The organism is uncultured Clostridium sp., from assembly GCF_934754925.1.
In the GTDB taxonomy this organism is placed as follows: domain Bacteria; phylum Bacillota; class Clostridia; order Clostridiales; family Clostridiaceae; genus Clostridium.
Genome location: NZ_CAKVJA010000024.1, coordinates 1 through 40,642 on the forward strand (window position 1 = coordinate 1; position 40,642 = coordinate 40,642).

At 29.3% G+C, this 40,642-nt stretch carries 42 protein-coding genes, 5 tRNA genes and 1 other annotated feature; of the genes, 36 read left to right on the forward strand and 11 right to left on the reverse strand.

What is annotated here, in order from left to right:
* Positions 1 to 484: 484 nt before the first annotated feature.
* The 7 genes from gyrA to dnaA all read right to left on the reverse strand — a co-directional run bounded on the left by gyrA (position 485) and on the right by dnaA (position 9,437).
* Entirely contained in the window at positions 485 to 3,031 is a 2,547-nt protein-coding gene (gene gyrA, locus Q0G30_RS08875; RefSeq protein WP_294389020.1) for a DNA gyrase subunit A, read from the reverse strand.
* A 34-nt stretch (positions 3,032 to 3,065) separates the two neighbouring features.
* Positions 3,066 to 4,982: a DNA topoisomerase (ATP-hydrolyzing) subunit B gene (gene gyrB / locus Q0G30_RS08880; protein ID WP_294389021.1), complete on the reverse strand. Its 1,917-nt coding sequence runs from the start codon at positions 4,980 to 4,982 to the stop codon at positions 3,066 to 3,068.
* Between the two features lie 52 nt (positions 4,983 to 5,034).
* Complete coding sequence (gene remB / locus Q0G30_RS08885; protein ID WP_133015125.1) at positions 5,035 to 5,295, reverse strand: extracellular matrix regulator RemB; 261 nt, start codon at positions 5,293 to 5,295, stop codon at positions 5,035 to 5,037.
* A 13-nt stretch (positions 5,296 to 5,308) separates the two neighbouring features.
* Entirely contained in the window at positions 5,309 to 6,394 is a 1,086-nt protein-coding gene (recF, locus tag Q0G30_RS08890; protein ID WP_294389023.1) for a DNA replication/repair protein RecF, read from the reverse strand.
* A 66-nt stretch (positions 6,395 to 6,460) separates the two neighbouring features.
* Positions 6,461 to 6,667, reverse strand: coding sequence for an RNA-binding S4 domain-containing protein (locus Q0G30_RS08895; protein WP_294389025.1), 207 nt, complete (start codon positions 6,665 to 6,667; stop codon positions 6,461 to 6,463).
* A gap of 45 nt (positions 6,668 to 6,712) precedes the next feature.
* Positions 6,713 to 7,813 (reverse strand): DNA polymerase III subunit beta, encoded by a 1,101-nt coding sequence (gene dnaN / locus Q0G30_RS08900; RefSeq protein ID WP_294389027.1) that lies wholly within the window; start codon positions 7,811 to 7,813, stop codon positions 6,713 to 6,715.
* Between the two features lie 271 nt (positions 7,814 to 8,084).
* Positions 8,085 to 9,437: a chromosomal replication initiator protein DnaA gene (dnaA, locus tag Q0G30_RS08905; protein WP_294389029.1), complete on the reverse strand. Its 1,353-nt coding sequence runs from the start codon at positions 9,435 to 9,437 to the stop codon at positions 8,085 to 8,087.
* Positions 9,438 to 9,961: 524 nt separating this feature from the next.
* Between dnaA and rpmH the strand changes: the two genes are divergently transcribed.
* The 12 genes from rpmH to Q0G30_RS08965 all read left to right on the forward strand — a co-directional run bounded on the left by rpmH (position 9,962) and on the right by Q0G30_RS08965 (position 19,675).
* Positions 9,962 to 10,096: a 50S ribosomal protein L34 gene (rpmH, locus tag Q0G30_RS08910; RefSeq protein WP_032116814.1), complete on the forward strand. Its 135-nt coding sequence runs from the start codon at positions 9,962 to 9,964 to the stop codon at positions 10,094 to 10,096.
* Between the two features lie 64 nt (positions 10,097 to 10,160).
* A complete protein-coding gene (gene rnpA / locus Q0G30_RS08915; protein ID WP_294131977.1) occupies positions 10,161 to 10,514 on the forward strand; it encodes a ribonuclease P protein component in 354 nt (117 codons plus the stop codon).
* The gene (gene yidD, locus Q0G30_RS08920) at positions 10,511 to 10,723 is read left to right on the forward strand and encodes a membrane protein insertion efficiency factor YidD (protein ID WP_294131975.1); all 213 of its coding nucleotides are present in this window, start codon (positions 10,511 to 10,513) and stop codon (positions 10,721 to 10,723) included. Before rnpA ends, yidD begins: the two co-directional genes overlap by 4 nt.
* A gap of 13 nt (positions 10,724 to 10,736) precedes the next feature.
* The gene (yidC, locus tag Q0G30_RS08925; RefSeq protein ID WP_294389031.1) at positions 10,737 to 11,504 is read left to right on the forward strand and encodes a membrane protein insertase YidC; all 768 of its coding nucleotides are present in this window, start codon (positions 10,737 to 10,739) and stop codon (positions 11,502 to 11,504) included.
* A gap of 30 nt (positions 11,505 to 11,534) precedes the next feature.
* Complete coding sequence (jag, locus tag Q0G30_RS08930) at positions 11,535 to 12,158, forward strand: RNA-binding cell elongation regulator Jag/EloR (RefSeq protein ID WP_294389033.1); 624 nt, start codon at positions 11,535 to 11,537, stop codon at positions 12,156 to 12,158.
* 203 nt (positions 12,159 to 12,361) lie between these two features.
* Positions 12,362 to 13,741: a tRNA uridine-5-carboxymethylaminomethyl(34) synthesis GTPase MnmE gene (mnmE, locus tag Q0G30_RS08935; protein ID WP_294389035.1), complete on the forward strand. Its 1,380-nt coding sequence runs from the start codon at positions 12,362 to 12,364 to the stop codon at positions 13,739 to 13,741.
* A gap of 9 nt (positions 13,742 to 13,750) precedes the next feature.
* Complete coding sequence (gene mnmG / locus Q0G30_RS08940; protein WP_294389037.1) at positions 13,751 to 15,640, forward strand: tRNA uridine-5-carboxymethylaminomethyl(34) synthesis enzyme MnmG; 1,890 nt, start codon at positions 13,751 to 13,753, stop codon at positions 15,638 to 15,640.
* Positions 15,641 to 15,642: 2 nt separating this feature from the next.
* Positions 15,643 to 16,362 carry a 16S rRNA (guanine(527)-N(7))-methyltransferase RsmG gene (gene rsmG / locus Q0G30_RS08945; protein ID WP_294389039.1) on the forward strand — a complete coding sequence of 240 codons (720 nt, stop codon included), beginning with the start codon at positions 15,643 to 15,645 and terminating at the stop codon, positions 16,360 to 16,362.
* Between the two features lie 183 nt (positions 16,363 to 16,545).
* On the forward strand, positions 16,546 to 17,316 hold the full coding sequence (gene noc / locus Q0G30_RS08950) for a nucleoid occlusion protein (RefSeq protein ID WP_294389041.1): 771 nt from the start codon (positions 16,546 to 16,548) through the stop codon (positions 17,314 to 17,316).
* Between the two features lie 154 nt (positions 17,317 to 17,470).
* Positions 17,471 to 18,232 carry an AAA family ATPase gene (locus tag Q0G30_RS08955; protein ID WP_294389043.1) on the forward strand — a complete coding sequence of 254 codons (762 nt, stop codon included), beginning with the start codon at positions 17,471 to 17,473 and terminating at the stop codon, positions 18,230 to 18,232.
* A 13-nt stretch (positions 18,233 to 18,245) separates the two neighbouring features.
* The gene (locus Q0G30_RS08960; RefSeq protein ID WP_294389045.1) at positions 18,246 to 19,133 is read left to right on the forward strand and encodes a ParB/RepB/Spo0J family partition protein; all 888 of its coding nucleotides are present in this window, start codon (positions 18,246 to 18,248) and stop codon (positions 19,131 to 19,133) included.
* A gap of 38 nt (positions 19,134 to 19,171) precedes the next feature.
* The gene (locus Q0G30_RS08965) at positions 19,172 to 19,675 is read left to right on the forward strand and encodes a DUF4446 family protein (RefSeq protein WP_294389047.1); all 504 of its coding nucleotides are present in this window, start codon (positions 19,172 to 19,174) and stop codon (positions 19,673 to 19,675) included.
* Between the two features lie 75 nt (positions 19,676 to 19,750).
* Here Q0G30_RS08965 and yyaC read toward each other — a convergent pair whose 3' ends face one another.
* Both yyaC and Q0G30_RS08975 read right to left on the reverse strand, forming a co-directional pair.
* Complete coding sequence (yyaC, locus tag Q0G30_RS08970) at positions 19,751 to 20,323, reverse strand: spore protease YyaC (RefSeq protein ID WP_294389049.1); 573 nt, start codon at positions 20,321 to 20,323, stop codon at positions 19,751 to 19,753.
* A 62-nt stretch (positions 20,324 to 20,385) separates the two neighbouring features.
* Positions 20,386 to 21,543, reverse strand: a complete 1,158-nt coding sequence (locus tag Q0G30_RS08975) for an aminotransferase class V-fold PLP-dependent enzyme (RefSeq protein WP_294389051.1) — start codon at positions 21,541 to 21,543, stop codon at positions 20,386 to 20,388.
* A gap of 178 nt (positions 21,544 to 21,721) precedes the next feature.
* On the opposite strand from Q0G30_RS08975, the gene Q0G30_RS08980 reads away from it, so the two are divergent.
* From Q0G30_RS08980 to Q0G30_RS09045, 14 genes are all read left to right on the forward strand, one after another.
* A complete protein-coding gene (locus Q0G30_RS08980; protein ID WP_294389053.1) occupies positions 21,722 to 21,961 on the forward strand; it encodes a DUF3343 domain-containing protein in 240 nt (79 codons plus the stop codon).
* 16 nt (positions 21,962 to 21,977) lie between these two features.
* The gene (locus Q0G30_RS08985) at positions 21,978 to 22,853 is read left to right on the forward strand and encodes a mechanosensitive ion channel family protein (protein ID WP_294389054.1); all 876 of its coding nucleotides are present in this window, start codon (positions 21,978 to 21,980) and stop codon (positions 22,851 to 22,853) included.
* A gap of 11 nt (positions 22,854 to 22,864) precedes the next feature.
* Positions 22,865 to 23,056, forward strand: a complete 192-nt coding sequence (locus Q0G30_RS08990; protein WP_294389055.1) for a DUF951 domain-containing protein — start codon at positions 22,865 to 22,867, stop codon at positions 23,054 to 23,056.
* Between the two features lie 100 nt (positions 23,057 to 23,156).
* Positions 23,157 to 23,444 carry a 30S ribosomal protein S6 gene (gene rpsF, locus Q0G30_RS08995; RefSeq protein WP_133015217.1) on the forward strand — a complete coding sequence of 96 codons (288 nt, stop codon included), beginning with the start codon at positions 23,157 to 23,159 and terminating at the stop codon, positions 23,442 to 23,444.
* Between the two features lie 13 nt (positions 23,445 to 23,457).
* Positions 23,458 to 23,889, forward strand: a complete 432-nt coding sequence (gene ssb / locus Q0G30_RS09000; RefSeq protein WP_294389057.1) for a single-stranded DNA-binding protein — start codon at positions 23,458 to 23,460, stop codon at positions 23,887 to 23,889.
* Between the two features lie 33 nt (positions 23,890 to 23,922).
* Positions 23,923 to 24,165: a 30S ribosomal protein S18 gene (rpsR, locus tag Q0G30_RS09005; RefSeq protein ID WP_005209834.1), complete on the forward strand. Its 243-nt coding sequence runs from the start codon at positions 23,923 to 23,925 to the stop codon at positions 24,163 to 24,165.
* 180 nt (positions 24,166 to 24,345) lie between these two features.
* The gene (locus Q0G30_RS09010; RefSeq protein WP_294131995.1) at positions 24,346 to 24,639 is read left to right on the forward strand and encodes a MazG-like family protein; all 294 of its coding nucleotides are present in this window, start codon (positions 24,346 to 24,348) and stop codon (positions 24,637 to 24,639) included.
* A 21-nt stretch (positions 24,640 to 24,660) separates the two neighbouring features.
* Positions 24,661 to 26,613: a DHH family phosphoesterase gene (locus Q0G30_RS09015; protein ID WP_294389059.1), complete on the forward strand. Its 1,953-nt coding sequence runs from the start codon at positions 24,661 to 24,663 to the stop codon at positions 26,611 to 26,613.
* A 24-nt stretch (positions 26,614 to 26,637) separates the two neighbouring features.
* Positions 26,638 to 27,084: a 50S ribosomal protein L9 gene (rplI, locus tag Q0G30_RS09020; RefSeq protein WP_294389061.1), complete on the forward strand. Its 447-nt coding sequence runs from the start codon at positions 26,638 to 26,640 to the stop codon at positions 27,082 to 27,084.
* A gap of 12 nt (positions 27,085 to 27,096) precedes the next feature.
* Positions 27,097 to 28,995, forward strand: coding sequence for a Lon family ATP-dependent protease (gene lonC / locus Q0G30_RS09025; RefSeq protein ID WP_294389062.1), 1,899 nt, complete (start codon positions 27,097 to 27,099; stop codon positions 28,993 to 28,995).
* Between the two features lie 158 nt (positions 28,996 to 29,153).
* Positions 29,154 to 30,491 carry a replicative DNA helicase gene (locus Q0G30_RS09030; protein ID WP_294389064.1) on the forward strand — a complete coding sequence of 446 codons (1,338 nt, stop codon included), beginning with the start codon at positions 29,154 to 29,156 and terminating at the stop codon, positions 30,489 to 30,491.
* A gap of 30 nt (positions 30,492 to 30,521) precedes the next feature.
* Positions 30,522 to 31,322 (forward strand): pyrroline-5-carboxylate reductase, encoded by an 801-nt coding sequence (gene proC / locus Q0G30_RS09035; RefSeq protein ID WP_294389066.1) that lies wholly within the window; start codon positions 30,522 to 30,524, stop codon positions 31,320 to 31,322.
* 101 nt (positions 31,323 to 31,423) lie between these two features.
* Positions 31,424 to 31,645 (forward strand) — a binding site (T-box leader).
* Between the two features lie 54 nt (positions 31,646 to 31,699).
* Entirely contained in the window at positions 31,700 to 33,457 is a 1,758-nt protein-coding gene (argS, locus tag Q0G30_RS09040; RefSeq protein ID WP_294389068.1) for an arginine--tRNA ligase, read from the forward strand.
* Positions 33,458 to 33,685: 228 nt separating this feature from the next.
* A complete protein-coding gene (locus Q0G30_RS09045) occupies positions 33,686 to 33,913 on the forward strand; it encodes a hypothetical protein (RefSeq protein ID WP_294389071.1) in 228 nt (75 codons plus the stop codon).
* Positions 33,914 to 33,958: 45 nt separating this feature from the next.
* On the opposite strand, the gene Q0G30_RS09050 is transcribed toward Q0G30_RS09045, so the two are convergent.
* Complete coding sequence (locus Q0G30_RS09050) at positions 33,959 to 35,131, reverse strand: malic enzyme-like NAD(P)-binding protein (protein ID WP_294389075.1); 1,173 nt, start codon at positions 35,129 to 35,131, stop codon at positions 33,959 to 33,961.
* Between the two features lie 172 nt (positions 35,132 to 35,303).
* Between Q0G30_RS09050 and Q0G30_RS09055 the strand changes: the two genes are divergently transcribed.
* The 4 genes from Q0G30_RS09055 to Q0G30_RS09070 all read left to right on the forward strand — a co-directional run bounded on the left by Q0G30_RS09055 (position 35,304) and on the right by Q0G30_RS09070 (position 37,986).
* Positions 35,304 to 36,590: an adenylosuccinate synthase gene (locus Q0G30_RS09055; RefSeq protein WP_294389077.1), complete on the forward strand. Its 1,287-nt coding sequence runs from the start codon at positions 35,304 to 35,306 to the stop codon at positions 36,588 to 36,590.
* A gap of 114 nt (positions 36,591 to 36,704) precedes the next feature.
* Positions 36,705 to 36,905 carry a hypothetical protein gene (locus tag Q0G30_RS09060; protein ID WP_294389080.1) on the forward strand — a complete coding sequence of 67 codons (201 nt, stop codon included), beginning with the start codon at positions 36,705 to 36,707 and terminating at the stop codon, positions 36,903 to 36,905.
* Between the two features lie 80 nt (positions 36,906 to 36,985).
* Complete coding sequence (locus tag Q0G30_RS09065; protein ID WP_294389082.1) at positions 36,986 to 37,168, forward strand: DUF1858 domain-containing protein; 183 nt, start codon at positions 36,986 to 36,988, stop codon at positions 37,166 to 37,168.
* Positions 37,169 to 37,230: 62 nt separating this feature from the next.
* On the forward strand, positions 37,231 to 37,986 hold the full coding sequence (locus Q0G30_RS09070) for an acyl-ACP thioesterase domain-containing protein (protein ID WP_294389084.1): 756 nt from the start codon (positions 37,231 to 37,233) through the stop codon (positions 37,984 to 37,986).
* 72 nt (positions 37,987 to 38,058) lie between these two features.
* On the opposite strand, the gene Q0G30_RS09075 is transcribed toward Q0G30_RS09070, so the two are convergent.
* Positions 38,059 to 39,321 (reverse strand): NAD(P)/FAD-dependent oxidoreductase, encoded by a 1,263-nt coding sequence (locus Q0G30_RS09075; protein ID WP_294389086.1) that lies wholly within the window; start codon positions 39,319 to 39,321, stop codon positions 38,059 to 38,061.
* Between the two features lie 184 nt (positions 39,322 to 39,505).
* Here Q0G30_RS09075 and Q0G30_RS09080 point away from each other — a divergent pair, with 184 nt between their 5' ends.
* The 6 genes from Q0G30_RS09080 to Q0G30_RS09105 all read left to right on the forward strand — a co-directional run bounded on the left by Q0G30_RS09080 (position 39,506) and on the right by Q0G30_RS09105 (position 40,640).
* Positions 39,506 to 40,087 carry a hypothetical protein gene (locus tag Q0G30_RS09080; RefSeq protein ID WP_294389088.1) on the forward strand — a complete coding sequence of 194 codons (582 nt, stop codon included), beginning with the start codon at positions 39,506 to 39,508 and terminating at the stop codon, positions 40,085 to 40,087.
* A 126-nt stretch (positions 40,088 to 40,213) separates the two neighbouring features.
* A tRNA-Glu gene (locus Q0G30_RS09085) sits at positions 40,214 to 40,288 on the forward strand.
* A gap of 9 nt (positions 40,289 to 40,297) precedes the next feature.
* Positions 40,298 to 40,373, forward strand: a tRNA-Val gene (locus Q0G30_RS09090).
* 5 nt (positions 40,374 to 40,378) lie between these two features.
* Positions 40,379 to 40,455: transfer RNA gene (locus tag Q0G30_RS09095), tRNA-Asp, on the forward strand.
* Between the two features lie 35 nt (positions 40,456 to 40,490).
* Positions 40,491 to 40,565, forward strand: a tRNA-Thr gene (locus tag Q0G30_RS09100).
* Between the two features lie 3 nt (positions 40,566 to 40,568).
* Positions 40,569 to 40,640: transfer RNA gene (locus Q0G30_RS09105), tRNA-Glu, on the forward strand.
* Positions 40,641 to 40,642 lie beyond the last annotated feature (2 nt).

Consider the following 40,642-nt stretch of genomic DNA (forward strand, 5'->3'; position numbering starts at 1 on the left):
AAGAATTGCTGGTTTACTTTAACTATATTCTGTTCAATTTTCAAAGACCATTTACTCTGTCGCACCGAAGCGACTTCTTTATCTTATCATTACTCTTCGCTACTGTCAACAACTTTTTTTAAAAAGTTTTTTGACCTTGTTGCTCAAGCAACGTAATTTATCTTATCACTTAAATTCTAACAAGTCAAACACTTTTTTTGTTTTCTGTTAGTCATCAGCGACGTGTTTTATCTTATCATGAAGATACTATTTATTTCAACTTTATTTTATGTTTATATCAATTTATTATTATTATTCATGCATTTTTCTTATTCTTTCTCCATTTTTCTATTATTGATACACTAGGGTTAGAGTACTATAGTTTTGATACTTTGCTTATATTTTTACTATAACTTTCATATAAAAAGTGGCAAATCTATAAATACTAATTATAGTATTTATGATTTGCCACATAATATCACTACTCTAAATAAAAATACTTATTTTATTCTTCTGTACTTTCTCTTTCAGCTTCCTCAACTAATCTCTCTAAGCTAGTATCTTTATCTTCTGAATCAATTTCATTATCTGCACAAGCTTCTAATGTCAATTGCTCTTCATTTTCATCATCGCTATTACCAGTTATCTTAGCAATAGCTACTACCTTTTCCTCTTCTGAAGTTCTCATTAATCTAACTCCCATTGCAGACCTACTAGTTACTGAAATATCGGAAACATTTATTCTTATAGCTATGCCACTACTATTTATAAGCATTAACTCATTTTCTGGACTACAAACAGTAGCTCCTACAACTTTACCAGTCTTTTCACTTATCTTATAAGTAATAAGACCTACTCCACCTCTATTTTGTCTCTTATATTCAGTCAATGGTGTTCTCTTACCAAATCCATTTTCACTTATAACTAATAAATCCTCATTATCCGTTGCTATATCCATACAAACAGCAACATCTTCATCTCTTAAGTTCATAGACTTAACTCCAGATGCAGTTCTTCCCATAGGTCTTACATCTTGTTCATTAAACTTAATTGCATTACCATCTTGAGAAACTATTATTATATCAGCATCTCCTCTTGTTACCTTAACTTTAATAAGCTCATCACCTTCTCTTAAGTTAATAGCAATAAGTCCACTCTTTCTTAAGTTCTTGAATTCTGATAATGGAGTTTTCTTAACTAAACCTTGTTTAGTTGCCATGAATAAGTATCCATCTACAATATTATCTCTAACAGTTAATACAGTTTCTATTCTTTCATCTTGTTCTATTTGAATAAGATTTATTATATTAGTACCCTTAGCTGTTCTTCCCGCATCAGGTATTTCATATGCTCTCTTCTTATATACTCTACCTCTATTAGTAAAGAATAATACATCAGAATGAGTTGAAGTTACTAATACATGTTCTACAAAATCATCTTCCTTTGTAGACATTGCTTGTATTCCTCTTCCCCCTCTTCTTTGAGCAGAATATGTATCAGCTGATATCCTCTTTATATATCCTGTATGAGTTAAAGTTATAACTGTTTCTTCTTCTTGAATTAAATCTTCAATATCAATATCATTTACAACTTTTTCTATTTGAGTTCTTCTTTCATCGTTATATCTAGATTTTATTTCAAGTAACTCATCTTTAATTACACTTAGTAGCAATTCCTCACTTGCAAGAATTGAATTTAAGTAATCAATAAGTTTCATTAACTCTGCATACTCTTCTTCAATTTTATCTCTCTCTAAGCCAGTTAATCTTCTTAATCTCATTTCTAAAATAGCAACTGCTTGCTTTTCTGATAATCCAAATCTTTCGCTTAAAGTATTTTTAGCTATTTCACTAGTTTTTGATCCTCTAATGATACTAATTACTTCATCGATATTATCTAAGGCTATTCTTAATCCCTCAAGAATATGAGCTCTAGCTTGTGCTTTTTCAAGTTCAAATATTGTTCTTCTAGTAACAACTTCTTTTTGGAAATTAATATAGTTACTTAAAATTTGTTTTAAACTTAAGACTTCAGGCTGATTATCAACTAAAGCTAACATTATAATACCAAAAGTATCTTGCATCTTTGTATGTTTAAATAATAGATTTAATACAACATTAGGATTTGCATCCTTCTTTAATTCTATTACTATTCTCATACCTTCTCTATCTGATTCATCTCTTAAATCTGATATTCCAACAATTTTCTTATCTTTAACTAAGTCTGCAATACTTTCAATAAGCTTAGCTTTATTTACTTGGTATGGAATCTCTGTAACTACTATTTTGTGTCTTCCATTTTCCTCTTCTATTTCAGTTTTAGATCTTACTACAACTTTACCTTTTCCTGTTTCATAAGCAGCTCTTATTCCTGATTTACCCATTATAATTCCACCAGTAGGGAAATCCGGTCCCTTAATACATGTCATAAGCTCTAACCCAGTAGCTTCTGGATTATCTATTAACATTATAGTTCCATCTATAACTTCACCTAAATTATGAGGAGGTATATTCGTAGCCATTCCAACTGCTATACCTGATGATCCATTAACTAAAAGATTCGGATATCTTGAAGGTAATACAACCGGTTCTTGTTCTTCACCATCAAAGTTTGGCATAAAATCTACAGTATTTTTATTTATATCTCTAAGCATTTCTACCGCAATTTTATTCATCTTTGCTTCTGTATATCTCATTGCCGCTGCACTATCACCATCTACAGAACCAAAGTTACCATGCCCATCTACAAGCATATATCTCATAGAAAAATCTTGTGCCATTCTTACTAATGCATCATATACTGATGAATCTCCATGTGGATGATACTTACCTAAAACTTCTCCAACTATTCTTGCACATTTTCTATATCCCTTGTTTGGTTCTAGACCTAATTCTTGCATTGCATAAAGAATTCTTCTATGAACTGGTTTAAGACCATCTCTTACATCAGGAAGAGCACGCCCAACGATTACGCTCATAGCGTAATCGATGTAGCACTTTTTCATTTCTTTATTTATATCTACATGTATAAATTTTCCTTCATTTAAGTTCATGTACTCACCTCAACTAATACTAAATACTTTAGTACTATATATCTAAATTGCTTACTTTTTTAGCATTCTTTTGAATAAATTCTCTTCTTGGTTCAACCTTATCACCCATTAATATAGTGAATATTTCATCTGCTGCAATAGCATCTTCTACTGTTGCCTTTAAAAGAATTCTGTGTTCTGGGTCCATCGTTGTATCCCATAATTGATTTGCATTCATTTCTCCAAGACCCTTATATCTTTGGATATTTATAGAATTATCCTTTCCGCCAAATTCTTCTAAAATTTTATCTAGCTCTTCATCGGAATATGCATACTCTTCCCTTTTTCCCTTACTAACTTTATATAATGGTGGTTGAGCTATATATACGTGTCCTCCATCTATTAATGGTCTCATATATCTATAGAAGAATGTTAATAATAATGTTCTTATATGCGCTCCATCAACATCGGCATCGGTCATAATTATTATTCTATTATATCTTAACTTTTCTTCATCAAAATCTTTTCCAATTCCTGCACCAAATGCAGTAATCATTGCTCTTATTGTATCTGAGTTAAGTATTCTATCTAATCTTTGCTTTTCAACGTTAAGAATCTTACCTCTTAAAGGTAATATAGCTTGGAATTTTCTATTTCTTCCTTGCTTTGCTGATCCTCCTGCTGAATCCCCTTCGACAATATAGATTTCACATTCCATAGGATCTTTAGATGAACAATCTGCAAGCTTTCCTGGAAGTGTAGATCTCTCAAGAACCGATTTTCTTGTAAGCTCTCTTGCTTTTCTAGCTGCATCTCTAGCTCTTGCTGCCATTAAAGCTTTATCTATTATAATTTTACCAACTGCCGGATTCTCTTCTAAGAAAATACTTACACCCTCAGCCACTATTGAATCTACAACACCTCTTACTTCAGAATTTCCAAGCTTAGTTTTTGTTTGTCCTTCAAACTGAGGCTCTGAAATCTTAACTGATACAACAGCTGTAAGACCTTCTCTTGCATCATCACCTGAAAGGTTTTTATCATTATCTTTTATGTGCCCAAATCTCTTAGCGTAATCATTTATTGCTCTAGTTAAGGCACTTTTAAATCCAGCTAAGTGAGTTCCTCCTTCAATAGTATCTATGTTATTTGCAAACGAATATAAGTTCTCGTTATATCCATCGTTATACTGAAGTGCAATTTCTGCAATTATTCCATCTTTTTCTCCTTCAACATAAATAGGAGATTCATGTAATACTTCTTTATTTCTATTTAAGTAAGAAACGAACTCTTTTATACCACCTTCATAATGATATTTCTCAACTTTTGGTTCCTCTTCTCTATTATCAGTTAACGTTATAGCTATTCCCTTATTAAGGAATGCTAATTCTCTTAATCTACTTGCTAATACTTCAAAATCATATACAGTATCTTCAAATATTTCATGGTCAGGCTTAAATAATACTTTAGTTCCATGCTCATCAGATTCACCAATCTTAGTTAAATCACAAAGAACATTTCCTCTTGAATATTTTTGTTGCCATATGAACCCTTCTCTTTTTACTGTAACCTCACAATATTCAGATAATGCATTAACAACTGATGCACCAACACCATGAAGACCACCAGATACTTTGTATCCTCCGCCTCCAAATTTACCACCAGCATGTAATACAGTCATTATTACCTCTACCGTTGCTTTTCCCATTTTAGGATGTATACCAACAGGCATACCTCTACCATCGTCAACTACAGTAATTGAATTATCCTCATTTATCGTAACTTCTATGTTTTTACAAAATCCAGCTAAAGCTTCATCAATACTATTATCTACTATTTCATATACTAAATGATGAAGCCCTCTAGAACTCGTGCTTCCTATGTACATTCCAGGTCTTTTTCTAACTGCTTCTAAACCCTCTAAAACCTGAATCTGACTTTCATCATAACTTTGCTTATTCTCTTCCAACATAAACTCCTCCTTATATTTTTATTGTCTTAACTATGAAGGCTAAATATTGGACTTAAGGATTATAATCAATATTTGTTCTCTTAGTTAAAGTAGATGATGAAATAGGTGATAAATACACCTTACTCATTTTATTAACTTCTGCTATAACAAATGATTTAGGACTTTCCTTAGAAATCTTTTCAACAAATCCGTCTTCTTCAGCCATTCTTAAAAATGATATTGTATCTGAACTATACATTGATGTCTGTAAATCAAAAATACCAATTACATCCTTTATTGGTACTACTACGTTTTCTCCTAAATGTAAAAACATAAGATCTCCTCCTTTAGTTTAGGATTTCTCCATCCCTAACTTTAAAAACTTTAGATTTATCATCTAAATATTCATACAAATCTTCTATTCCAGTACATGTAATAATAGTTTGTATATCTCCGATTGTGCTTAAAATATATCTTTTTCTACTAAAATCTAATTCTGATAATACATCATCTAAAAGTAATACTGGATGTTCCCCTGTAAGTTCCTTTATTATTTTCAATGATGAAAATTTAATAGTTAAAACTGCAGTTCTTTGTTGTCCTTGAGATCCATAACTTTTAGTATCAATATCATTTATTAAAACAGTAAAATCATCTCTATGTGGACCTACTGAAGTAATCCCTCGCTCACAATCCCTCACTCTATTTTTTTCTAGAAGTGAATAGAAACTTTCTCTTATGTTTTCTAAATCTTTAATAGTACTAACATATTTAAATTCAATTCTTTCTTTTCCAGAAGTTATATCTGAATGAATCTTAGTAGAATATTTATTTAATTTTTCAATATACTCTAATCTATCCATTATTATATTATATCCAAATTCAACCAATTGCATATCGTAGACATCTAAAATATCTTTATTTATATTTCGATTTCTTAATATACTATTTCTTTCATTCAAAACTTTATTATACTGAACAAGATTATAATAGTATTTAGGATTTAATTGGCATAACTCCATATCGATAAATTTTCTTCTTACACCGGGAGAATCCTTAATTATTTTTAAATCTTCCGGAGAAAACATTACAACATTAAAATTTCCAAATAGTTCTCCTATCTTTTTTATTTTAATCTTATTTATTTGTATTGCTTTTTTTCCGTCCTTAAGAATGCTTATATCTATTCTCTTGTCTAATCTCTCTCTACCAACTGTAACACTTAATAATGCGTTATCAGAATTCCAATTGATAAGTTCCCTATCTTTTGACGTTCTATGAGATCTTGCAAAAGCACAATAGTATATGCCCTCTAATATATTAGTTTTTCCTTGAGCATTATCACCCATAAAAACATTAACATGTGGACCTAAACTTATATCCAATACATTATAATTTCTATAATTCAGCATTTGCAATCTTTTAATAAACATCTTAAACACCTTTAATTATAACATATTAAATTTAATAAGGATAAGCACTCTGGAAAAAAATAGTTGTTACACTACTTCATAACTTTCCCCATTAAATTCAACTATGTCACCTTTATATAATTTTTTCCCTCTTTGCACGCAAATTTCACCATTGACTTTTACAAGTTCATCTAAAATATACATTTTAGCTTCTGATCCTAGTGAAGCAGCTCCAGAAAATTTTAAAAACGAATCTAATTTTATAAATTCTGTACTTATTTCTATTTGATTCATATTATACTTCTTGTATATTTATTCAATTATTATACAAGATTCCTCCTATCTAACTAGTCTAACAGGTAAAACTAAATATTTAGCATTATTGCTATTTTTCCCTCTTATTACACATGGACTAACACTTGATGTCATTTCTACAACTACATCTTCTTCTTCCATATTCTTAAGAACATCTAGTAAATACCTTGAATTGAATGCAATTTGCACTCCATCACCTTGCAGATTTATGTTAACTTCTTCCCTAACCTTTCCCAATTGAGAATTAGAAGTTATAACTAAAGTATCTTCTTGAACATCTAATCTTATTAAATTGCTATTTCCATCCTTAGCCATTAATGATGCTCTTTCAATTCCTTGTTGAAGATCTTGTTTTTTAACGTTAACTAATAATTTATATTCTTGTGGTAAAAGAGAAACATAATTAACAAATTTACCATCTAATAATCTTGAAATAATTTTTGTATTATTAACATTAAATAAAATATGATTATTTGTGAATGTAATCTTTACAATGTCATCATTATCTTCTAATATTTTCGAAACTTCATTTAAAGTTTTTCCTGGTATAACAACTTCAATATTATCATCTACATCTAATAATTCACTTCTAACAGCTAATCTATACCCATCTAAGGCAACTAAATTTAATTCCCTATTTTTTACTTCAAAAAGTATACCTTGTAATATTGGTCTAGCTTCATCTTGAGCTATAGCAAAAGATGTACCTTTTATCATATTTTTTAATAAGTTTTGAGGAACCTCAACACTTAGATCTTCATTTATGCTTGGTAAAGAAGGATAATCACTAGGATTCATAAATACTAAGTTAAATACTGACTTTTCACATGTAATTTGTATTAAATCATTTTCTGATATTTCTATTTTAACATCTGAATTTGGTAGTTTTCTAATAATTTCTGAAAAAATCTTTGAGTCAATAACAATACTACCTTCCTTGATAACATCAGCTTCAACTTTTGTTTCTATACTTACATCCATATCTGAACCAATAAGAGTTAAGCCTTCTTTATTTGCTTGTATATATATACCTTCTAGTACAGGCATTGTTGTTTTTCCTGTAATAGCTTTAGTTACTATAGAAATGCCCTCTTGTAATTTTTGTTTTGAGCATATTATGTTCATAATCTTACCTCCTAAGTTATACACAGTTATCAACATTTAGCTGTGTAATATAATAAGATAAATATAATAAATAAATATAATAATAGTAGTAGTAAGGGCTGTGGATTTGTGGATAAGTGCCCTCAGCCCTTATATTTCAATAAATTTTATGTAAAAAATACTGTGGATAAGTCGGTAACAAATTGATAGTCTTATCCACAGTATCCACATTGAAAGACTAAAAAATGACTTATCCACAAAGTATTCACTAGTTATTATGTACAATTGTTGATTATTTTTGTGTTAGCTTTTTTGTTATATCATTTATTGTGTGTTCTAAGCTTTCGTCATTATTTAGAGTTTCTGATATTTTTTCATAAGCATGTATAACAGTTGTATGATCACGCCCTCCAAATTCCTCGCCAATTTTAGGTAGTGACATGTCTGTAAGCTTTCTGCTTAAATACATAGCTATCTGTCTTGGATATGCTACATTTCTAGTTCTTCTCTGTGATTTTAGGTCTTCAACTCTTAAATTAAAATAAGCAGCTACTACATCTTGGATTAGATCAATAGTAATGCTTTTATTTTGTTTATTTGAAATTATGTCCTTTAAAGCTTCTGTAGCTAAATCTACAGTTATTTCTCTGTTTGTTAATGATGAGTAAGCAACTATTCTAATTAATGCACCTTCAAGTTCTCTAATATTAGATTTAATTTTTGTTGCTATATAGACCATTACTTCGTTAGGTACATTTAAATTTTCTACATCAGCTTTCTTCTTTAAAATGGCCATTCTTGTTTCGAAATCAGGGGCTTGAATATCAGCAATAAGACCCCATTCAAATCTTGAACGTAATCTATCTTCTAAAGTTGGTATTTCCTTAGGTGGCCTATCTGATGATAGAATTATTTGCTTGTTAGCTTCATGTAACGTATTAAAGGTATGGAAAAATTCCTCTTGAGTTCTTTCTTTTCCTGCAATGAATTGAATATCATCTATTAACAGAACATCCACGCTTCTATATTTAGTTCTAAACTCTTCATTCTTATCATCTTTAATAGCATTTATTAATTCGTTTGTAAATTTTTCTGACGAAACATACACTACTTTTGCATTTGGATTATTTTGAAGTATATAATGTCCAATTGCATGCATTAAGTGTGTTTTACCTAATCCTACGCCTCCATAGATAAAAAGAGGATTATAAGCCTTAGCTGGAGATTCAGCAACAGCAAGAGAGGCAGCATGTGCAAATCTATTACTATTACCTATTACAAAAGAATCAAAAGTATACTTTGGATTTAATGTGCTAGACATTTCGTCATTAACTGTAACAGCTATACTATCCTTAGCAGTTTCCTTTTCTTTTTTTTCTTCAGCTTCCTGTATTTCAGAAGCAATTAAAAACTCTAAATCATAAGTTTTAGAGCAAGCGGCTTCTATTGAATTTATAACTAAATCCTTATATCTTTTTTCCAGTATATCTTGAGTGAAGGAATTAGGGACACTGATTTTTATTGTGTTGGCTGATATGCATAGTGGCTCGCAACTTTTAATCCAAGTATTAAAACTAACCTCAGTTAACTCGCCTTTTATTATATTTAGGGTTTTTTCCCATAATTCTTTAAGCTCAGTCTCCATTATAAGTATCCTCCAAAAAAAGAAATTTTAAAAAAATTATAAACAAGATATCAACAGAATTATTAACAGAAAAATGATTATGTTGACAAAGTTGAAAAAGTTAATAACATATTAACATTTTATGTAGATAATATAATATTTATATATTTATCCACAGTTTTGAATATTATAAATATAGATATTATTAACAACTAATAAACGTCCTATTTATGACGATAATATGCAAAAAAACTAAAAAGACATAAAAAAATTGAACAAGTTATGCACAGATTAATCCACAATTGTGGATAAGTTAAGTTATTCACATATTTATTCACACTTATACTTAATAATATCATAAATCAATATAAGTTATCAATAAGTTATCCACAAATTTTAAACTGTGAATAACTTTATCAACAGTTTTACGGAATTTAATTCATATTGACAGTAAAAAGGTAAATATATATAATAATAAAGTAACTTTAATTCGAGAAATATAGTTTTTACTATAAAATAAATCACTCAAAGGGGGTGTATTTCGAATGTTCATGACATACCAACCAAAAAAGAGACAAAGAAAAAAAGAACATGGTTTCAGAAAAAGAATGAGCACTGCTTCAGGAAGAACTGTTCTTAAGAGAAGAAGACAAAAAGGTAGAAAAAAATTAACAGCATAAGGGCCGCACTTTGTGGCCTTTTTTCTGCAAATGCAGGAATTTTAAGGAGAGTTTATTAAAACTTATGATATATAAATTAAGAAAAAATACAGAATTTAGACTTGTTTACAGAAGAGGAAAGTCTTATGCTAACAAGCTATTAGTTTTATATGTTTTCAATAATAAGAAGAATATAAATGAAGAAAACCTACAATATAATAAGGTAGGGATTTCAGTAAGTAAGAAGGTTGGAAATAGCGTAGTTAGAAGTAGAAGCAAAAGACTTATATATGAAAGTTATAGATTAAATATAAAAGATGTTAAAACTGGATATGATTTTGTTTTTGTAGCAAGAAGTGCTATAAATGAAAAAAAATATAGCGATGTAGAAGCTGCTATGATAAACTTATTTAAAAAGGCAGGAATATATTTGCAATGAAAAAATTGATTTTATCAATTATAAAATTATATCAAAAGTATTATTCTCCTATGCGACCAAGAAGATGTATATTTGTTCCTACATGTTCTCAGTATGCAGTTGAAGCTATTACTAAATACGGTGCTTTAAAAGGAGGATTTTTATCTATAAAAAGGATTTTAAGGTGTAATCCTTTTAATAAAAACGGGGGATATGATCCGGTGAAATAAGGAGGCTATTAGAATGTGGAATGCGATAGTAAATGTAATGACGAAGATGTTCGATGCTTTACATAATTTAATTATAGCATTAGGGGTACCAGAACATGCAGAAGGGGTTTCATATGTATTAGCAATAATATTATTTACTGCAATAATTAGATTATTAATCTTACCTCTTAATATTAAATCAACGAAATCAAATGCAAAAATGCAAGAAATTCAACCAGAAATGAAAAAACTTCAAGCAAAGTATGCAAATGATCCACAAAAATTACAATTAGAGACTTCTAAATTAATGAAGGAAAATAATGTTAGTATGTTTGGTGGATGTCTACCAGCATTATTACCTTTACCAATATTGGTTGCTTTATATGGAGTGTTTAGAAATATAACAGCAACACCTGGGGCAGATACATCATTCTTATTTATTCCAGATATTTTTGCTCTTCCAAGTGGAATTAGCTTTGTTTCTATAATATTAGCAATATTAGCTGCATTAAGCACTTATATACCATCATTATTATTAAGCAAATCAATGCCACAACAAGAAGGCGGAATGAATATGAGTACTATGAACATAGTTATGTCAGGTATGATGGGATTCATGGCACTTCAATTCCAACCAATATTAATAATTTATTGGATAACTGGTGGAGTAATTCAATTAATACAAACATATTTCTTAAATTATTTACCAGCAGTTAAGAAGAAAAAAATTGAAGAAGAAAAGGCAGAGAAAGCTAAAATTCAAAAAGCTAAAAAATCTACACCAAAAACTAAAAAGAGATAATTATCATATTTTCTAGGTGGTGAATAGGGTATGAAAGTAATTGAAATGACTGGTAAAACAGTTGAGGAAGCTTTAAGTCATGCTTTAAATGAGTTAAAGTTAACAAAAGATAAAGTTGATGTTGAAATAATTGATGAGGGTAGTAAGGGACTATTTAATTTAATTGGTGCAAAACCTGCTAAAATTAAGGTTACTACAAAACCAGACTCTTTAGATGATGCAAAAACATTTTTAGTTAATGTTTTAAACTCTATGAATATAGAGGCAGATATTGATATTAAAGAGGAGAATGATCTTATTAAGATTAATTTAAGTGGAGCTAAAATGGGCTTAGTAATAGGGTATAGGGGTGAGACATTAGATTCACTTCAATATTTAGTTTCATTAGTAGTTAATAAGAATCATGATAATCCATATAAAAGGGTCGTTTTAGATGCAGAAAATTACAGACATAAAAGAGAAGAAACTTTAATAAAGGTAGCTCAAAAAACTGCTTTTAAAGTTAAGAAGTCTGGAAGGCCATATAAATTAGAACCTATGAATCCTTATGAAAGAAGAATTATTCATTCAGCACTACAAGAATATACTGATATTAACACATATAGTGAAGGTGAAGAACCTTTCAGAAGAATTGTTATAAGTTTAAAAAAATAATAAGAGAAAGCCTGGTTTAGGCTTTCTCTTATTTTTTATAATTTTGACTTATATAAAATTGTTTTGTAAAATGAATAATATCGAAAATAGGGCATAAGAATTAAAAAAGGTAAATAAGGATAGAATTTAAATATACATATAATAATAGTGACAATTTTTAATGTAGAAATTTATCCACTTGTCACTAAAATGTGGAGGATAAAATGAAAGAATTTGATACAATATGTGCGATAGCTACGGCCTTAGGAGAAGGTGGTATCGCAATTATAAGAATATCTGGGGATAAGGCATTAGATATAGCATCAAAAATATTTAAAGCTAAGAATAATGATGATATAAAAAGTATGAAACCTTATACAATGAAGTATGGTCATATATATGATATAGAAACTAATGATTTAATTGATGAAGTAATAATTAGCTTTATGAAAGGGCCAAGAAGTTTTACAGCAGAAGATACAATAGAAATAAACTGTCATGGTGGTGTAGTATCTACAAATAAGGTGTTAGAGACTGTAATTAAAGCTGGTGCTAGGCTTGCGGAACCAGGGGAATTTACTAAAAGAGCATTTTTAAATGGTAGAATAGATTTATCACAAGCAGAAGCTGTTATGGATATAATAACTGCTAAAACAGACTTAGCAATGAAGTCAGCTTTAATGCAAAGTACAGGATATTTATCTAGAGAAATTAATAGATTAAGAGAATATATGTTAAATGTATTAGCATTAGTTGAATTTGCGGTAGATTTTACAGAAGATGATGAGGAAGTAGATCCAAGTATTCCTTTAAAAGTTGGAGAAAGTTTAGAAAAGGCTATAAGTGAAATGAAAGTTCTTTTAAAAAATGCCGATGAAGGAAAACTTATTAGAGAAGGTTTAAGTCTTGCTATAGTTGGAAAACCAAATGTAGGAAAGTCATCCTTATTAAATGCTTTATTAAGAGAAAAGAGAGCAATAGTAACTGATATTGCAGGAACTACAAGAGATATAATTGAAGAGTACATAAACTTAGATGGTATTCCAGTTAAAATAATTGATACAGCAGGTATTAGAGAAACTGAGGATGTTGTTGAAAGAATTGGAGTAGAAAGATCTAGAGAAAAAATTCAAGAAGCTGATTTAGTTTTATTAGTTCTTGATTCATCAAGAGAGTTAGATGATGAAGATAGAGAAATTATAGAGTCAGTTGGTAATAAAAAATGTATTGTTATATTAAATAAAATGGATTTGGAATCTAGGATTGATGAAGAAATGATAAATAGCTTTGAAAATATAATTAAAGTATCAGCTAAGGAAGAACTGGGATTAGATAATTTAAAGAAAGAAATAAAAGAATTATTCTTTAGTGGAAAAATTGATACTGAAAGCTTAATAATATCTAATTCAAGACATAAGCAAGCATTATTTAGAGCATTAGAAAATGCAGAAAATGCATTAAATAGAGTAAGAATGAATGAGTATTTAGATTTAATATCTATTTTTGTAACATCATCTTTAAGAGCTCTAAATGAAATTACAGGAGATGAATTAGAAGAGGATTTAGTAAATAAAATATTTGGAGATTTCTGTGTAGGAAAGTAGGAGTAGAAAATGAGATATAATTCAGGAGAATACGACGTAATTGTAGTTGGTGCAGGTCATGCTGGATGTGAAGCAGGGCTTGCTTCAGCTAGAATGGGATTAAAGACATTAGTATGTACATTAAATCTTGATGCAATTGGTTTAATGCCTTGTAATCCTAATATAGGAGGTACAGCAAAAGGTCACTTAGTAAGAGAAGTTGATGCATTAGGTGGAGAAATGGGGATAAATATTGACCACACATTTATTCAATCAAGAATGTTAAATACATCTAAAGGACCAGCAGTACATTCTTTAAGAGCACAAGCTGATAGAAAAAAATATCAAAATAGAATGAAAAATGTTCTAGAAAATCAAGAAAATTTAGAAGTTAGACAATTAGAAGTTATTGATATTGAAGTTGAAGATGGAAAAGTTGTTGGAGTTTTAACTAAGAATGGTGCTTTCTTTAAGTGTAAAGCTATAGTTTTGACAACAGGTACATATTTAAGAGCGAGAATAATAATTGGAGATGTAACTTACAATAGTGGTCCAAATGGATTAGCAGCAGCTAATGAGTTAACACAACGCTTAATGGATCTTGGAATAGAAATGAGAAGATTTAAGACTGGAACTCCAGCAAGAATTAACAAGAGATCTGTAGACTTTTCAAAAATGATTGAACAACCTGGAGATAAAAAAATAGTTCCATTTTCATTTATGCATGACAATATAGAGAGAGAACAAGTTTCTTGTTGGTTAACTTATACTAATGAAGAAACACATAATATTATAAAGGAAAATATAGATAGATCTCCTATGTATAATGGTAGTATTGAAGGTGTTGGACCAAGATATTGTCCATCTATAGAAGATAAAGTAATGAAATTCCCGGATAAAAATAGACATCAGATATTTATAGAGCCAGAAGGTGAAGATACATTAGAAATGTATGTTGGAGGAATGTCATCATCATTACCAGAAGATGTTCAAGTAAAAATGTATAGAACATTAGAAGGATTAGAGAATGTAGAATTATTAAGAACTGCCTATGCTATAGAATATGATTCAATAGATCCAACTCAATTAAAACCAACGTTAGAATTTAAAACAATAGAAGGTTTATATGGGGCAGGACAGTTAAATGGTAGCTCTGGATATGAAGAAGCTGCTGCACAAGGAATTGTTGCAGGTATAAATGCTGCATTAAAAATTAAAGGTGAAGAACCAATGATATTAACACGTTCTGATGCATATGCAGGTGTTTTAATTGATGATTTAGTAACTAAGGGTACTAATGAACCTTATAGAATGATGACATCTAGAGCAGAATATAGACTATTATTAAGACAAGATAATGCTGATTTTAGATTAACTGAAATAGGAAGAAAAGTTGGTCTAGTAAGTGATGAGAGATATAATAGATTCTTAAATAGAAAATCTAATATAGAAAATGAAGTTGAAAGATTAAAGAATTTACAGATAACTAACAAGAGAGAGAATAATGAATTCTTAGTATCACTTAATTCTACAGAACTTAAGAAACCAATAAGTATGTATGAATTAATTAAAAGACCAGAATTAGATTATTTCATGTTAGCACCATTAGATCCAGAAAGACCAGAGTATACAGATGATATTGGTGAACAAGTTAATATTATAGCTAAATATGAAGGATATATAGCTAGCCAATTAGATCAAGTTAATCAATTTAAAAAGTTTGAGAAAAAGTTATTACCAGAGAATATAGATTATAGTGATGTAAAAGGCTTAAGAGTAGAAGCTATTCAAAAATTAAGTGCAATAAGACCGGTAAGTATAGGTCAAGCATCAAGAATATCTGGGGTATCTCCAGCTGATATATCAGTTTTATTAATATATTTAGAACATCAATATAAGAAAAATAAGCAGGAGGACTAAGAATGGAATTTTTTGAATTAATGAAGACAGCTTCAAATGATGCAGGACTAGAATTTACAGAAGTGCAATATGAGCAATTTATTAAATATATGAGACTTCTTCAAGAATGGAATGAAAAAATAAATCTAACAGCTATAACAGAAGATGAGGATGTTGTTAAAAAACATTTTATAGATTGTATTAAAGCTTTTAAGTCAGAGCCAATAAAGAATGCTAAAACTATAATAGATGTTGGAACTGGTGCTGGTTTTCCAGGACTTCCAATTGCAATTATGAATCCAAATGTAGAAGTAACTCTTTTAGATTCATTAAATAAAAGAATTAACTTTTTAAATCTTGTAATTAGAGAACTTGGTTTAAATAATGTAACAACAATTCATTCTAGAGCAGAAGATGGAGCTAGAAAACCGGAATTAAGAGAAAAATTTGATGTTGCAACATCAAGGGCTGTAGCCAATATGGCAGTTTTATCTGAATTTTGCATGCCGTATGTAAAAAAAGGCGGTTATTTTGTAGCATTAAAGGGGCCTGCTATTGATGAGGAACTTGAAAATGGAAGTAATGCTATAAAGATATTAGGTGGAGAATTAAAGGGAATAATAGAAGTATCTATTGAGGAAACTGATTTAAAGCATAATATAGTAGAAGTAAAGAAGGTAAAGTCTTGTCCAAAAACTTATCCTAGAAAAGCAGGAACTGTCAATAAAAAGCCTTTACAATAGTGATAGATAGAAGATAAAATTATTTTATGGAAATAATATGAATTTATAACAAATAAGTTAAAAATGTAATAATAAACGTTAAATTATTTACTATAGAATATATAAAAATAAATAGCATAAATAATGTTGATAAAATATGGAATAACTTGTTGATTAACAAATTATGAGGGATGGTCGTACAGTATGAATAAACAAATAATGAACGTAAAGATTGATAGTATTTTTCCTAATGCATATCAACCAAGAAAGTTTTTTAATGAAGAAGCGTTAAATGAATTAAGCCAATCAATAAAAGAACATGGTATAATTCAACCTATTACTGTAAGAAAAATGGGGGAGAAGTTTGAATTAGTTGCTGGAGAAAGAAGATGGAGAGCTGCTAGGATGGCAGAGCTTGAGGTTGTACCATGCAATATAATTGAAATTACGGATACTCAATCAGCAGAAATTGCATTATTAGAAAATTTACAAAGAGAAGATTTAAATTTTATTGAAGAAGCTGAAGCATACTATAATTTAATTAATGATCATAAGTTTACTCAAGAAGAGTTAGCTAAAAGAATGGGTAAAAAACAATCTACTATAGCTAATAAATTACGATTACTTAAATTAAGTGAGAAAGTAAGAACATTATGTCTAGAAAATAATCTAACAGAAAGACATGCAAGGGCATTATTAAGTTTACCAGATGAAAAGTTACAATTAAAAGTTGTAAAAAAGGTAATAGCAAATTCTTTAAATGTAAAAAAGACAGAAGAGTTAATTAATACAGAATTATTAAAGCTAGCTGGCGAACAAATGAAAAAGAGAAAAGGAAAAGGTGTTTTACCTGGAAAGTTATATGTTAATACTATAAAGCAAGTATTAAGTAAATTTAATATTCCAGCAGAATACAAACTTCAAGATAGAGAAGAATGTATTGAAATAACAGTTTCTATCCCTAAAAATAAGTAAAAAAAGGCACTCTAAGGAGTGCCTTTTTTATGTTTCACGTGAAACATTTATACAAAATTTGCTTTAAAATTAATATGTCTACCTTTAATTATTATAAAAAAATATATATAATATAAATATGGGAAGGGGGTGAAGTCCTAAAATAGGGCTTTATATGAAAAAGATATGTATTTTTAATCAAAAGGGTGGAGTAGGAAAAACTACTACTAATATTAATTTATGTGCTTATTTAGCAATGGAGGGTTACAAGGTATTAACAATTGATATTGACCCTCAAGGAAATACAACTAGTGGATTGGGAATAGATAAAAGGAATTTAGAGTACTCTATGTATGATGTACTTACAGCCAATGTACCGTTAAGAGATGTTATTATAAAAAGTGAATTAATTACTAATTTATACATAGCACCATCAACTATGGAATTAGCAGGTGCAGAAGTTGAAATAATAGGGGTAAAAGATAGGGAAACTATACTTTTAAGAGAAATTGCATCTATACAGGATCAGTATGATTTCATATTTATAGATTGTCCACCTTCATTAGGGGTTTTAACAATTAATGCTTTGACAGCAGTAGATTCTGTATTAATACCTATACAATGTGAATTTTATGCATTAGAAGGTGTAGGGCAATTAATAAATACAGTACAATTAGTCAAAAAATCATTAAACAAGTCATTAGATATAGAAGGTGTAATAATGACTATGTATGATTATAGAACTAATTTAAGCAATGAAGTATATGAAGAAGCAAAAAAGTTCTTTAATGATAAAGTATATAAGACAACTATTGCTAGAAATATAAGATTAGCAGAGGCGCCAAGCTTTGGTTTACCAATTATGCTTTATGATGAAAAGTGTAAAGGTGCAGATGCATATAAGCGTTTTGCAAAAGAATTTTTAAGTAAGCAGTAGGAGAGATAAAGATATGAGTAAAAAATTTGGATTAGGTAAAGGTCTAAATGCTCTTATACCAGAAGACACTATTTTAAATACATTAGATACTAAAGCAGAAAAGGCTCATAATGATAGAGAAAAGGGTTCTATATTAATAGATATAAATTTAGTTAAGAGTAATGAAGAACAACCAAGAAAAACTTTTGATGATGAAAAAATATTAGAGCTAGCAGAATCAATTAGAAGTAATGGAATAATACAGCCATTAGTGTTAAAGAAAGTTGATAATGAATATATTATTGTGGCAGGAGAAAGAAGATGGAGAGCTGCTAAGTCAATTGGACTTAAAGAGGTGCCTGCAGTAGTAATGAATTTAACTGAAAAACAAATTTTAGAAATATCATTAATTGAAAATATTCAAAGAGAAGATTTAAATTCTATTGAAGAAGCACTAGCATATAAAAGGTTAATAAATGATTTTAATTTAACACAAGAAGAACTAAGCAAAAGAATAGGAAAATCGCGTGTTACAATAACTAATACTTTAAGATTATTAAATCTTAGTGAAGATGTTCAGCAGTATATTATTGAGGGAGTAATATCAGAAGGACATGGAAGAGCTTTATTAGGGATAACTGATAGCAAAGTTCAATGTGAGTTAGCACAAAGTGTTATTGATGATAAGTTATCTGTAAGAGAATTAGAGGTTTTAATAAGAAAATTAAAGACTAGTCCGACAAGAAGCAAATCAAAATCGTCAAATGAAATTAATCCATATTATAAGGATGTAACATATAAACTAGAGAATTACTTTGGAACTAAAGTAAATATAACGAATAAAAATAATAAGGGTAAAATAGAGATTGAATACTACTCTGAAGAGGATTTACAAAGAATATTAGAGATAATTAATTTATAAATGTTTCACGTGAAACATTTGAAGGGAAGTAGCATAAAATGGACAGCATAATAAATATGATTAATGAATATTCAATCTTCATAATAATAGGATTAGCAGTAATAACATTATTACTTTTTATAATAACAATGATATTATTATCATCAGTAAAGAAATTAGAAAAGAAATATAGAAAAATGATGCGAGGCGTTAATAATAAGAACTTAGAACAAGCTATTAGTGATAATCTAGATAATATTGAAAAAGCATTAAGTAAATCACAAGAAGCAATTGAGGAATGTAAAAGTATTTCAGAAGAATTAAAAGGATGCGTTAATAAAATTGCTATAATGAGATATAAAGCTTTTGAAGATGTAGGTAGTGATTTAAGTTTCTCAATTGCTATATTAGATTCATACAATGATGGTGTTATTATAACTGGAATATATTCTAGACATGATAGTACTACATATGCTAAGCCAATAGACAAGGGAATATCAAGATACGACTTATCAGAGGAAGAGTTACATGTTCTAAATGAAGCTATTAATAGCAAAAATTAGATAATAAAAAGAGTAGTTATTAAAAAATAGCTACTCTTTTTATTATATCTAACTAAAATTAAGTATAATAAGTTTTTAATCATAAGATATTAATGTATTGTTAGAGAAAGCTTTATTAATAAAGTGATTTATAGCATTAGAAATACAATCAGCTAAAGACATTACAATGAATAATCTAGTGTTTTGTAACATCATGAAATCTAAATTTCCAGATATATTAACCACACCTTTTATATTCATTTCACCAACTTCAGGTAAAGTTTTTTCTAAAGCTAAGCCAGGATGTAGAGGAGAATCCTCAACGAATACTTTCCCTATATTTTGAACATTTCCAAGAGAGGCATCTATTCCTATAATAAAGGGGTTTATAAAGTTAGATTTAATTTTACTTAGAACTTCAGATAAATTAATAGAATGAACAGGATATTCTAAGGAACCATATATATAAATATTTTTTTTCTTAATACTTTTAAGTTTATATCCTATTAGTGGCCCTAAGGAATCACCAGTAGCTCGATCAGTACCAATACATAAAAATACTATTGGTCTGTTTTCTATAAAAATATCTTTAAGTTTAATATATAAATATTCCCCTAATTCATGAGAGGAATTAGGGGATAATGAATCTATACAAAAACAATTATCCATGTCATAACCTCCTTATTGAAAGTATCGACAAGAATAATATAACTTATTCAAAAGTAAGTAATTTACTTATAAATTGAATTTATTTTATTTAATGAATCTATAGTATATTTAATTTCTTGTAATGTGTTAAAGTATCCTAAGCTAAGTCTAACAGTTCCATTAGGATAAGTACCTATGGTTTTATGAGCTAATGGAGCACAATGTAAACCACTTCTATTGCTAATATTAAAGTCAGATTCCAAAATATAAGATAGTTCACTAACATCTAATTTAGAGTGTGTTATTGATACGCAAGAGGTTGCAGACTTTCTGTCTAAGGCACCGCTTATTGTATAGTTAGGAATATTAAGAATTCCAGCTATTAAATAAGATCTTAAATAGCTATTATGTTCATAAATTGTATTTAAGCCTTCAGATTCAATAAATTTTATTGCTTCATATAATCCTATTATTCCAGGAATATTTAGTGTTCCAGACTCGAATTTATCTGGTAAAAATTCAGGTTGTGCTAAGGAGTGAGATAAGCTACCAGTACCGCCAAGAATTAAGGGATTACATATTTTGTTTAATTCATCATCGATAATAAATCCGCCTATTCCTTGAGGTCCTAATAAACTTTTATGACCAGTAAAGGCTAAAGCACTTAATGATAAATCTTTAAAATTTATATCAAGTACACCTGCGCTTTGAGCGCTATCTAATATAAAGAATATGCCAAGTTTTTTACATAAATCCCCTATTTCTTTAATTGGTTGAATAGAACCTACAACATTTGATGCATGGGTCATAACTATTAATTTGGTATTTGATTTAATCAAATTTTTTATATCATTTACATCTACTATTCCAATTTTATTTGCTTCAACTATATCTAAATCTATATTTAATGTATTTTTCAAGTTATATAGAGGTCTAATAACTGAATTATGTTCCATAGAGGAAGTAATTATATGATCACCTGATTTTATTACACCATTTAATAAAATGTTTAGTGATGAAGTAATGTTATTTGTAAATATTACATTTTCAGGTTTATCGTAATTAAAAAAATTACAAATCCTTTCCCTAGCCATATATAATGATCTATTTGCTTCTAATGCATTAGAGTGATTTGATCTTCCAGGATTGCCACCTACGTTTGTTAAATAGTTATATATTGAATCAGATACAATTTTTGGCTTTGGAAATGATGTACTTCCATTATCTAAATATACCTTCATTATTTTCTCCTTTATATACACGTAAAATATTCTTTCTTATATTATAATAAAATAAATAAATAAAATTGCAATAAACTATTAGAAAAATATGTAATTTTAAAATAGTAAATTTTATTATTAAAAAATAAAAATATATATAATATAATTATTATATATAATTTGAGGGAGGAAATAGAAAATGAATTATTTTATTATAGTATTTAAAAATACTCATGATGCAATGTCTGCAGAACAAAAGTTAAATGGGCTAAACTATAAGTTTAGAATAATGCCTACACCAACTTTAATTACACAAAGTTGTGGTATTTGTATTAGGATAGAAGAAGAAGAAAAATTAAATCAAATAATTAATGATAATATAATTGAATTTAAGAATATATATAAAAAAGAAGAAGCTAACTATATACTAATTAAATAAAGAGGTGAATCAGTATATGTATGGATTTACGGATTTATCTAGTATAAGTAAAAATATATTTTATTTCTTTAGTAGGAGAATAAATTTAGATGCTATAATTGAAAAAATTATATCTATTATATTTATATCTATTATAATGTACTTTTCAATAAGAGTAGGAAATAAACTTATAAAGAAGTTTGTTGATAGACAGGTTGCTAGCAAGGCTAGTTTTTCTTTAGAGCCTCAAAAAGCATTAACTATAGGAGAGGTGTTAAAGAGTGTTCTAAAGTATACAGTATATATAATAGGTATAGGATGTATGTTATATGATATCTTAGCTAAAATACCTGTAGCTTTAGCAAGTGCTGGAGGATTTGCAATAGGTCTTGGAGCACAAAGTTTAGTAAAGGACCTTATTAATGGTTTTTTCGTGTTATTTGAAGATCAATATGGAGTTGGGGATCATGTAACTATTGGACAATTTTCAGGAATAGTAGAGAGCATTGGCATAAGAACAACTATTTTAAGAGATTTCACAGGTGATTTACATTTAATACCAAATGGATCTGTATTAGAGGTAACAAATCATTCAAGAGGAGATATAAGATTTATAGTGGATGTTGAAATAGCTTATGAAGAGAATATAGATTCAGCTATAGAAGTAATCAAGAGAGCTAGCAATTTATTCCATGAAAAACATAAAGATAAATTAAGAAGCCAAATTGAAGTATTAGGAGTACTGTCACTAAACGCTTCAGGAGTAACTATTAGAGTTGTTGGTAGAGCAGAGCCATTGAGTCAATGGGAAATGGAAAGAGAACTAAGAAAAGATATAAAATTAGCTTTAGATGAAGCCGGAATAGAAATTCCGTATCCAAAAACAGCTATTATAAATGAGAATAATATTTAGGGGGTATAAATATGATTGAAACATTTGACTTAGGTGATATTGTTGAAATGAAAAAACAACATCCTTGTGGAAGCAAAGAGTTTGAAGTAATAAGATTAGGTGCCGATATTAAAATAAAATGTGTTGGATGTGGTAGAATAGTTATGATACCACGCCTTAAATTCCAAAAAGATGCAAAGAAGGTTATTGGCTCTAATAATTGAAATAAAAATACTTGAAAAGAGTAGAATAAAGTGATAAAATCTAAAATTGTAATCCCTGCTACAGTAAAATGTAGCCGTTAGTCCAAAGGAGGTGAAAATGATGAGAAAGTACGAAACTATATTTATATTACACCCATCATTAGATGAAGAGGCTGTTAAGGCTGGAATCGAAAAATTCCAAGGTGTTATAGAAAACGGTGGAGGAAAAGTTGAAAATGTTGATTTCTGGGGTAAGAGAAAGCTTGCTTATGAAATAAACAAAGTTAACGAAGGTTACTACACTTTAATTAACTTCGAAGCTAATCCTGAATTACCAAAAGAGTTAGACAGAGTTTTCAGAATTACTGATGGTGTTATAAGACACATAATCGTTAAAAACGAAGCGTAAGAGGTGTATTGAAATGAATAAAGTTATACTTATTGGTAGACTTACTAAAGATCCAGAATTAAGATATGCAGCAGGTAGCGGTACTGCAGTTTGTAGATTTACTGTTGCTATAAATAGACAATTTAAAAAAGATGAAACAGATTTTATAAATTGTGTAGCATTTGGAAAGACTGGAGAAACAATTACACAATATCTTACAAAGGGTAGACAAATTGCTGTTACTGGAAGTATAAGAACAGGTAGTTATGATGCTCAAGATGGAACTAAAAGATACACTACTGATGTAGCTGTAGAAAGTTTCGAGTTCATAGGTTCTGGTGCTGGTGAAGGTAATAATAATTCATACTCAAGAAATTCTGATAACGCATGGGGGGCTCCAGTAGAAAGTCCTGATATGGGATTTGGAGATATGACTCCAGTAGATGATGGTGATATGCCATTTTAAAAAAGTCTAATTATTTTATAAGGAGGGAACATCATGAGAGAAATGAAAAGATCTGGAAAAATGAGAAGATCTAAGAGAAAAGTATGTGCTTTCTGTGTAGATAAAGCTGAATCAATAGATTACAAAGATATCAACAAGCTAAGAAAGTTTGTTACAGAAAGAGGTAAGATTCTTCCAAGAAGAATCTCTGGTACTTGCGCTAAGCATCAAAGACAATTAACAGATGCTATCAAGAGATCAAGAAACATAGCTTTATTACCATTCACAACTGAATAGTAATAAGTTTATTAGCCCCTGATTTTCAGGGGCTTTTATTTTTATATTTTAAAATAATTACATAATTTGTAATTCAAGCCCCTATTTAGTTGCATTAATAAAGAAAAATAATTAAAATAAAGATACAAGGTATTGAATAGAGGTGAGAATTTAGTGAAGAAAAAGGAAGAGCTAAATATTATGGCTAATATTAAAATTATAGAAGAGCTTAAAGCTAGCTTATTATGTATTATAGGTGAGTTTTTTTCACTTTTAACAAGAGGTACTAATGTAGCTAAGGATTCTATATTAAACTGTATAGCCGGAGCAATTTTAATTTTATATGTACTAGCACAAAAGTTAGGATATAGCTGTAGCGAAGTAGATGATGAAATGAGAAAAAAATTAAAATTAGGAATAGCTGAAGAGCATGAATATGAAAAGGAAGGTAAGAGCTTAACTAAGCTTCAAAATCATATCAAGGGACGTTATTAATATAAAATTTAGGAGGCTTTTATGAAAAAAAAGCTCAAAAGGTATAGTAAACTATTAATATCAATTGTAATTACTATTTTAATAATAATACTCTATTATATTAGAGAATTTTATTTAGCAAGTGTAATTTTAATAGTGTATGTAGCAGGTAATACATATTTAGATATTAATAGAGAACTATATGATGAAAAGGTTAATACTTTAACTACAAAAATTAGAGCAAATATAAATGATAATATTTCTAATATGTCATATCCATTAGCTTTAATTGATAATGAGGGTAATATACTTTGGGCGAATAAGAGATTAAAAGAAGAGTTAAATTTATTAGATCTACAAGAGCAAAATATACTTAGTATAGGTAGAAATCTTGATTTGCAAAAATTATTAAAGTGCGATAAAGATTTAAAGCAAAGGGTAAAGATAAAAGATTCTTTTTATAGCATATATGCTACTAACATAAGTAATGAAAATGAAACATATGTAAAACAGAAGTATATAGTATATTTTAATGAAGTAAGCAACTTAAGAGATTTACAGTCAACTACAGAAAGTATAATGTTAATAGAAGTAGATAATTTATCAGAGGCGTTAGAGGTAACTGATGAAGCGAATAGACCTATGTTAGCTGCAGAGGTAGAAAAGACTATAAATTCCTATAGTAAAAAATTAAAGTCGATGATTATTAAATATGAATATAATAAATATTGTTTATCAGTAAAAGATAAATATATTAATGATGAAATTAATTGTAAATTTAGTATACTAGATGAAATATCCAATATTGATAGAGGTAATAAGTTAGAAGTTACTTTAAGTATAGGAATAGGTAGAGGTGGAGACAACTCACAAGAAAACTATAATAATGCAATGACTGCTAGAGAGCTGGCATTAGGTAGAGGCGGAGATCAAGTAGTCATTAAAAATAATGAAAAGATAAGTTTCTTTGGAGGGAATACTCGTGAACTTGAAAAAAGAACTAGAGTTAGAGCTAGGGTAATAGCACAAGCTTTAAGAGAATTGATTTTTGAAAGTAGTAATATACTTATAATAGGTCATAAAAATCCTGATATGGATTCTTTTGGGGCATCAGTAGGGTTATGGTCAGCTATAAGACAATTAGGAAAGACTTGTAATGTTATAATTGATAATGATATTAATGCTATTGATTACTATATGAATAAACTTAAAAGTGACAGTAAATATGATAATTTATTAATTTCTAGTTATGAAGCTGAAAAAGTAATAAATGATAAGACATTATTAATAATAGTTGATGTTCATAATAAGGGATATGTGAATAATTTTAGTATAGTTGAAAAAATTAATAGGAAGATAATAATAGATCATCATAGAAGAAGTCCTGACATAATAGAAGGAGCATTGCTAAACTATATAGAAGTCTATGCATCTTCTACATCAGAGCTGGTAACTGAGCTAATACAGTATATGTTACAAAAACCTAGAATTTCAAAGGTTGAAGCAGAAGGGCTTTTAGGTGGAATTTTTATGGATACTAAGGGATTCCAATTTAAATCTGGAGTAAGAACCTTTGATGCCGCAGCTTTTTTAAGATCCTTGGGTGCAGATACCATAGAAGTTAAAAAGATGTTTACTGATAGTTTAGCAGATTATTTATTAATTTCAGAAACTATTAAAAGTGCTGAAGTTTATGAAAATTTAGCTATAGCTGTTTGTCCTAGTGAAGTAAATAATACTGTGATTGTTGCACGAGCTGCAGATGAGCTACTAGGCATATCAGGAATTGATGTATGCTTTGTTTTATGTGAAATAAGTAATTCTATTACTATAAGTGGTAGATCTACAGGCGAAGTTAATGTTCAAGTTATATTAGAGGAACTAGGTGGTGGCGGTCATATGAATATGGCTGGTGCAAAAGTAAACGCAACAATGGATGAAGCAAGAGATATGCTAAAAGAAGCAATAAAGAAACATTTAGAACTTAAAGAATAAAAAGTTAAAGGATAGGTGTATAATATGAAGGTAATTTTATTACAAGACGTTAAAAAAATGGGTAAAAAGGGCGATGTTATAGAAGCATCAGATGGATATGCAAGAAATTATTTATTTCCTAGGAAATTAGCAGAAGAAGCAACAGCAAATGCATTACATGTTGTTAATGCAAAAAAAGAAAATGAAAGAAGAAAGAAGCTTGCTGAATTAGAAGCAGCACAAAAGTTAGCAGCTGAATTAAAGGGTAAGGAAGTTACTATAGATGCTAAAGCAGGAGATAACGGAAGATTATTTGGAGCAATAACTAATAAAGATATAGCTGAAGTAATTAACAATAAATTTAATTTATCAATAGATAAAAAGAAAGTTGTTGTAAATACTATAAAGGTTGCTGGACAATATGAAGTAGAAGTGAAATTATATCCAGAAGTATCTACAAAGATGAAAGTTATTATTGTTCCTAAACAATAAGGAGGATTAACATTGAATTTATATAATGAAGGGCTTAATTTAGAAGGAATTCTAACAAGCGATTTACCAATAGAAGCAAAGGTTAATGTATTATTTGATGTTCTTAAAAATGTTTTAGATGAAGGTGCAATTAGAGCTAGGACTGTAAGATTTAAGCTACAAAAATATGTTAACTCAACAGATATAAATGAAAGAATATATGCATTAAATGTTATAGCATCTGATGGAAATGGAGCAAAGGTTGTTCCAACAGATGAAACAGCTCAAGAAGTACTAGAGGATGTTATCTATTGGATATCAGAAAATATAGCTAAAAAATATGTTCAAAATAAAATAGAATCAGAAGTAGAAAAGGCTTTAGTTGAGAGACAAGATAAGTTTATGGATGAGCTTAAATTGTCTATAATTAAAAAGCAAAAAGGAAAAGAAAATACAAAGACTACAGCAAAGTTAGAAAGATTAGAAAAGTTAGATGCAAAGCATATTAATAAAAATGTTATGTCACTTTTAAGACCTGAAAATTTTGATGAAGTAGTTGGTCAAGAGAGAGCAGTAAGATCATTAATATCAAAAATGTCTTCACCATATCCTCAACATATAATTCTTTATGGGCCACCAGGGGTAGGAAAGACTTCAGCTGCAAGACTTGCATTAGAAGCAGCTAAAAAACTAAAATTTACACCTTTTGATGAAGATTCAAAATTTGTTGAAGTTGATGGAACTACATTAAGATGGGATCCAAGAGAAATAACAAATCCTTTATTAGGGTCAGTACATGATCCTATATATCAAGGAAGTAAAAGAGATTTAGCTGAAGTAGGTGTGCCAGAGCCAAAGACAGGATTAGTTACTGAAGCTCATGGTGGAGTATTATTTATCGATGAAATTGGTGAATTAGATGATATACTTCAAAATAAGTTATTAAAGGTATTAGAAGATAAAAGAGTAGAATTCTCATCTTCTTATTATGATCCGGATGATGAAAATATTCCTGAATATATAAGATATTTATTTGAAAAGGGAGCACCAGCTGATTTTGTTTTAATAGGTGCCACTACAAAAGATCCAAGTCAGATAAATCCAGCATTAAGATCTAGATGTACAGAGGTGTATTTTGAACCATTATCTTCAAGGAGTATAGAAGGTATAGTTAATAATGCATCTGAAAAATTAAATGTAGAACTAGAAGATGGAGTTGGAAAGTTAATAAGCCAGTATACTATCGAAGGTAGAAAAGCTGTAAATATATTATCTGATGCATATGGATATTCGTTATTTAATACAAGTGGGGATGAAACAAGTAATAAAATAACTTTAAAAGATGTTGAAGAAGTTATTTCAATAGGAAGATATGCTCCATTTGAAAGATTAGATAATTTAGATAATTATGAAATAGGGCATGTATATGGACTAGGAGTAAGTGGATTCTTAGGATCTACAATAGAAATAGAATCAACAGTATTCCCAGCTAAAAAGAAAGGTCATGGAACTATTAAATTTAATGATACTGCAGGTTCTATGGCAAAGGATTCTGTATTTAATGCTGCATCTGTAATTAGAAAGATTACAGATAAAGATATAAAAGATTATGATGTCCATGTTAATGTAATTGGCGGTGGTCAAATAGATGGACCATCAGCTGGAGCAGCTATTACAGTTTGTATAATAAGTGCTCTTACAGAAAGGCCAATTCGTCAAGACGTTGCTATCACAGGGGAAATTTCTTTAAGAGGAAAGGTTAAGCCTGTTGGAGGTATATTTGAAAAAATATACGGGGCTAGAAGAAAAGGAATTAAACTTGTTGCTATCCCTAAGGATAATGAAAAAGAAGTTCCTCTAGGACTTGAAGATATTGAAGTTAAATCTATAAGTCATATAGAGGAACTAATGGAGATAGTATTTGAGAAGTAATGTAGATTAAGCTTCCTTTATGGGAAGCTTAATTTTATTATGTGAAGAAATAAATTTATTATACAAATGACATAGTAAATTAAATTCATTTTGATATAATAAGTTATATATAGAAAAGAAAATAGAAATTAAATATAAAATTGGGAGGTGGATTATTTATGGAAGCACCTATGATGAGAAGTTTACCACAAAGTATAGAAGCAGAGCAGTCCGTTATAGGGGCAATGATAATAGATAAAAGTGCCATTGCTCAAGTTTTAGAAAAGCTTAATGAAGAAGATTTTTATAGAGATGGACATAAGGCTATATATAAAGCTATAAAAGAAATGTATGCTAAGGATATGGCAGTAGACTTAGTAACTATATTGGAGTACTTAAAGACTACTGATATGTTAGATAAGGCTGGAGGAGTTACCTATATATCTGAGCTAAGTGCATCTGTGCCTACAACAGCTAACTTAAGTTCATATATAAAAATAGTAGAAGAAAAATCTACATTAAGGAAACTGATAAAGGCATCTACATCTATTATTGAGGAAAGTTATAATAGTGGTGGAGATGTTGAGAAGGTAATAGATTTAGCACAAAAAAAGGTATTTGATATAGCAGAAAAAAAGGATTCTAAGGAATATGAACCACTTTCTAATGTACTTGAAAGAGGTTTTTTAGAAATAGAAAGATTATTTAATAATAGGGGAGCTATAACAGGAGTTGGATCTGGTATTAAGGATTTAGATGCTAAAACATCTGGATTTCAAAAGGGTGATATGGTACTTATTGCTGCTAGACCATCTATGGGAAAAACAACATTTTCATTAAATATTGCAGAGAATGCAGCTTTAAAGGAAGGAAAGAGTGTAGTTATATTTTCACTGGAAATGTCTAAGGAACAATTAGCATATAAGCTATTATGTTCACAGGCTAATGTAGATATGCTAAAGCTTAGAACAGGTAATTTAGAGGATGATGACTGGGAAAGAATTGCAAGAGCCACAGGACCTTTAGCAAAGGCTAGAATCTATATAGATGATACTGCTGGTATTAGTGTTATGGATATGAGATCTAAGTGTAGAAAGATAAAAATGGAGCACGGTATTGATATGATACTTATTGACTACTTACAACTTATGTCAGGTAGTGCTGGTAGTGATAATAGACAACAAGAGGTATCTGAAATATCAAGATCTATTAAAGCTTTAGCAAAAGAAATGGAATGCCCAGTAATTGCATTATCACAGTTATCTCGTGCACCTGAGCAAAGAGCTGACCACAGACCTATGCTATCAGACCTAAGAGAATCAGGATCAATTGAGCAGGATGCCGATGTTGTTATGTTCTTATATAGAGACGAATATTATAATAAAGAGACTGAAGAAAAAGGTATCGGAGAATGTATTATAGCTAAACAAAGAAATGGCCCAGTTGGAACAGTTAAAATGGCTTGGATTGGAGCACACTCTAAGTTTGCTGATTTAGACTTAGTACATAAAGAGTAATAGTAAATTTAAATTATTGTGGGGTGCTATATGAATAGAAAAATTGGTTTTATAGGTTGTGGAAATATGGGAAGCGCCATGCTTGGTGCATTAGTTAAATCTAATGATATAAATAATAATGATATCATGGTTTCTACAAAGAGTGAAGAATCAGCTAAAAGAATAAATAAGAAATTTGAAGTGAAGACAACAGTAGTTAATATTGAAGTAGCTGAAAAATCTAATATTCTATTTTTAGCTGTTAAGCCATATTTCTTTAAAGAAGTTATAGAAGAAATAAAAGATAAAGTTAGTGATGATACTATTATTATTTCTATAGCTGCAGGAGTTACAATAGAACAAATAGAAGAATGGTTTGGAAAAAAGGTTAAGGTTATTAGAACAATGCCTAATACACCAGCATTAGTTGGAGAAGGAATGTCAGCGATTTGTCCAAATAAAAATATAACCTCAGATGAATTAGAATATGTAGGTAAATTATATAATTCATTTGGAAAGTATGAAATATTGGAGGAGAAGGATTTTCATGCATTTATAGCTTTATGTGGCTCATCTCCAGCTTATGTATTTATGTTTATAGAAGCAATGGCAGATGCTGCTGTTAAGTTGGGAATTCCTAGAACTAAGGCTTATAAGTTAGCTGAGCAAAGTATACTAGGTTCAGCTAAATTAGCTTTAGAAACAGGAAAGCATCCAGGAGTATTAAAAGATGAAGTTTGTTCTCCTGGTGGAACAACAATTGAAGCTGTAATAGATCTTGAAAAGAATGGATTTAGAAATACAATTATAAGTGCAGTTGAAAAATGTGCAGAGAAATCAAGGAATATGTAATATATAAAGCAATTAAAATTAATTGTGGTAATATATGATTTTAAAATATATAATATAAGATAATGAATATATTATTAAAAAAATGAAATAATTAAAAATATAAAAATTCTATGAAAAGAAGAGTACTTATTCAATAGTATTTTGCAGCGAGTAGGGGTAGAGTGTAAGCCTTATAAAATACAGAGTAAGGAAGAGGAACTTGGAGAAGCTACTTAAGTATAAAGATATTTATATAAGGGTATGCCGTTAACTGCGTTAAGGTTTTGAGTGAACTAAGTTTTTAGTTAAATTGAGTGGTACCGCGGAAATACTCCGTCTCTTTGTATGAAAGGAGACGGATTTTTTATATTTTAATAGAAAAATCAGGAGGTAAAGTTATGAAATTATTTATTGATGAAATAAATGAAGTAGTTAAAAATGCTTTTGAAGAGCTAGGATACGAAAGAGAAACAGGAAAGGTTAATGTATCAAATAGACCTGATTTATGCCAATATCAATGTAACGGGGCTTTAGCAAACGCTAAAAAGCATAAGAAAGCACCAATGATAATAGCTAATGAGGTTGTTGAAAAATTAAATGATAATAAAATGTTTTCTAAATTAGAAGCTGTTGCACCTGGATTTATCAATATGAATATTAACGATGAATTCTTAATAGGGTACATCAACGATATGAATAAAGATGAGAATTTTGGAGTTTCAAAGGCTACAGAAGTTAAGAAAATAGTTGTTGATTATGGTGGAGCAAATGTTGCGAAACCACTACACATTGGACATTTAAGATCAGCAATAATTGGTGAAAGTATAAAAAGAATTGCAAAGTTCTTAGGACATAATGTTATTGGAGATGTACATTTAGGAGATTGGGGTCTTCAAATGGGGATGGTAATATCTGAAGTTGAAAGAAGAAATCCATCTTTACCATACTTCGATGAGAACTTTACTGGAGAATATCCAACAGAAGCTCCATTTACAATAGATGAACTTGAAGATATATATCCATATGCAAGTAAGTTAGCTAAGAGTGATGAAAAAGTAATGGAGGCTGCTAAGCAAGCTACTGTTGAACTTCAACAAGGTAGAAGAGGATATGTTGCTTTATGGAAGCATATATTAAATGTTTCAGTTACTGACTTAAAGAAAAACTATGGAGCATTAGATGTTAATTTTGAATTATGGAATGGTGAAAGTGATGCACAAAAATTCATTCCAGCAATGATAGAAGAATTAAAAGAAAAAGGTTTCGCACAAGAAAGTGAAGGAGCATTAGTATTTGATGTAAGTGAAGAAACTGATAAGAGTCCAGTTCCACCACTACTATTATTAAAGTCTGATGGAGCATCTTTATATGGAACTACTGACTTAGCTACAGTTGTAGAAAGAGTTAGAGATATGAAGGCAGATGAAATAATATATCTAGCAGATAAGAGACAAGGACTTCACTATGAACAATTCTTTAGAGCTGCTAAAAAATCAGGAATAGCACATGAAGATACTGTTTTAGATTTCATAGGATTTGGTACTATGAATGGAAAAGATGGAAAGCCATTTAAGACTCGTGAAGGTGGAGTAATGAGACTTGCAGATTTAATAAATATGATTAAAGAAGCAGGGAAAGAAAAGCTTAAGGATAATAAAAATATTTCAGAAGAAGATGTTGAAGAAATTTCTTCAAAGGTTGGTTTAGCTGCATTAAAGTATGGTGATTTATCAAACCAAGCATCTAAGGATTATGTATTTGATATAGAGAGATTTGCTTCTTTTGAAGGAAATACAGGGCCATATATTTTATATACAATAGTAAGAATTAAATCTATATTAAATAAATCAGAAGGATTTAATGCTGAAAATAGTATTTTAGTACCTCAAAGTGAATCAGAAAGAGGATTAATGCTTCAATTATCTAAATTTAATGAAGTTATAGAGTTAAGCTTCAGAGACAGAGCTCCTCATAAAATTTGTGAATTTATATATGAATTATCTAATAACTTTAATAAGTTCTATAATGACACTAGAATATTATCTGAAGAAGATGAAAGTAAAAAGGCATCTTGGTTAAGTTTAATAAATCTTGTTAAAAATGTTTTAGAACAAGGATTAGACTTATTAGGTATGGAAAGTGTAGAAAGAATGTAGTTTCAATAATCTGTATCAAAATTATGATTTTGATACAGCTGTTTTTATTATTTTTATCAGGATATAATAGATTATTTTTGATTTAGTTTCTAAACATTTAGTAGCCTGAAATATTAAGTGTATTTAATTTATTGTGCATGATGTACTGATTATATAAATAATATTTTTATCAATATTTAGTATATATAAAAATATAATATATTAATCAATATATTCAGGAGGATAAGAATGTATAGGATTGATGTTAAAGACTTAGGAGAAAATAACGCAAGTATTTCAAAAATAATGAAACATATAAATTATAAAGAGTTATATAATTTAGTTAAGCCTTACGTAATAGAAGAACATCTCTCCTTTTCCTTACCTAATGACTGTACGGATGGTAAGGAGTGGGGAAATATATATTCACATGATAAACCTATTGGACAAATATTAATAACTTATATAGAAGAATAAGAATTTAAAAAAGTATTAGATTTTTGACCTAATACTTTTTTATTATTATATAGTTGCAACACCACTTTTAATTGCAGCTTCTTTAACAGCCTCAGCAACTTTCTTTTGAACATCTAAATTAAATGCTTTTGGAATAATATAATTAGAGTTAAGTTCTTCATCTGAAACAGAATTAGCAATTGCATAAGCAGCAGCTATTTTCATTTCTTCATTTATTTCAGTTGCTCTAACATCTAAAGCTCCTCTAAATATTCCTGGAAAGGCTAAAACATTATTTATTTGGTTAGGGAAATCTGAACGACCAGTACCAATTACTTTAGCACCAGCTTCTTTTGCATCATCAGGGAATATTTCAGGCGTTGGGTTTGCCATAGCAAATATAACAGAATCATCGCTCATAGATGAAACCATCTCTTTTGATACTATATTAGGAGCTGAAACCCCTATAAATACATCAGCATTTTTAATAACATCTTTTAATATTCCAGATTCGTTATTAGGATTAGTAATTTGGGATAATTCTTCAAAATATTTATTTGAATAAGTTGTATCTCTATTTAAAGCACCATCTCTATCGCATACAATTATATTTTTAGCTCCAAAAGATAATAAAAGTTTAGTTATTGCAGTTCCAGCTGATCCAGCACCATTAACAACGATCTTTAAATCTTGAATATTTTTATTAACGATTTTTAGTGCATTTATTAATGCTGCTAAAACTATAATAGCAGTTCCGTGTTGATCATCATGGAAAACAGGGATATTTAATCTTTCTTTTAATTTTTTCTCTATTTCAAAACATCTAGGAGCTGATATATCTTCTAAGTTTATTCCACCTAAAGTAGGAGCAATTCTAACTATTGTTTCAACTATTTCATCAACTTCTTTAGTATCAAGAACTATAGGAAAAGCATCTACATCTGCAAATTCTTTAAATAATATAGCTTTACCTTCCATAACAGGTAACGAAGCTAAAGGTCCAATATCTCCAAGACCTAAAACAGCAGTACCATCAGATATAACAGCTACAGTGTTCCATTTCCTAGTATATAAATAAGCTGTAGATGGATCTTTATGTATTTCTCTACATGGCTCAGCAACACCAGGAGTATAAGCAAGTGATAAATCTTTTTCATTAGTTATTTTAACTCTTGAAGATACTTCTAATTTACCTTTTAATTCTTTGTGAAATTTTAGTGACTCTTCGTATATATTCATAATAGGACTCCTTCTCAAAATATATTTATGATAATATTATACGAATTATATATAAATAAAGCAAAAAAATATTCGGTGAAATATTGAAATTTCATAATTACTTTGATACCATGTTATATGTGATTATAATGTAATATAATCTATTACTATGTCTTAAAAGGAGGCAATTTAAATGTCAGCATTTATTGTTTTAGGAGCTCAATGGGGAGATGAAGGTAAAGGGAAAATGACAGACTACTTAGCTGAAGAAGCAAATGTAGTTGTTAGATATCAAGGTGGTAACAATGCAGGTCATACCGTAGAAGTGGGAGATAAGCAATATAAACTTCACTTAATACCATCAGGTATATTACATGACGAAAAGCTTAACGTAATAGGAAATGGTGTAGTTGTAGATCCTATAGCTTTCTTTTCAGAAATTGATTACTTACAAGAAGAGGGAGTAAAAGTAACTCCAGAAAAATTAATAGTTAGTGATAGAGCACACGTTATTATGCCATATCATAAGGTTCTAGATAAATTAAAAGAAAAAGCTAGAGGAAAAAATGATATAGGAACTACAGGAAAAGGAATAGGTCCTTGTTATACTGATAAGTTTGAGAGATGTGGTATAAGAGTTTGTGATCTTATAGATAAAGAAGTATTTAAGGAAAAGCTTATGGCTAATATTGAAATGAAGAACAAGTATATTGTTAATGTTCTTGGTGGAGAAGCATTAAGTTTTGATGAAATATATGAAGAATATTCTAAGTATGGTGAAAAATTAAAACCATTTGTAAAAGATACATCAGTAAGAGTTTACAATGAAATTAAAGATGATAAAACAGTTTTATTTGAGGGTGCACAAGGAATGTTATTAGATATAGATTATGGAACATATCCATACGTAACATCATCAAATACAACTGCTGGGGGAGTAGCTAATGGTGTTGGTATAGGACCAAATATGATTACTAATGCTGTAGGTATAGCTAAAGCTTATACTACAAGAGTAGGTAAAGGACCTTTCCCAACAGAATTAGAAAATGAAACTGGAGAATGGATAAGACAAAAAGGTCACGAATATGGAGTAACTACAGGCAGATCAAGAAGATGTGGTTGGCTTGATATAGTTATATTAAAGACTTCAGTTAGAGTTAGTGGATTAACTTCATTAGCTGTAACTAAGATAGATACATTAGCAGGGTTAGAGAAAGTTATGATGTGTGTTGGATATAAATTCAATGATGAAATTATAGATTACTTCCCAGCTAGTTTAGAAGATTTAGCTAAATGTGAACCTGTATATGAAGAGTTTGATGGATGGGATGAAAGTGTAGCTGAAGCAAGAAGCTATGAAGAATTACATCCAAATGCAAGAAAGTATTTAGAAAGAATTGAAGAGTTAACTGAAACTAGAATTTCAATAGTATCAGTAGGTCCGAGAAGAGATCAAACTATGAGAGTTAAACCTCTATAGTATAATTCTATTAAGCCATATAAAAATATTTTTTATATGGCTTTTTGCTATTTGTATAATATTAATTTATAGTGTGCAAAATATTAGTAAGTAAAATTATAAGAGGTGCATATTATGATTGATAAATATACAACTTTATGCGATGCAATAGCAGAAAATCCTATAGCAGCAAATATATTAATGAGCTATGGTATACCAACATATGATATTACAGAGAATCAATTTTCGTCTTTGAATGAAATAGCCACAAAATATGGAATTGATATTACTTCTGTTGTAAATCAAATTAATAGTGGGTTAGCAAGTTTATATTAATATTATTTAATTGAATTTTACATATATTTCATATAAAATAGTTTTATTAAATAATTTTAATAAAGATGAGGTGATTAAATATGATTACTAAGGATATGACAATTGGAGAAATAATAAAATTAAATGCTAACAAAGCAGAAATATTAATGAGTTTTGGAATGGGATGTGTTGGATGCCCATCTGCACAAGCTGAGACTGTTGAAGAAGCAGCATATGTTCATGGAATAAATTTAGAAGAATTATTAGAAGCTTTAAATAAATAAAAAATATTAGAACCCATTATAATGGGTTCTTTTTGATAAATTAAAAAGGTGGGGTGTAGAAAATGGGAATAGTTAAGGAAAAAGAGTATGAAGTACATTATTATGAAACTAATTATAAATTAGAGTGTAAAATATCATCTATAATTAATTATTTTTGTGATATAGGAACTAAACAGTCAGAAGAGTTAGGTGTTGGAATTAATTACTTAATGGAAAAAAGACTATCTTGGGTTTTTTATAAGTATGATATAAGGGTAAAAAGGTATCCTAAATATGGAGAAAAAATAAAAGTAGTAACAATGGCTAAGAGTTTTAAGAAGTTTTATGCATCAAGAGGTTATGAAATATATGATGAAAATAATGAAAAAATAGTGGATGGAGAAGGAATTTTCTTATTAATAAATATAGATAAGAGAAGAGCTGTACGAATACCAGAAGATCAATATATAGCATATGGAGTAGATTCTGAGAATTGCTCAGATATTAAGTTAACTAAGTTAGAAAAGTTAACTAAGGAGATGAATAAGAACCATTTTAAAGTTAGATATGGTGATATAGATTCTAATATGCATGTAAATAACGTTAAATATGTTGAGTGGGCTGTGGAATCACTTCCATTAGAGGTTATCTTAAATTATCAGCTTGAAGAGCTAAGTGTAATATTTGAAAAAGAATGTAGATATGGAGCTGAAATAGTTGCTTCATATGAAATAAAAGAGTATGAAGATAGCTTAGTAATACTTCATAAAATTACTGATAATGAGGATAAAGAATTAACTGTTCTAACTAGTAAGTGGAAAAAGATAATATCAGATTAGAATATAAAAAGTATCAAGTTTTAAAAATTAATTTTTAAAACTTGATACTTTTTATTATGAATAAACAACAGTTTACTTATTTTGAGCAATTGCTGTTGCTACAGTATATCCTGAACTCCAAGCCCATTGAAGGTTAAATCCACCACAATCCCCATGAACATCTAATATTTCACCACAAAAATAAAGATTAGGAACGAGCTTAGATTCTAATGTATCATAGTTAACATCTTTAGTATTAACGCCGCCAACAGTAACTTGAGCCTGATTAAAATCATTAGTACCTGTACAAGTAAATTTCCAAGCTTTTAGAGTATTTATTAGTTTCATTTTTTCTTTCCATGAAAGTTCGTAACAAGGCATTTGAAGATTAGTTATGCCACATTCCTTTAATAAAACAGGAATTATTTTTTTATGTATAACCCCAACAAGAGCATTAATTATAGGTCTATGGCTAAGAAGTGCAAAATGACACTCTAAGAAATCTTCTAACTCTTCTTTTGAATAGCTAGGTAATAAATCTACTATAACTTCAGTTTTCTTTTTGTTAAATGTATTTTGAGAAGCTAATGCTGATATTTGAAGAATAGGAGGACCTGATATTCCATAGTCCGTAAATAATATTTCTCCAAAATCCTTTTTTACAATTTCATTATCAACTAAGAGTGTTGCATAGCCATCAAATTTAACTCCGGATAAAGCCTTTAGATGTGGGTAGTCTAATTTTAATTGAACTATTCCAGGAACGAGTGGTGTTATCGAATGACCAAAATTTTTTGCAAGGTTATATCCACTACCATCAGATCCTGTTTTAGGAGCTGTTTTTCCTCCACAGGCTAAAATGACTTTGTTAGCTGTGAATAATTTATACTCTTCATTAGTTGTGGATAACTTAAAATTTTTACCTCTGTGGATATCTTTTATTTTGCAGCTTGTGTATAAAGGTATATTTCTATCTTCAATAGCCATTTTTAAAATATCCACAACTGAAGAGGCTTGAAGTGATTGTGGATAAAGTTTTCCTGTAGGTAAGGCTACAATTGGAAGTCCTAAAGATAGAAAGAAATTTTTTGTATCCTCAAGTGAAAGTTTATCTAAAGCAGTAAATGGGAAATCGGGATTTGAACTATGATAATTAATAAAAGGTGACTTTATACAATTATTTGAGATATTACATCTACCATTACCAGTAGTTAAAATCTTTTTACCAATTCTATCAGTGCCTTCAACGATTGCAACATCTATTCCAAAATCTTTAGCAGTAATAGCAGCAATTAAACCAGAAGCTCCACCACCAACAATTATTAAATCATGATACAAATTAAACACTCCTTTCATATATCTAAATTGAGAACTAAAATTTTAATGACATTATGACGAAAATTAATACTTAGCTCTGCAATTTTATTTAATTTAACTATATCTTAATATTTAGAATTATGTTCTGCAATAATAATTATATAATTTGGGACTAGTAATATAAGTAATAGAATTAAGGAATACTATTAAAGAGGTGATGGTAATGAGAGTTAAAATAATTAATCATAATTCTGAAGACTATCAAAAAGAATTAAAATTAAGAAGAATGAACTATGATCAAGTAGTAGTTAACTATCCAGATCAAAAGGGAATAAAGGTTTTTGGTAAGGAGGAAGTGGAATTTATAACAGAAAGCGAAGTTGATGAATTTTTAATAAAATATAATGATTTTCTAAAAATTAAATTAAATAGAGGAATATCAGTTGCATTATATAAGGGAATTTTAGATACAATAGAAAATGAATTAAAAACTAATTTTAAAAGTTTAAACTTATTAAAAGATAAATACATAGTAAATAAAAGGGGAATATGGGAAAAGGAAATTTTATGTGTAATTAATGATACTATGCCTGTAAAAATAATTGCTAATGGACAAAATTTCAAAAAAACTGGATTTAATATAGGTATTGATGAGATATCAAAAGAAGAATTTTTAGAAATTTGTACTTTCGAAATTAAAAAAATAAATAAAGAAGTTAAAGAAAAAGAATATTTATTAGCTAGATATGGGGAAGCAATAGAAAAAATTAAAAACCCTGAAAACCCAGTAAAAATGCTGGTTTAGAGAGTTTCTATAAAACATAATAAAAAATATATAAAAAAATTTTAAAAAAAGTGTTGACACTATATATTTTTTTAGGTATTATAGGTAATGTGCTCGGGAGAGCGCAGCAGAAAAGAAAAAAACCTAGGCCCCTTGGTCAAGCGGTCAAGACACCACCCTTTCACGGTGGTAACAGGGGTTCGATTCCCCTAGGGGTCACCATTAATATTTGGAAGCATAGCTCAGCTGGGAGAGCATCTGCCTTACAAGCAGAGGGTCACAGGTTCGATCCCTGTTGTTTCCACCAAACGCGGCTCAGTAGCTCAGTTGGTTAGAGTGCCGGCCTGTCACGCCGGAGGTCGAGGGTTCGAGCCCCTTCTGAGTCGCCACTTTTAAAATTATATAATTAAAATATAATGGATACGCTTCATTGGCTCAATGGCAGAGCAGCTGACTTGTAATCAGCAGGTTGTTGGTTCGACTCCGACATGAAGCTCCACTAGGCCCCTTGGTCAAGCGGTCAAGACACCACCCTTTCACGGTGGTAACAGGGGTTCGATTCCCCTAGGGGTCACC

Bases quoted from the DNA above. Each gene is read 5' to 3' on its own strand.
- gyrA (WP_294389020.1), bottom strand. From the start codon at position 3,031: ATGAACTTAAATGAAGGAAAATTTATACATGTAGATATAAATAAAGAA.
- gyrB (WP_294389021.1), bottom strand. From the start codon at position 4,982: ATGTTGGAAGAGAATAAGCAAAGTTATGATGAAAGTCAGATTCAGGTT.
- remB (WP_133015125.1), bottom strand. From the start codon at position 5,295: ATGTTTTTACATTTAGGAGAAAACGTAGTAGTACCAATAAAGGATGTA.
- recF (WP_294389023.1), bottom strand. From the start codon at position 6,394: ATGTTTATTAAAAGATTGCAAATGCTGAATTATAGAAATTATAATGTA.
- Q0G30_RS08895 (WP_294389025.1), bottom strand. From the start codon at position 6,667: ATGAATCAAATAGAAATAAGTACAGAATTTATAAAATTAGATTCGTTT.
- dnaN (WP_294389027.1), bottom strand. From the start codon at position 7,813: ATGAACATAATATGCTCAAAACAAAAATTACAAGAGGGCATTTCTATA.
- dnaA (WP_294389029.1), bottom strand. From the start codon at position 9,437: ATGGAGACTGAGCTTAAAGAATTATGGGAAAAAACCCTAAATATAATA.
- rpmH (WP_032116814.1), top strand. From the start codon at position 9,962: ATGTTCATGACATACCAACCAAAAAAGAGACAAAGAAAAAAAGAACAT.
- rnpA (WP_294131977.1), top strand. From the start codon at position 10,161: ATGATATATAAATTAAGAAAAAATACAGAATTTAGACTTGTTTACAGA.
- yidD (WP_294131975.1), top strand. From the start codon at position 10,511: ATGAAAAAATTGATTTTATCAATTATAAAATTATATCAAAAGTATTAT.
- yidC (WP_294389031.1), top strand. From the start codon at position 10,737: ATGTGGAATGCGATAGTAAATGTAATGACGAAGATGTTCGATGCTTTA.
- jag (WP_294389033.1), top strand. From the start codon at position 11,535: ATGAAAGTAATTGAAATGACTGGTAAAACAGTTGAGGAAGCTTTAAGT.
- mnmE (WP_294389035.1), top strand. From the start codon at position 12,362: ATGAAAGAATTTGATACAATATGTGCGATAGCTACGGCCTTAGGAGAA.
- mnmG (WP_294389037.1), top strand. From the start codon at position 13,751: ATGAGATATAATTCAGGAGAATACGACGTAATTGTAGTTGGTGCAGGT.
- rsmG (WP_294389039.1), top strand. From the start codon at position 15,643: ATGGAATTTTTTGAATTAATGAAGACAGCTTCAAATGATGCAGGACTA.
- noc (WP_294389041.1), top strand. From the start codon at position 16,546: ATGAATAAACAAATAATGAACGTAAAGATTGATAGTATTTTTCCTAAT.
- Q0G30_RS08955 (WP_294389043.1), top strand. From the start codon at position 17,471: ATGAAAAAGATATGTATTTTTAATCAAAAGGGTGGAGTAGGAAAAACT.
- Q0G30_RS08960 (WP_294389045.1), top strand. From the start codon at position 18,246: ATGAGTAAAAAATTTGGATTAGGTAAAGGTCTAAATGCTCTTATACCA.
- Q0G30_RS08965 (WP_294389047.1), top strand. From the start codon at position 19,172: ATGGACAGCATAATAAATATGATTAATGAATATTCAATCTTCATAATA.
- yyaC (WP_294389049.1), bottom strand. From the start codon at position 20,323: ATGGATAATTGTTTTTGTATAGATTCATTATCCCCTAATTCCTCTCAT.
- Q0G30_RS08975 (WP_294389051.1), bottom strand. From the start codon at position 21,543: ATGAAGGTATATTTAGATAATGGAAGTACATCATTTCCAAAGCCAAAA.
- Q0G30_RS08980 (WP_294389053.1), top strand. From the start codon at position 21,722: ATGAATTATTTTATTATAGTATTTAAAAATACTCATGATGCAATGTCT.
- Q0G30_RS08985 (WP_294389054.1), top strand. From the start codon at position 21,978: ATGTATGGATTTACGGATTTATCTAGTATAAGTAAAAATATATTTTAT.
- Q0G30_RS08990 (WP_294389055.1), top strand. From the start codon at position 22,865: ATGATTGAAACATTTGACTTAGGTGATATTGTTGAAATGAAAAAACAA.
- rpsF (WP_133015217.1), top strand. From the start codon at position 23,157: ATGAGAAAGTACGAAACTATATTTATATTACACCCATCATTAGATGAA.
- ssb (WP_294389057.1), top strand. From the start codon at position 23,458: ATGAATAAAGTTATACTTATTGGTAGACTTACTAAAGATCCAGAATTA.
- rpsR (WP_005209834.1), top strand. From the start codon at position 23,923: ATGAGAGAAATGAAAAGATCTGGAAAAATGAGAAGATCTAAGAGAAAA.
- Q0G30_RS09010 (WP_294131995.1), top strand. From the start codon at position 24,346: ATGGCTAATATTAAAATTATAGAAGAGCTTAAAGCTAGCTTATTATGT.
- Q0G30_RS09015 (WP_294389059.1), top strand. From the start codon at position 24,661: ATGAAAAAAAAGCTCAAAAGGTATAGTAAACTATTAATATCAATTGTA.
- rplI (WP_294389061.1), top strand. From the start codon at position 26,638: ATGAAGGTAATTTTATTACAAGACGTTAAAAAAATGGGTAAAAAGGGC.
- Q0G30_RS09030 (WP_294389064.1), top strand. From the start codon at position 29,154: ATGGAAGCACCTATGATGAGAAGTTTACCACAAAGTATAGAAGCAGAG.
- proC (WP_294389066.1), top strand. From the start codon at position 30,522: ATGAATAGAAAAATTGGTTTTATAGGTTGTGGAAATATGGGAAGCGCC.
- argS (WP_294389068.1), top strand. From the start codon at position 31,700: ATGAAATTATTTATTGATGAAATAAATGAAGTAGTTAAAAATGCTTTT.
- Q0G30_RS09045 (WP_294389071.1), top strand. From the start codon at position 33,686: ATGTATAGGATTGATGTTAAAGACTTAGGAGAAAATAACGCAAGTATT.
- Q0G30_RS09050 (WP_294389075.1), bottom strand. From the start codon at position 35,131: ATGAATATATACGAAGAGTCACTAAAATTTCACAAAGAATTAAAAGGT.
- Q0G30_RS09055 (WP_294389077.1), top strand. From the start codon at position 35,304: ATGTCAGCATTTATTGTTTTAGGAGCTCAATGGGGAGATGAAGGTAAA.
- Q0G30_RS09060 (WP_294389080.1), top strand. From the start codon at position 36,705: ATGATTGATAAATATACAACTTTATGCGATGCAATAGCAGAAAATCCT.
- Q0G30_RS09065 (WP_294389082.1), top strand. From the start codon at position 36,986: ATGATTACTAAGGATATGACAATTGGAGAAATAATAAAATTAAATGCT.
- Q0G30_RS09070 (WP_294389084.1), top strand. From the start codon at position 37,231: ATGGGAATAGTTAAGGAAAAAGAGTATGAAGTACATTATTATGAAACT.
- Q0G30_RS09075 (WP_294389086.1), bottom strand. From the start codon at position 39,321: ATGAAAGGAGTGTTTAATTTGTATCATGATTTAATAATTGTTGGTGGT.
- Q0G30_RS09080 (WP_294389088.1), top strand. From the start codon at position 39,506: ATGAGAGTTAAAATAATTAATCATAATTCTGAAGACTATCAAAAAGAA.